The sequence below is a fragment of the Fibrobacter succinogenes genome, from assembly GCF_902779965.1.
Lineage (GTDB): Bacteria > Fibrobacterota > Fibrobacteria > Fibrobacterales > Fibrobacteraceae > Fibrobacter > Fibrobacter succinogenes_F.
Map to the genome: position 1 here is coordinate 1 of NZ_CACZDK010000015.1, position 57,671 is coordinate 57,671.

Sequence of the window (57,671 nt, forward strand, 5' to 3'; positions counted from 1 at the left end):
CTCCCGGTGATCGACGCCCTCGGTGGTGTTGCTATCATCACGGCTGACCACGGTAACGCCGACGAAATGTACGAAATCGACAAGAAGACCGGCATGCCGAAGGTTAACAAGGACGGTACGTTCAAGGCCAAGACCAGCCACACCTTGAACAAGGTTCCTTGCATCCTTTACGATAACGTGACCGGCGGCAAGCTCGGCCTCAAGGAAGGCGACTGGGGTCTGTCGAACATCGCTGCTACGACGGCCAACCTCCTCGGCTTGGAAAAGCACGAGGCGTGGGACGACTCGATGCTCATCATCAAGTAATCATTGTAACTGGATTGCCACGCCACTCCGTGGCTCGCAATGACGTTTAAGGCGAGAGCAGCAAAAATGAGTTCACTCATTTTTATTGCCGAGCCGCAATGTCGTGCACCCGCGCAATGACATTCAAAGCGAGAGCAATCCACAAGAATTCAAAAAAGGAACCCTTCGGGGTTCCTTTTTTGGTGATACCAGCCACGTTGAAAAAATATTTTTTCATTTTACCCTCAAAAAACGTATCTTTAATAGTAAAAAAGATGTGATGATGAGGTTAATCCTAGGTGGTAAGTATGCAGAAGGCGTGTAGAGAAACATTAGGCAATTCCATTCCGCAAAAAAGCAAACGCGGCTTTGGCATAGTCGAGGTTTTAGTGGCAGCGGCAGTACTTGGATTTATGTACATGGCCATAATGAACATGCATGGCGGAAACCACGATTCCCTGCTCCGTATTCGCAGTCGCGATGGCGCCACCGAAGTCGCCCAAAACCTCATCGATTCGCTGGGCGCCCTTGGACTTGCAAGCCTTTATGACGAGAAGCTCGAAAAAGATGCCGAAGGCCACGTCAAACCTATAATAATCGACCCCATCGTGCGAACCTGGGAAGGCCAACCCGGAGCTGTATCTAACACTATAAAAGTGAACTACAGAGCCGAGATTACGGTATCAAGCGATGATGAATACAAAACAAAGACTTCAACAAGGCTCCTCGGTTCAGACAGCATTGAGCATGTGTACGCCAAAAGACTAGATGTCAAAATCAGCTGGACATTCAAGAATTCCACGCAATCTATAACTGTTTCGGGGGTTGTCAGATGATTCTTTTTAGACGTAAGACGAAAGACGAGAGACAAAAGGCAATTGACTTGCGTCCCCCCGTTCAAGCACCTAAAGCGGGCTTCACGTTGATGGAACTCATGGTTTACATGGGGATTGTTGGTATTGTGGTGATTATCGCAGGTGAAGCATTCAGCAACTCCACCAGGTTCCGCATACGCACCGACAACATGGTTAAGGCCAACCAAGATGCCGAAAACGTAGCTACACTCATTAAAGAAGACGTGGAGCAGCTAGGAACCAAAAGCGCCAAAGGAGCTGGTAACGAGTTCACCAAATCTGGCAAACGCATCTACATGGATCCGGAAAATGCAAGCGCCGACAAAAAAGACTCCTCGTCATTCCGAATAGAAGAAGATGACGACGGTTTCAGCAGATTGACCTTCAAACGCACGCGCTACGACGATAACGGGCTTTATCAGGCAATAGACTCCGTCCGCTGGTACGTGGAAGACAATACACTCAAACGTAGCTGCTTTGTACTAGAACCGGTCACCGGCTTTACCTTACCCGCTGACGATCCCTGCGTTGCAGAAAAAGCGGACCCCAATCCCATAGAAATGGTTTCCAACATTTCTGCATTTAAAGTCGAAGCGGCTAGACCAGGCGCCATGGAAGACGCCACACAAATATTCCCGGCAAGCGGCTCAAGCAATTTCATTCTGATTCCACGACTGGGTTCTGGTGGCGAGTACGACAGAAACTTTGTCAACTTCTACGCAGAAAACGCAACTGATCCAGAAAGTATGTCTGGCAACACGTTTAATCTTTACGGTTTTTCAACGAACTATGTGAACCAAGAAGACAACCTCGACAATGCCATTCTCGCTGATGGAGATCAAAAAGTAAACCAGGCGATTGCCATAAATGCAACAGATTTTCTAGACGGCGACTCTTGGCAAACACTTTGCTTAAACTTTGGCGCAATGAGCTTTGGCACCGATACGGTCTATGAAATTTCATTTGAAGTAGCATCGCAATCTTCCAAGGATAGAAGCGTGAACTTTGTCCCGGGCAAAGACCACATGTCCATAGGTTTCAGGCAACCGAGTACAGGAACCTACGTAAAATCCAACGGCCATGTTATCTTACCTGACTTTTTATTTTATCCCCCTCTAGACTACAATTCAGGAGCTGGAGCCGGCAAACGCAGCATGCGATTTACAGTACCAGTACATGTAGAAAATGTGTGCCTTGCAATCACATTCGCGTTCTTCTCGCCACTGGCAAATGATGGTAAAGTAACTATAAAAGATTTGAAAGTTTCGCAGGTCGCATCTGCCAACTATAAATTCAACGGATTTGCCCCCGAATCAGGCAGCAACGTCAAGGAAAAAAAGAACGTAAGAGCATTAAAGCTCAAGCTGCAAGTGAGCCGAGGCGCCAGAAACGGCGGCAAAGGCGAAACAGGAGATGTGAACTTGGTAATCCCTATTCCGAGCAACGGAACGGGAGACTAATTTTTGTGTGAGAAATGAGGTTTTAAGTATGAGAAAGAATTATTTAAAAACCAAGACCGGTGTATCCCTTATCACCGTACTTATGTTCATGCTCGTTGCAACAATCGCAGCGACAGCCACTTGGAAATTTATCACAAGTGAAGGTTTTTCTAGCAAGAGCCGCATGCTCAAACGCGATGCTTACCAAAGCGCACAAGCCGGTATCGAAAACGCCCGTAGCTGGATGACATTCCACGCTAACGACGTAGGCGCTCTCATCAGGCAGTTCCAAGATAAAGGAAAACCGATTAATCTGGACAACCAGCTGCGCGCCTTGCAAAAAGCGGGCCAAAACTACCACGTATGGCTTACCGGTGTCAACACCGAAAACAGCACCTACAAATTGAAAATTCTTTCTTCAGGTGAAGCAAGAAACGACACCCGCCATACCGAAGTGGCCATTTTGAACATTGATGGTCTATATCGCGTCAAATTGCCCGTTACGCAGTCATCATCTAATTTTGCAGAAGCATTCCACGGAAACTTGAACACCATTGACGTCCTTGACATTGACAAGGGGCTTCTCACGCAGACACCGGAAGTAAAGAACGGCGGTGGACAAGCCTTAAACAAGCTAAACGTCATGGAATATCTTATTATGGATGGTTCCTTTTACGCTAACAGCTCAAACACCGTAAAGGACCTCTATGCAACAGGAGACGTTGGAACATGCTCAGGCGTTAACGTTTCAAACAACATGTACGTCGGCGGTGTTTTTTATCCAGGCAACGTCAAATCCGAAATTGCAGGTTCGCTTTACACAGAAGGCGGAATCAACCTGAGAGACACTTACCCCTACACAGCCCTTACGGGAGGATGCGGCAGCAACACCGTTGGAAGTGCCGAAATTAAAGGAAACATTACATCGAATGGTCCCTTTATTTATTACGATGCCAATAGCGGAAATGGCGGATCCAACACCTTTACCGGAAAAGGTAGCATGGTCGTGAATAGCAAAATCGTATTCCCGACCAATAGCGTCAGTGGCCACGTTCAAGATAAAATAAGAATAGAACACAATGTTTACGTAAAAGACGACTCCGATGGAAAAATGGGCTCACCCACAAATAAAGTATTATGCACTGGAAGAGGCTATGTCGTTGATGGGCGTGATGCTATTCCAAGAACAAAATTCGGAACAGATGATGACGATAGATTTTGGCTGAAAGGATTTGAGGCTTACCAACACGGTTCTACATCGACCTCATTTTCTGTTTGCGACGACAACAATACAACCAGTTGCGAATACGATGGTTTCACCTGTGCAAGAACCATTGGTTTTAATAAATGGATTGGTTTTAAGGGAGAATTTCTGCTTTCGGAACCTACAGAAGCAGATATGGTTGGCTGGAACGCCGACAAGATGGAAAAGTATAAAGACAAACTGCAAGATAGGGACCCGTCATGCAATAATGCCGTAAAAACGCCTGTTCAGATAAACAAGAAAATTTTCGACCTCGGACTCACGCATAGCAAGGATTCCAGAAAAGGCTGCTCTGAAAACATCTGGAAAGACTGGTCCAACTCGACAGCATTAATGAACGAATGCTATAACATCGCAAAAGAAAACGGAAACCTTTACAATGACAGCTGGCTCATATTGGAATTCGGTCAAGCCGTAAAATGGGCCTCCGGTTCCATGGGCGGCGAGTTGAACGGAAGCTTTATTCTAAAATTCGATGGTTCCGTAGTTTCTAACCAGTTACCCCTTCCCGCAACATCATTGGATTCGAAAGTTCTTCTGTATCTCCCCAATGGATGGGTGACCGATCAACAAGGCTCAAACATCGAATTTACATCCACAAGCGGACAACACCGTTATTTCGTGTATAGCGAAGGAGACATCTCTCGTTTTGACATGCAAAACCTTCAAAATCCGATGAGCGGATCCATTGTCATGGCGAATTGTTCCAAATTCAACTTGCTTGTTGGTGGCAACAACACCTTGAAAGCCCGCTTTGACCAAGATTTGACTAACGAACTCGCAGAATCATCCATCGTGTGCGACAACGACGGAACAAACACATGCTCAGGAACAACATCGCCCAGCAGCAGCGCAAGCTCCAGTGCCTCATCAAGCGAAGAAGACGAAGGAATGGACCGTTATTATATATCGATGGCTCCGCAGTTAGGCGTATCGCTAGAATCGCAAAGCAAGAGTTACGAAGAGGTGGGAACCAGCGAAAACCTCTCGCCATCATTTATGATTCTCCCCCGAATTGTTTCTTTACCAAGCGACCCCTATGGCACGCTCGGAGACTACATCAATGTTATTACTCTAAATAAACCGCAAGGCGCAGCAGCCCTGACCAAAAACAATTTGGACCTTGCTAGTGCCTGCACTAAAGTCGGTGGATACACGACTTTGGATATCAGCAGCCTCAATTCAAAGCTTTTCCACCCAGAAGGAAGTAAACTTCCTAAGGGTACTTTCAGATGCGATATTTCTGCGGATGGTTACAGCGGTACCGTCCCGGTGTGGGTCATCGTTGACAGCAAGGAACTGCGCGACCTACACCAAGTTTCGTTTGTCGAACCTAGCCAAGAAATCAAATCTTCCGAGACCAAGGATATCTATGTGCGTTTACAGCCCAAGATTCCAGAAATCGACTTAAAGATCTATTGCCCAACGGCTCCAAGCAATTGGCAATATGTCCCTAGCAACATCGCATCTTCTGATGAAACTTGCACAATCCATGTATCGAACCCGCTAACCACAGAAAAACTGGTAAAGCTATTCTCGATCAAAACAACTAGTGCCACTAGCGGTACCATGGTATTCCAGATTCTCGAAGGAAACGACTACATAGCGACCGAGCCATCAATCACAGGCTTATACATATCTACCATTGCATCGCTTTCGCGTGACCCCGTCTCATTCGATCAAATGAACGCTTTCTGTAACGCTAACGAAGACCTCTGCCCCACAGAAGACGAACGTTACAACTGGCCGGACTGCCCGAACGTAACTGAAAAATGGGTTGAACCCGAAGGAGCGGGATTCCAACAAGAAATTCAAAACTATTCTTGGATTATCACGACCAACGAAGGTACCCCTGTAACGCTTGCAGACGTATCAAGCACGAACTTAATGAAAAATTGCGTCATCATTGTTCCTGAAAATGATGAAGATGAAAAGTGCACTTTCTCAGAAATGAAAAAGACCTGTATTTTGCACGCCTCCATCAAGGAAAAAATACACAAGATTAAAATCAAATTCAAAAACGTAGAACCAGGTCAGAACCCATTCGTTACCGTTACAAGAGGTCATGAACCCAAGCTTTGTTACTACAATGACAACCCTGAACACGAATGTATTGTAAACGTGTACGGCGATACTTACGTGTCCACGGACGTGGACACGAGTTATTCTGACAACGAGACCTTCGTTTATTGGCAATGTGAAGGCGCCAGCTGCCCAGACCATATCAAGCTAAAAAATACACACTATGGTGATTTTGTCGTAAACGATAATGAAACAGTCCTCACCGCTAAGTTTAACGAAGTGGACAAGCACTGTTTCTTCGATACATTCAAGTACAGTTCCGCAGATTGTAAAGACCTCGATACCAGAAGAAAAGAATACTGCATCGACTATTGTAGCCCAGCAGACCATTGTATATCGGCAGCTACCGAAACAGGCTACAAGGATGCCAAGTGGCATTTGGTCAAAGGATCTTTCGACAATGTCGATTATAGCACCGGAAAAATAACCGTCCAAAAGAATGCGGATATCACCATAATGAGTACCATCAACGCAGACGCCGGTACCCACGGAACATTGAAAGCTTTGGCTCGTTTGCCCAAAGACAACTCTCAATCCGGGTTCTTGTTAGGCTCCAATGCAACTGCAACAAACTACTTAGCCCTCAACATGTTCATAAAGGACGGTTACGTTCAGGCTAAATTATGTAACGAAACATCGTTGGTATGCAATCAAAAGACCTTCGCAGTTTCTGCAACCGAAGACGACATGATCATGATTGAAGCAGAAATTACGGCATCTGAAATAAACGTTCATGTGTCCAAAGATAATGAAGCCGACAAATCCAGTGTCACATTCGACCTCGGTTCTTGGGGAGACGACCACCAAGGATCTTATGTAGGCTTCCGCTTAGCAAGCCACAAGTTCATGATTTACGGTATTGGTTGGAAGAGTACGAACTACGAATGTTTCGATACGTACCCCACCATCAAATGCTCTTTCTCAGCAGTAGCTCAAAATGGCGTGATACCGAAAGAAACGTTCATAAAGCCCTGGATCGGTTATTCAGGATGGGAAGGATGGAATACCAGCTCTTGTAGAGAAAAATACTACTACATTGGTAACGATGGCTGTAATGGCAACAACTACGGCTATACCACATGTAGCGACGAAGGCTACTACTTTAGCGCAGCAAGTAACGGAAAACACGGCTACTCCGATAAAGACGGGAATGATATCAGAACCGCCAAGGTGGGCCTTGACTGCCAAGGTAGCATTTCAAACAACTCAGAAGAATCCATGTGGGCAAACGATAGCGCTCATTGCGGCGTATTCTGGATTGGCTCACAAAATTCCTGCACCACGGTCGAAAAAATAGACGACCAAGCGACACTTTCTGGAGGAATGAGCCAGTCCTTCGCCTTTAGAAATACCGTGAACCTACGTGACGCTCAAGTAAAAGTTGACGCAGAGAACAATAGCGAAGTATGGATAAAGCTATATAGTATAGGCCAAGATAACGAAATTTACGAAAGTGAATACGTTGTTTTAACCGAGAACTCACAAACCTATAAAATCGAAGAATTTGTGACAGAAAGGAGCGGTTTCGACCCAGGAAAGGTGACCGGCATCTACTTCGAGAACAAGGGCAATGGTATGGCAATCATAAAGGGAGTTTCAACACTTTGTGAAACTGCCGTTAGAGTAAAGTCCTGCAAGGTCGAAGAAAAGACCATTACAAACACAGGTCTTTGGACGTTCTTGCCATGGTTTAGACCAACAGCAACAAGATATTTCGAAGTTACAGCCACTGTAAACAACAGATTTGACGTAGAAAAGTATCAAGTAATTGGTCAAAAGAAAGACAACACAAGCAAAACTTATGACTTAAGCATAAATGAAGTTTCTACAAGTGGTAGAGAAAAAGCGATTATTCCGCTACGCAGAAACTCCAGCGACTTTGCAGGTACAATTCTCGATTGGGATTTCTATGTAAGCGTAAAAGCCGCAGAAACAGATTATAGTGATACCATTCTATGCACAAAGAATACAGGAAATGCGCCACGTTGCGGCATAACAAGCCCAACAAGCAATAATGACTTAGAGCCCAAAGACATCAGTTTTAAAGGCTTCTTGGAATATTGTGAAAACTGCAGCTATGTCGTCACACTCGACGGCTCTCAAAAAGCCGACGATAATTGTACAAACGTATCTGGATTAAATCAAAAATGCGACATAACGATAAACAATAATAAATTAACACCTTTAAGCGCAGGCGAACATACAATCAAGATATCTAGCCCCGAAGGTTACTTTGACGACTGTGAACGTTCATTTACCGTCAAGGATGACGCTGCGCCGGAATTACAATGCTCTTTAAAATCGGTTAGCAATACAGCCGTAACAATCAACGTAGACGTAAAAAAATGCCCTGGCGCCGATGAATGCACATACTACATATCACCGGCTGCGACAGACGGGAACGGCTATATCAGAGATTCAGATAAGGAGTTAACATTCTTCTACCCAGGCTCTGGCCTCATGACGCACACATTAATTGTAACTAAGGGTAGTAAATCTGCAAATTGTTCATTCGATGTGAATTATACTTCATCTGAGGAATCTAGCTCTAGTTCCGAAGTGGTTGTTAGCAGCAGCTCGGAAGAACCGGAAGAATCCAGCAGTTCTGAAGAAGAATCTAGCAGCTCGGAAGAGCCGGAAGAATCCAGCAGCAGTTCTGCACCTCCAAGCAGCAGTGCTGTTGCAAGCTCGGCTTCTACAAGCAATAATGTTGTTAAGACAATCACGAACAATGACATTCCGAAAGACCAAGAATTCATCGAATCTGGAGAATGCTTCGCGCTGAAGGGTACATGGACAAATGCAGGCTGGCTCCCGCCGATACTTATACAGTGCTACGTCAATGACGGAAGCATTACGGTCACATACAACGGAACTTCAATATCTAACGATTACTATATTGCCGTAAGCTTCGGAAACATTGTTTACTACACGACCGAAGAACGAACGTTTATATCGAATATCTGTGTTACATCCGAAGGTAAGAATTTGAGATGTAACTTCACTAACCAATAATAAAGGTCATTGAACATTTTAAAAGCTCCCCCACCGGGGAGCTTTTTTGATGCCCGCGGGCGACAATGGCGGCTGAAGTCAATTTTTTAGGCAAAACTCGTGCAAAGAGTCCGCGTTTTTTCTAAATTTCGCCGTACTATGAGTGAAGCTATTAACAATGTCAAGCAGGCCTTTGATGCAGAACTTGCACAAACGGACCTCACCAATCAAGAAGCGGTCAACAATCTCCGCGTAAAGTACCTCGGCAAGAAGGGCGCCGTCACCGACCTCATGAAGCAGATGGGTTCGCTCAGCGCCGAAGAACGCCCCGCTTACGGCAAGCTCGTGAACGAACTGAAGGTTGCTGTTTCCGAAGCTATCGACAAGGCGATTGAAACCGCGAACGAAGCCGCTCTCCAGAAGAAACTCGCCAGCGGCGCCGTCGATATCACGCTCCCAGGCGCAGGCATTGCCGCCGGTTCTACGCACCCGCTGTACGACGTTCGCGAAGAAATCATCGACTTCTTTGCGCAAATGGGTTTTGATGTGGACTTCGGTCGCGACATCGAAACGGATTGGTACAACTTTGAAGCGCTCAACACTCCGCCTGACCATCCGAGCCGCGACATGCAGGACACGTTCTACGTGGACAACAAGGTCATGCTCCGCACGCACACATCGGGCACCCAGATTCACTACATGGAAACGCACAAGCCGCCATTCCGCATGATTGCTCCAGGCCACGTGTTTCGCGTCGATAACGATGCCACCCACGCTCCGATGTTCCAACAGTGCGAAGGCCTTGTCGTTGATGAAAACATTAGCTTCGCCGACCTCAAGGGCGTGCTCCAAGTGTTCATGAACAAACTCTTTGGCGCTGGCGTCAAGACCCGTTTCCGTCCGAGCTTCTTCCCGTTCACGGAACCGTCCGCAGAAATGGACGTGAGCTGCGTGTTCTGCGGTGGCAAGGGCTGCCGTCGTTGCAAGGGCACGGGCTGGATGGAAATCGGTGGTTGCGGCTCTGTGGACCCGAACGTGTTCAAGAACTGCGGCATCGACTCCGAAAAGTACACCGGCTTTGCATTCGGCTTCGGTCTCGACCGTATCGCCATGCTCCGCCACGAGATTCCGGAAATCGGACTCCTGACCGCCAACGACCAAAGATTCCTGAGCCAGTTCTAGTTTAGACGAAAGAACGCCGCTTTGCGGCTTCAGACGACAAATGCGTAAGGCGAGAGAAGCGCCAATGCGAGCATTGGCATTTCCGAGCCAAGCATTTGGGGCTTGTCCCAAAGACAAAAGATTAAAAAAGCGAACCACAATGGTTCGCTTTTTTGTTTTATAAATGGCGATCCCGGCACAGAGGCCGGGATGACAAGCCAAAGAACATCGGGCAAACTACGCAAAAAAATAGCGGGCTAAAAGCCCGCCTTTCTTAAGACTTCTAACTGTCTACTTCCTACAGTCCACTCTCTTAAGAGCGCTTGTAGTCGTCCTGCACGCGGATGATGTCGTCTTCGCCGGTGTATTCGCCGACCTGAACTTCAACAATCACGAGCGGGAGTTTGCCTTCGTTCTGCAAGCGATGAATCGTGCCCGACGGAATGTAAGTCGATTCATTCGGACGCACATAGAACACCTTATCGCCAACCGTCACCGTAGCAGTGCCGCTGACAACAACCCAGTGTTCCGAACGGTGCAAATGCTTCTGCAACGAGAGGCGTTCACCCGGACGGACAACAATGCGCTTCATCTTGTAACGGTCGGTCGATTCGAGCACAGAGTACGTACCCCATGGGCGGTTAACTGTCTGAGGAACCGTCGGCAAGTCTGATCCGCGAGCTTTAAGTTCATCGACAACCTTCTTTACCTTCTGGCTACTTGCAAGCGGAGCGACCAAGAGTGCATCAGGCGTATCGACAATCAACATGTTGTCCAAATCAATCGTGCAAATCTGACGCTGACCGCCAAGCACGAGCGAGTTCTTGGAACCAATGCCCAAATGCTTTGCATTTATGTTATTGCCGTTTTCATCATGATCAAATTCACCATAGAGCGAATCGAACGCACCAAGATCAGACCAACCGATATCACTCGGAACAACCTTCACCTTCGAAGATTTTTCCATCACGGCATAGTCAATAGAATTCGAAGGAATGTTCATCATGTCATCGTGATTGACGCGGATAAGCGAATCCTTGTTTTCTTTTTTGGCGTTGGCAAAGGCAATCTTTGCCGCATTCAGAATATCTGGAGAGAACACTTCGAGTTCACTCAAGAACGTAGAAGCCTTGAAGCAGAAGATACCGCTATTCCAGAAGAACCTTCCAGAAGCGACATACTTCTTTGCCGTTTCCAAATCCGGCTTTTCAACAAAACGCTTGACATCTTCGCCATTAGCTTCGATATAACCATAACCAGTTTCCGGGCCCGTGGGCGTGATTCCAAACGTCACCAAGAATCCCTTTTCTGCAAATTCTTGAGCCTTGCGCAAACATTCTTCGTAAGCATCGGCCTTGCGAATCACGTGATCCGAAGGAGATACAAGAACGATATCATCTGGATTAAGGCCAAGACAGGCAAGCGCAATTGCCGGAGCCGTATTGCGACCCACCGGTTCAAGGAGGAAGCGAGCCTTATCAGCGCCCACTTCTTCGAGCTGGTCCTTGGCCAAGAAATACTGGTCCGCATTGCTGACAATGTACTGAGCTTCACAAATGCTAGAATTGGTTTTTACCGTACGCTGGAACAAGGATGCACCGTCAAAAAGACGGGCGAACTGTTTTGGCATAAGAGAGCGGCTAATCGGCCAAAGGCGCGTTCCGCTACCACCGCATAAAATCAAGTTAATCATATTGCTAGCCTATATTCCTATCACTTACCAGTTGTAGTACCAGTTTGAGTACCGGTTTGAGTATTAGAAGGAGTTGTTGTGCCACTATTCGCACTTTTGGTACTAGAACTAGCACTACTGGAAGTCGAGTTCCTAGTTTTCCAACCTGTGTTATTAATCAACTGCGTTTCATAGACAATCTCAGAAACAGTCTTAACAGCGCTGATTGTCGGCGTAATCAAGCTAAGAAGGCGGTTCCAGGTAGCAATGCCAGAAGCATCAACGTAAACGATATCGCGCGGATTCAATTCAAAGCGGTCTGCCATAGCAAGTGCCATGGCATTCTTCGCATCCAACTGATAAATATCAATTTTTTCTTGGGACGTATTTCTTATAACATAAATATCTTTCGGCGATGCATTTAACGCATTCACACCACCAGCGGCAGCAAGAGCTTCGGCCAACGTCAAGTAGTTATCCATGCGAACAACACTGGTTCTGTTCACTTCGCCAAGGACATAGACCTTTCTATCCCTTTCCATATCGGCCTTCATCGGAACGAAAAGCTGATCACCCGGTCTCACAAGAATGCGGTCAATGGCAATGTTCTCCTTGAACGCACGGACATAGTCAATATTATAGACCTTCTCTCCGCGACGGAGTTGCACAAAAGAAGGATCAGCCTTTTCGTTAAAGCCACCCACATTCGCAATCATATCGGAAATCGTCATCGGGTTTTCATCGAACCTCACGATACCCGGTCTGTTCACAGCACCCGTCACAAAAGCCTTACGACTATGATAGCCCGTCACACGGACATCCACCTGCGGGTCGTTAAGAATCTTGTCCGAAAGGCGCTTGGTAATTTCGGTGCGAAGTTCCTGAGCGGTAAGGCCAGCAGCCTGAATCTCACCCGCATACGGATAAAAAAGCTTGCCATCGGTCGTAACCTTTTGACCTGCCGGTTGGTATTGACCCATCGGAGAAGTCAGTTCCGGATGCTCCCAAACAACCACCTGCACCATATCCAGAGGTCCAATTCTATATTCCAAGTCAGGGAGGGAATCCACCATCAAATCAGCCAAATCGCCTTCGGACGGATTCGGGGCGACCTGCACCGGTTCACCCATGTCACCCTTTTCAATAGAATGCAACTTGAAAGCAATTCCATTATAGGTCGTGGAGTCTGTGGGAATGTCCATTCGCATCTGCGGAGCGGCAAAGCAACCACTCAAGATAGCGCCGGCTACACCACAAAGAGCAATACCAATTTTATTCATACGTTTCCTTTTTAAAATTATTTTGCGGCTTCACTTTGCCTAATCTTTTCAACCCAATACGGAGTCAGCTTGGAAATAAAGTTCCACGCCAAGACAAATGCATTTTCCGGCCTCCTGTACGGGTCAGGAATATCGACCTGGTGAGATTCACCATAGCGGAACACCTTACCTTCGAGCCACGGATATCTGTGCAAAAGTTCCTTTTTATGTCCGTTTTCCATCACTAAAATCAAATCAGCCCATTTGAGGATATCCAAGTTAATTTGGCGAGCTCTATGAGCACTCATGTCAATGCCATGTTGCAAGGCAATTTTCTGAGAAATTTCATGAGCGGGATTATCAACCAAAGCACCAAGCCCCGCACTCATGACATTGAAGCCAGGTCCGAGTTCTTTTTTCAAAAGGTATTCCCCAGTTGGGCTGCGGCAGATATTCCCAGTACAAACGACAAGAATGTTTTTCATGATAGCGTAATAATAGAAAAATAAGTTTTCAACAACTAAAGATCAAAAGCGAAGCCAAGGTCCTTGAGGCACGGATTCTTCGTATCCTTTTCGGAGAGGAGCGGTTCAAAGCCCTCGCCCACCGGCCACTGGATTCCGATTTCTGGGTCGTTCCACATCAAGCCACCTTCGTCGCCCGGAGCATAAAAGCGCGTGCACTTGTAGACAAACGATGCTGTTTCGGAAAGCACTACAAAGCCGTGAGCAAAACCTTCGGGAATGTAGAACTGCTTCTTGTTTTCAGCGGAGAGCGTGACGCCCACCCACTTGCCAAACGTCTTGCTGTTTTTGCGGAGGTCCACAGCCACGTCAAAAACTTCGCCTTCAATCACGCGGACAAGCTTGCCCTGCGGATTCTGCTTCTGGAAATGGAGACCGCGGAGCACGCCCTTGCGGGAGCGGGATTCGTTATCTTGAACAAAATCCACATCAATGCCGCCTTCGGCAAAGTCGCGTTTGCTGTAAGTTTCCATGAAATAACCGCGGGCATCGCCAAACACGGTCGGCTCGATGATTTTCACACCTTCGATGGAGGTTTTAATGAAATTGAATTTGGACATAAACTAGTGATTAGTGGTTAGTGGTTAGTGGTTAGGGCTCTAGCAGTTAGAAATCAGGTTCTCGGCGAAGCCGCATTTGTTTTTCCTGTTTACTAACCACTGCATACTAACCACTTTTTACCTATTCTTGTACATCGTTTCGTAATACTTTTCGTAATCGCCGCTCGTGATGTTGTCGAGCCATTCCTGGTTGTCGAGGTACCAGCGCACAGTCTTTTCGATGCCTTCTTCAAACTGCAACGATGGTTCCCAACCGAGTTCCTTCTGGAGCTTGGTGGAGTCAATGGCATAGCGAGCGTCGTGGCCCAGGCGGTCCGTCACGTAAGTGATGAGGTTCAGGTCTTCGCCTTCGGCGCGACCAAGGAGTTTATCGACGGTCTTGATCACGACCTTGATGATGTCGATGTTCTTCCATTCGTTGAAGCCGCCGATGTTGTACGTCTCGGCAATTTTTCCGTTATGGAAAATCACGTCAATCGCGCGGGCATGGTCTTCGACAAAGAGCCAGTCACGGACGTTTTCGCCCTTGCCGTAAACCGGGAGCGGCTTCTTGTGGCGAATGTTGTTGATGAAAAGCGGGATAAGCTTTTCGGGGAACTGGTACGGACCGTAGTTGTTAGAGCAGTTCGTGACAATCGTCGGCATTCCGTAAGTATCATGGAAAGCGCGAACGAAATGGTCGGAGCCAGCCTTAGATGCGGAATACGGGCTATGCGGCGTGTACTTCGTTGCCTCGTAGAAGAAGTCGTCGCCATAAGCCAAGTGGTGTTCCGAACTGGACGCCGTCGTGGTGAACGGAGGCGTGATGCCTTCCGGGTGGTTCATCTTGAGGGCTCCGTAAACTTCATCCGTCGAAATGTGGTAGAAACGTTTGCCTTCGTACTTTTCGGGGAGCGATTCCCAATAGAGTTTGGCAGCCTGCAAAAGCGTAAGCGTGCCCATGATGTTCGTCTTCGCAAAGGTGAACGGATCCTTGATGGAGCGGTCCACGTGACTTTCGGCAGCGAGATGGATAATGCCATCGACATGTTCATCTTGCATAAGCTTGTAGAAAGCGTCAAAATCGCAAATATCCATCTTCACGAACTTGTAGTTCGGCTTATTTTCAACATCCTTGAGATTTGCGAGATTACCCGCGTAAGTAAGCTTATCGAGATTGATAATTTTATAATCCGGGTACTTGTTCACAAATAAGCGCACCACGTGGCTTCCGATAAAACCAGCGCCGCCTGTAATCACAATAGAACGTTTCATGAATTTCTCCAATTTACAGGGGAAATATAGTAAGGTACTCCGTAGACGGTAGGAAGTAAGAAGCAGGAAGTGGGGTAAAATTTAGAATTTGATTGTCAACATTGGTCAATAGTCAATGGTTATTAGCCAGTAGTTATCGGTAAGGAGTCATTTGTCTTTGTTTTTCCTACGCAAAAAAAAGAACCCGGCGAAGAGCCGAGTTCGTTGTGATAATAGATATCTAGAAATCGATACTATGGCATTTCATCAATGGGACGCCCATTATTAATATTGTATTGCGCCTGCATAAGGTACTTTCTATAAATAGCATCAGCCATATTATCCGGCAAATTGCCACCATAAGTTGCAGTATAAAATTCGTTCATATTTCTCCTACCAAGGTTCCAAACGGCACCATAAGCAGCCATGACACCTACTTGATCATAAGAGACCGGCAATTCAGCCGTGAAGACGTCAAAGCCCCTACTATTAAACTTCGCATCCCAATTGGCTCTATGATAATTGCAAGTCACATCACCATTGCGCCCCATGGAGCACCCCGCAACGGCAACGGTAATAACGGTAGCAACATCAGCAGCAACAGATGATTCTACCCAAAGAGTGGCACGACCACGCGGCTTCCAAGTGTAGTCATCGGGTCTCGAGTGCACTCTAACCGCAATTCCATCAGTTGGATATACATACCTCTTGTAACCAGAATGTTCCAATCCATCTTCGCCGCTCGAAAGAGTTTCTGGCGTCAATTTAGCCAAGAAATTATGAGTCTGTTCGCTCTTCACTTCACTTGCCGGAGCAGAAGCGACAGAGTTATCCAAGCCTGCATCAGAGCAGCCCATCATTGCCAATGCCAAAATTGCGGCAGACAGAGTTACTTTTTTCATTTTATCCCCTTTAAAAAAAGTTAGCACGAATAAAATAATATAATTTTAAACAAAATTACACTTTTAAATACAAAATTTAGTTATTTTATTTTAACAAAATATCATTTACATACAATAAAATTACAAAACAAGACATTCAGCCACAAAATTTTCACTTCATATTTTCCGCGCATAAAAAAAAGAACCCGGCGCGAGGCCGAGTTCCTTGTGACAATTTTATGTAAAATTATCTCGATTAATACTGGTGGCTGTTTTCAAATTCTGCAGCAGCCATCGGGATATACTTTTGAGCAACTAACATAGCCAAATATTTATTGTTAGTTCTTTCCAAGTATCCGTCATAGGTCGAGCCAGACATAATAACTTCGTTACTACGACCCATATTCCATACACCAGCAAAAGTAGAAATGGTCGTAATACGATCTCTATCAATGAAATGCAAAGTATTGTCCGTTCTGTTAGTCACTGTAGCTCCAGACGGAACATTGAACCAACGGTCAGCATTCCAGATAACATATTTACATTTAGCACTCTGTCCATCAAGACGGCAATCAGCAACATTAAGCGTAATACCATTAATAACATCAATTTTGCTATTATTCGATGTATAAATGCGGAATTCGCCAATACCACGATTATCAATACTTTCTTCTACTTCCGAAGAGCCATAAAATGCAAAATTCACACCATAATGACTTGTACGATATTCGTAATGAATCAAGAAATCTTCTTCGTTATCAGAAGCTTTCATCAAAGCAGCTACAGCATTAGAAGCATTCTGTACGCTCTTTGCATCATTTGTAGAAGCAACAGAGTTATCAAGGCCTGCATCAGAGCAGCCCATCATAGCCAATGCCAAAACAGCGGCAGATAAAGTAACTTTTTTCATATCAATCTCCTTTTGTAAAAAAAGTTGCTTACAAGATAAACTTTTATTTTTTTATTTGCAATACCAAAGTAACAAAAAACATATAAATTTTAGGAAATTTATTTTTACAAACTACAGTTTACATACAAAAGTCATTACAAAAAGCATACAAAACACATATTTCACCATAAATTAACACTTTATACACCATTTTTAATTTAACACAAACGCCTAAAACTACTCGATTAAGCAAATCGAGTACTTTTTTCCCATAAAAACAATCAATTATTCAAAACAAATACCCAACCACCGTTTTTTCCTCCGTATCAAAACAGCGGCTAACAGAGTATTTCCCCCATTATTTTCTTCTTTTTTAAAGAAAATTTTGTACAAAATATAATATTTTCAAACAAAGTTGTAAAAATAAAGTCATAAAAAATAACTTTACACAAGAGACTCATACCTTTTAGAGAGCGCGTTACAGGACCATAAACATCAAAAAAGAGCGGAAATTTCCGCTCTTATACAGTTGGGCATACGCTTGACCAATCTCTAATAACGAATTTTTCCTTCGGCGACCTTCTTCAAGTGTTGCCCGTAAGGAGACTTTCCGTACTTGGCGGCCGATTCCAGCAATTTTTCCTTGTCAATCCAACCGTTGATGTAGGCGATTTCTTCGACTGCAGAAATTTGGATGCCTTGGCGGTTTTCAATCATTTTTACAAACTCGCCCGCTTCGATGAGGCTATCCATAGTACCGGTATCGAGCCATGCAAAACCGCGACCGAGGAGTTTCACGTCGAGTTCGCCTTTGTCAAGGTAAGTCTTGTTGAGGTCTGTAATTTCAAGTTCGCCACGAGCGCTCGGCTTCTGGCTCTTGGCAAAGCCGCTCACGCGGTTGTCATAGAAATAAAGGCCTGTAATGGCGTAATTGCTCTTCGGTTCCTTCGGTTTTTCTTCCACCGAAATCACCTTGCCATCTTTATCGAATTCCACGACCCCAAAGCGTTCCGGGTCTTCGACATAATAGCCGAATACGCTCGCACGTCCATTCTGTTCGGCATTCTTGACGGCGGCTTTCAAGAGCGGGCTAAAGCCGTTTCCATAAAAAATGTTATCGCCAAGGACCATTGCGCAACAGTCATCGCCAATGAATTCTTCGCCAAGGATAAATGCCTGGGCAAGTCCGTCCGGGCTCGGTTGCACCTTGTAGCTCAAGTTGAGGCCCATGGCAGAGCCATCGCCAAGCAAACGTTCGAAGTTCGGCAAATCCGTCGGAGTCGAAATAATGAGAATGTCACGAATGCCCGCCAACATGAGTGTCGAAAGCGGGTAATAAATCATCGGCTTGTCGTAAACCGGCAAAAGTTGCTTCGACGTGACCATCGTAAGCGGATACAGACGCGTGCCGGAGCCTCCAGCGAGTACGATTCCTTTCATAACAAATCTCCTTGATTTCGAAAATAGAAAACTTCCTACGAAATATTTTCAAAAAGTTATCTTTGCACCATTATGGCAGAGCAAAACAAGCGTATTCTCAAAGATTTTTTGAACGAACTTCTCGAAAAAGTCAACGGACACCGCTCCAATATTTCGTCCGAAGACGTTTTAGAACAATTTATGGCGTGGGCCGAAGCCCGTGGGACAACGTTATATCCCGCACAAGAAGAAGCGATTCTCGAACTTTTAGACGGCAAGAACGTTATCCTCAACACGCCGACCGGAAGTGGAAAATCCATGGTTGCGCTCGCGCTCCATTTCGATAGCCTCGTGCATGGTCGCCGAAGCGTTTACACCTGTCCCATTAAGGCGCTCGTGAATGAAAAATGGATGGCGCTCTGCAAGGAATTCGGCGCCGAAAACGTAGGACTTTCGACCGGCGATGCAACAGTCAACCGCGACGCGCCCATAATCTGCTGCACAGCAGAAATTCTTTCGAACATGGCGCTTTGCGAAGGCGAAGCACTCACCATCACGGACATCGTGATGGACGAATTCCATTACTACTCCGACCGCGAACGCGGTGTTGCCTGGCAAGTTCCGCTACTCACGCTCCCGCAATCGCGATTTCTCTTGATGAGCGCTACAGTCGGCGCTACGGATTTTTTCGAACGCGACATGACAAAGCATACAGGTCGTGAATCTGTAACGGTCCGTTCAACGCAGCGCCCAGTGCCGCTCGATTTTAGCTACAGCACTACAGAAATTTCGACCGAAGTGCAAAAACTCGTGAACGAAGGCAAGGCTCCTGTTTACGTCGTTCACTTTACGCAGGCCGCCGCCGCCAGCAACGCTCAGAACTTCATGAGCCTGGACCTTTGCACCAAAGAAGAAAAAGTCAAGATTAACGAAGCGATTAAAGAAGTCCGCTTTTCAAGCCCGTACGGCCCCGATGTCAAGCGCTGGCTAAAGCAGGGCATCGGCATTCACCATGCAGGGCTCTTGCCCAAGTACCGCATCCTTTGCGAGAAGTTGGCGCAACAAGGATTGCTTAAAGTCATTTGCGGCACGGACACGCTTGGCGTGGGTGTGAACGTTCCGATCCGCACCGTCCTCTTTACGCAGCTCTGCAAATACAGCGGAGACAAGACCGCCATTTTGACCGCCCGCGACTTCCACCAAATTGCAGGTCGCGCAGGCAGAAAAGGTTTTGACAATGTCGGCTACGTTGTCGCACAAGCGCCAGAGCACGTGATTGAAAACCTCAAGCTCGAAGCCAAGTCCCGCACGACCGGCAAAAAATTCCAGAAGCGCAAACCGCCAGAACACGGTTACATTCCGTTCGACGAAAACACGTTCAAGCGTTTGATCGATGCCGCACCGGAACCGCTCACTTCAAGTTTCCAAGTGAACCACGGGATGCTCTTGAACATCCTGAGCCGCCCGACAGACGGTTGCCGCGCCATGCGCAATCTCTTGAAGGATTGCCACGAAAGCGCCGCAAGCAAAAAGCAATTGCAGCACCGCGCCTTCCTCCTGTTCAGGAGTCTCGTCGAAAAAAAGATTATCGAATTCGTGCCTGCCGTAGCGCCGGGCTACAGTCACTTGCGCGTGAACATGGACTTGCAGGATGACTTCTCGATGAACCAGCCGCTTTCGCTGTACCTGCTTGACACGCTCCCAAAACTTGACAGCGATAGTCCGGAGTACGCGCTTGACGTCATTACTTTATGTGAAAGCATCCTTGAAAATCCCGATGCCATTTTGCGCATCCAGCAAAGCAAGGCGCGCGACGCCCGCATGAACGAGCTCAAAGCGCAAGGCATGGAATACAACCAACGCCTTGAAGAACTTGAAAAAGTCGAATACCCAAAACCGCTGCGCGATTTTATCTACGACACGTTCGATGCATTTGCCGATATCCACCCGTGGGTCGATGAAAACATTGAGCCCAAATCTATTGTGCGCGAGATGTTCGAAAACTTCAGCACGTTCAGCGGCTACGTGAAGCAGTACAATTTGCAACGCATGGAAGCGATTTTGTTGCGCCACTTGAACGGCGTTTACAAGGTACTTTCGCAGACCGTGCCCGACGGCTACAAAAACGAAGAGCTATTGGAAATGCAGGACTACCTGGGCGAAATGATCCGCCGCGTGGATTCCAGCTTGCTCGAAGAATGGGAAAAGATGGCGCACCCCGAAGATTACCAAAAACGTTTGGACGCAGGAACTGCCGAAGACGAAGCCGAAAAGGCATTTGGTGCAGACAAGGCCGCCGCCGACATCACCTACGACAAGAAGCGATTCCTCAACATGGTGCGTCAGCGCATTTTCCAGATTATGATGAGTTTGCAAAAGCAAGACTTCACCGATGTTTTGGACAGCCTTGCCGACGATCTTGCCGAAGGCGAACTTTTAGCGGATACCGAAGGCACGCCATGGACCGAAAAGCGATTGCTAGAAATCATGGCAGCCTACACGGCCGAACATCACAGATTCCGCATGGACGTGGAAGGACGTGCGCTAGCTCACACCATCGTCACTTACGACGGCAACATCATGCAAATCCAGCAAATGCTGCAAGACGAAGAAGGGTTTAACGATTGGAGCATTGATTTTACGGTGAATCTTGATGAAAGTCGCGAAGCGGGCATGCCGTTAATAAAATTAGCACGCATCGGCGAAGTTTAGATTATATTACAAAAAGAGGATGTTGGTATGAAAAATTCTCTTTTTTATTCTTTCTTCAAAGGTGCGACGCGCGCGACCACAATTTGCGCCGTTGCAGGCTCAGCCATTATATGTTCTGCTCATGCTGAAGAGGCAAAAGGTTTTTCGCACACGCTCACAGTCGATGCAGCCTATTACCCTAAAAGCGACTACCAAAAAGGTGGTGACCACTTTGCCAAAATAACAGGCCCTATTGATGGGATTCTCGCTAAAGCTACATGGAAATCAACCTACACGATACCTACGCCGCTCGGCCAAAGCGAACTCCTATCAGGAGCGAATATTGAACTGAACGGATCACTCGAAATTTCACCACTGAGCATTCGCCCCATTGCAAGCGTTTCATTTACACCGCTTCCGTTTCTCGTTTTTGACGCGGGTGCAAGTATAGGCTCCGGCTGGAACATGCTCGGTTTCGAAGGCTTCTGTAAATACAATGGCAACACCTATAAAAACCTAACGCCATTTGCTCATTACTATCATGAGCATTGGATCGGTGCCACATTCCAATTCGATACGGGTGAAATTTTTGAAGGCGACTGGACACATGTTTTAATGCTCGCCAATTACCAGATGATTTACAAAGGCATCACGGGCCTCAAGAAAGGGCAATTGTGGGCATGGCAGACAACCGAAGGATACGCCAACGGACTTGGCTACGAATTCATTGCCTTGCTCGGTTACCAGATGCCAAAATTTGTAGACTTGATCGGAGTCATGGCCGATATGTACGGGAACTATAGCAAAAAAGACTATGGAGATTACGCCGATACATTTGGCAAATTCATGACCGTCGAGCTAAGCGCTCTTGCAAGACTCGCGATAAACAAGACAAACTCGCTCACCATTGCGGCTATCATCGGAAGCCGTAGAAGCTTTGCCACCGACCACGAAAAAGGCGAGGAAGAACCTCACCTTTTACAGACTGGACGCGAATGGTATTTTGATAGCATCGGCTTCAGCTGGGAACGAACTTTCTAGGCTTCACCGCCGAACTCAAAACCGGCTTCTTCAATCGCAGTTTTCAACGCAGACTCGTCAACGGACCCCTCGATGACGAGTTCTTTTTTTGCGACATTCGCCACCGCAAAAACAACACCTTCTAACGCAAACGCAGCCTTTTCGACACACGATTTGCAATGGCTGCAACTCATGCCGTTCACGCGGTAAGTTTTTGATGCCGGTTCAGAATGGTGTTCGTGATGGTCATGATCATGTTCTTCGTCATGCTCGTGACAGCAATGGCTATGTTCATGCTCTTCATCATGGTCGTGATCGCAATCGCAGTGGTCGTGTTCGTCGCAGCAACCGCAACCACAATGCCCGTCGCAACCTTTGTGAGCAAACTTCGCATAAATCATGAATGCAGCAAGCAAGCCCGCACAAACGTAATCAAATACGCCTAAAGCACCATGTCCATGACATTCCGCAGAACCATGCGGAAGCATCGCTGTAAGGAACGTATCCATAAAGAACGTATCGACGATAAATCCAAAGAACATCGCACCAAACGCAATCGAGAACAAGTAAGCCGCAAGCGTTCTCTTGCCAAACGCCTTACCCACCACAAGCATAGAAGCAATGCTCGTTGCAGGCCCAGCCATCAAAAGCACAAGAGCAGCACCCGGTGTAATTCCCTTCGCCACAAGCGCAAGCGCAAGCGGAATAGAACCAGTCGCACACGTGTACATCGGCATGGCCAAGAGCAGTACGCAAATCATGCAAAGGATTGGATATTCACGCAACGCAAGGAACAGTTCATTGGGAACAAATGCAGAAATCAACGCCCCAAGCAAAAGCCCGATCATAAGCCACTTGCTTACATCGCCGACCATATTGACAAGGCCATATTCAATAGTTTCACCCACTTTTTGAACAAAAGATTTTTTCATGTTCGCAGAGTTCATCGAAACGTCGCAACCACAATGTTCATGTTCACCACAACCGCAATGTTCATGATGGTGTTCGCGGTCATGGTCATGATCATGATGCTCATGTTCATGTTCATGTTCATGATGTTTATGCGAGTCCTTGTGTTTCGCGGTAGCAACTTCCGCAGATTCGCCACGTGAAACAAAGTTTGTCAAAACACCGCCAAACATGGCCGTTACAAAAGCGGCAATCGGACGCAAAATTGCAAACGGAAGCCCAAGCAAAGAATACGTTGCCAAAATAGAATCCACACCCGTCGCAGGTGTCGAAATCAAAAAGCTCACACTCGCGCCCTTGCTCGCGCCTTCTCGCCTAAGCGCAATCGAAGTCGGAATCACGCCGCAACTGCAAATCGGAAGCGGGACACCAAACAGCGCCGCCCACAACACCGATTTAAAATTCGGCTTCGAAATTTTAGGCACATACACCTGATTAGGCACCCACACATGGAGAATGCCAGCAAGCAAAAAACCAAGCAAAAGGAATGGCGCCATTTCAGAAAACAGCGTGATAAATTCCTTGATAAACGTAATGATCGATTCCATCTTTAACCCTTCTTCTTATGCAAAATGTGAGCAAGACCTGTATTGAAAATTTCGCCGATGTGCCCATCATCGAGCGCGTAATAAATTTTGCGACCGTCACGAGTCGGCTTCACGAGATTCGCCGTACGCAGAATGCGCAACTGATGGCTCACCACAGATTGTTCCAAGTTCAATTTTTCGGCAATGGCACTCACCGACATCTCGCCCGAAAGCAACAGATGAATCACGCGAATGCGAGTTGTATCGCCAAAGAACTTGAAGAACTCAGATAGTTCAAATAGCGTATCGATAGAAATATTTTGCAAATTCGATGCTTTGCACATACTCGTTCTCTTCTTAATAGTTTAAATATATGAACAACAATTCATATATACATATTTTCATACAAATAGTCAAGAGAAGCACATCAATTTTTAGACCATTCGGAGTAAACGGAGTCAAAACAGATTATATGCTTTATTATATTTTCATTACAGTTAGGGGTCCGTTAAAAGGATCGCACAAAAAAGGAGTTTTTATGAAGAAATTTGCAGCAGGTCTTTTGACCGCTCTTTGCGCCACAGCATTTTCATTCGCACAGGAATACAATCAGGCAACAGTCCAATACTCTCAAGACTATTCTCAAGCCGAATGGGATAACGCACAACCTGCAACACAAACCGTAGACACATATAGCGCCCCCGCTCCAGAAGCAACACAGCCAACTGTAGCCGCTCCGCAAGCAGCTCCCGCAGCACCGCAAGAAACCGCTGTCGCACCAGCCGCGGCTCCCACGCAAAGCGATGAAGCAATGCCCATCGATGAGCAGCCAACGATTATTCCGAAGAAAAAACAACCGATTAGTATAGGCGCACGTGCTTCATTCGTCTACGGCAACTTTTGGGGTTTCAAAAACTTGGATGATTTGGAGGAACCAAGCGGTTTCGGCGCCGATTTCGGCATCACCACTCGATTCACCATTACAAAAGGTCTTTCTTTCTCGCCAGAAATCGCATTCCGCCTCCTTTATCTTGAACACGGAGACGAAGATTACACTAGAAACTTCGACATGACTTTCCTTGATTTCGCATTTTACATACAAGGCGAAATTTCAAAAGCATTCTACCTTGAAGTCGGTCCGCAGTTTTCCATTAACACTAGCGGTGATTACACTATAGAAAACGAAAGCGGAGCCTACGACAATTTTGAAAACATCGAACAAAGTACGGTCGAATTCGGAATCAACATCGGTCTCGGCTATCACATTTTGAATAATTTAACACTCGGTTTCCGTTGGTATATGGGCTTCAATGAAGTCTTCCCAGATGTAAAGTACTATGACGATCTAACTGCAGACGATTTCGATACCAATACCCACAAAATAAAATCCAATGTCAAAACATCCGTTTCCAACTTGAAGGGTGCACACACGATGATGTTCAAGTTCGGCGTCACCTACTGGTTCATCTAATACGGTAAAAAAAAATGTGTTCGCTCCAGTCCTTGAATTTGCAACCAATCCTTTCAACAGAAGGCATGCGCGGCCTCGATTCCGCGTCAAAGAAATATTTTGCAAAAGAGGCTACGAGCGAACCGTCCGAAACAGACGTTATCCAAAGCGGATACACGTTGATGCAAGAAGCCGGACTTGCATTGTTCAAATTCGTTCAAACAAAATCTCTTGAGCCAATCGCTGTATTTATTGGCGGAGGGAACAACGGCGGAGACGGGCTTGTACTCGCAAAGCATCTGTTGCAAGCAGGAATTAAAAGTACTGTTTTCAGCCTTGCCAATGAGAATAAATTCAAAAACGAAGCCAAGTTAGCGCTAGACGATTTTCTGCAAGCCGGCGGTTCTCTTTTTGATTTCAAGAAAATTATCGAAGACCCCAAGCAAGCATCGCTCCTTTTGCACGATGGATTCAAGCTCATTGTCGATTGCATGCTCGGGAACGGTGCTAAAGGTGAATTGCGTTTAGAATTTGCAAGCGCGGTAGAGGCTATCAACAAAAGCGAACTCCCCGTCATCGCAGCCGATGCTCCCACGGGTTACGATTCAAGCGCACACATTTGCAACGAAGTTTGCGTTCACGCAAATGAAACCATGTTATTTGGATTCCCGCGGCTTGACGCCTACGCAAAAGAAGGGGGTCGAGCATTCGGTAAAGTTACGGTCGCTCCGCTTAAATACCCCGCTGAGCTTATCCCGCAATTCGACGAAAAAGTTTACCTCGTCACAGAAGATGTTATTCCGCAACTCACGCCCAAGCGCGACGAATGGGGCGACAAGCGCGTTCAAGGAAGTCCGCTCATTATTGCGGGTTCCAAGGACATGCCAGGCGCAGCCGCACTTTGCACAGAAGCTGCACTCCGCAGCGGCGCAGGACTTGTGGCATTGGCGGTGCCGCAAGCAATTGCGCCGATTTTGCAAGCAAAGCTCTCGGAACCTGTATTTTGTGGACTCGAAGATAAAGCAGGCGAAAATTGCCGCGACGACGGAACAGCGGAAAGCCGCGCCACCGATACTGGGAAATGCAGCGAAAATCGCAATAATCTCCTCAACGAGAATCGCGGGGTACTGCAACCGCAACACATTCCGACATTATTAAAGCGAGCAAAGCACGCCAGTGCCATCGCCATCGGGCCAGGACTTTCAACAAACACAGGTACAATCCAAACCGTTTTGGATTTGCTCCCGCAGTTGAACGTTCCAACAGTCATCGATGCCGATGCATTGAACGCCATCGCGACTTTAAACGACTGCGCCACAGCAAATAACAACGCTACAGCTAATGGCAACGCAACGCCAAACAGCGCCGTCAACAGAGCAACACTAGATTGCGCGGCTATAAGCGACCGCATGGCTATAAACGACTGCGCGGCAGTCCAGTATTTGCGCAATCTGCAAACATCCGCAATTTTAACGCCGCACATCCGCGAATTTGCAAGACTCTTTGGGAACCTTCCCGAAAATAGTTGCGAGATTCCTAGCCGATTAAGAGAAATCGCCGAAAGTACAAACAAAGTCATTCTTTTAAAAGGCGCCCCCACCTACATCGCCTCACCCGACGGAAATGTTTACGTCATCCCTGTTGCAAACTCAGGCATGGCAAAAGGCGGAAGTGGTGATGTACTCACGGGCATTATCGTCGCATTACTTTCGCAGGGGCTCGCCCCGACAGAAGCCGCCGTACTCGGCGCACTTTTGCACCAGAAAGCAGGCCGCATCACACGCGAAGAACTCGGTGCATTCAGCATGCTTCCAAGCGATGTGATCAAGAATCTGTACAAATCATTTGTACTAAACCTCGCTTAAAATTCAAAAATTTTATTTTTCGCCGTTTTTTACGTAAAAAATGGGAAATTTTAACGGTTTCTTACGTAAAATTTCGTACAAATTATATAAATTTTTATTTTTAACACAGGATTTTCTTTTTTTGCGCCGGTTTTAAGGACCCAACAAAGCCTTTTTTCGAACATTTTTTTCAAAAAGACTCCAAAACCAGCGTTTTGATCAAAAACAATACAAACAACATCACAAAATTACGTAAAACAAGCGCAAACGAGGTACATTTTTACGTAAATTTCGCCATTTTTTAGAAATCTGATTTTTTCACGGTCTTACTCAACACACACAAGCACTTTTCGCCCACACTTTACTTCCTACATCCTACTTCCTACTTCCTACTTATTTCTACATTCCCCAGCATGGCAGAAAAGACTTTACTCCTTCTTGATTCCTTCGCACTCGCATTCCGCATGTTCTACGCTTACAGCCAGAACCCACTCGTAAACAGCAAGGGCGAAGAAGTTTCCATGATGCACGGCTACTGGGGCGCAGTCCTCCGCATTTTGGCAAAGCACAAGCCCACGCATTTCGCAATTGCCCGCGATGTCGCGCACACAAAGACTTTCCGCCACGAACTTTACCCGGACTACAAGGCCAATCGCGGCCCGATGCCCGAAGAAATGGCTGCACAGATGCCGCTCCTTTGCGAATCTTTGGAAGCAAGCGGCATTCCGCTTTTGTCGGAACCGGGCTACGAAGCCGACGACGTGATGGCAAGCGCCGCCGAAGCCGCTGTCAACGCAGGCTTCGACCATGTCGTGATCATCAGCAAAGACAAGGACATGTCGCAAATCGTGACCGACAAGATCCACCTTTTCCATTTGGAAAAAGGCGCCGATGGCATCGATTTTGGACCGCAGCAGGTCCTTGAAAAATACGGCATTCCACCTGAAAAAATCCGCGACTACCTCGCCCTCATGGGAGACTCGAGCGATAACGTTCCAGGCGTTCCAAAAGTCGGCCCGAAAACCGCCATCCAGTTGCTAACCGAATACGGCGACATGGACAACATTTACGCAAACCTCGACAACATCAAGAAGAAAGGTTTGCACGACAATCTCGCGAACAACAAGGAACAGGCATTCCTCAGCCGCGAACTCGTGACGCTACAGACAAAGCGAGCCTACAACGGCAACCTCGATGCGCTTGAATTCTGCGGCATCCACAGCGATACGCTCGAAGGAATTTTCAAGGAACACGAAATCAATAGCTTGATTCGCCTGCTCGAAAACGTTCCGAGCAAAACAGGCTTTGTGCGCAAAGGCGATTCCGACGACCCCGTGACAGGGGCCGAGAACAACAAGGTTGGTGAGCCTGCCGAACCACCCGCCGACCTCCCGCCCACTTACATCTGCGTCGATAGCGATGATGTTTTCGAACAGATGAAAAAAGAATTTGAGGTTGCAACCGAAATCGGTATCGACACTGAAACCGACGGGCTCGACCCGATGCAATGCAGCATCGTCGGGCTTTGCCTTGCCTCCGCAGCAAAAGACGGCAGCGTTCCGAAGGGCTATTACATTCCGCTTGGGCATACCGACGATATCGGATTCCCGTACCCCGCCGGCAAGGGCGGCAACTTCGACTTTAACGCCACAAAGAAGTGGTTCATTGATTTTTGGAACGATTCTTGCACATTCCCCGCCAGCGGTTCCAAGCAACGCGGAGGCACTTCCGACGAGTCCAAGCGCTCCCTCATTTTCCACAACGCCAAATTCGACTTGCACGTTCTTGCCCGCACGTTCGGCCTCACGCAAAAGCAAATCGATTCCGCAAACATCATCGACACGCTCATCGCCGCATGGATGCTCTCGCCCGGACAAACCGGGCTCGGCCTCGACAATCAGGTGATGCAGCTTTTGCAGCACGAGATGATTCCGATCGAAAACCTCATCGGACGCGGCAAAAATCAAATCACGTTCAACCGCACACCCATCAAGGACGCGACCGAATACGGCGCCGAAGACGCCGTCTACACGCTTCGCCTCTGGGCTCCGCTCCGCGCCAAACTCCAAAAGTACGACTACGAAAAGTACTTCTTCAGCCAAGAAATGCCGCTTCTCAAGGTGCTTTACCAGATGGAAGGCGTCGGCGCATTCGTCGATACCAAGATTCTAAAGGACTTGCAAGCCGATTTGCAGCACCGCATCGAAAAGCTGGAAAAAGAAATCTGCGACATGGCCGGTTGCGAATTCAACATCGGCTCTCCCAAGCAGCTCGGCGAAGTGCTCTTTGACACGCTCGGACTGCCCGAAATCAAAAAGCGCAGCACGGACGCCGCCGTCCTCGAAGAACTCAGCTTCCGCGCCGCCCACCCGATCGTCTTTGCAGTCATCGAATACCGCGAACTCAAGAAAATGCAGAGCACGTACGTTTCTGTGCTCCCCACACTCGTGAATCCGGACACCAAGCGCATCCACACGAGCTTTATCCAGTGGGGCACCGCGACAGGCCGCCTTTCGAGCCGCGATCCGAACTTGCAGAACATCCCCGTCCGTAGCGAACTCGGCAAGCAAATCCGCGCAGCATTCGTGCCGCAGAACCCGAACAATGTGATTCTCGCGGTGGACTACTCGCAGATTGAGCTCCGCATGCTCGCACACCTCAGTGGCGACGAAGCGCTTATCGAAAGCTATAAGGAAGGCATTGACATTCACGCCCGCACCGCAGCCGCCATCAACCGCGTAAGCCTCGAAGACGTGACCGCGGACATGCGCCGCGACGCGAAGGTCGTGAATTTTGGAGTGCTCTACGGCATGACAGCCTTCCGCCTCTCCCGCGACCTGAAAATTCCGATGGCACAGGCCAAGAGCTTTATCGACGGCTACTTCGAAATGTATCAGGGCGTGCAAAAATTCATCGATGACACCAAGGCCGCCGCCCACCGCGATGGCTACGTCGAAACGCTTTCCGGCCGCCGCCGCTACATCGCAGGCATCGACAGTTCCGACCGCATGGAATCGCAAATGGCCGAACGCATGGCCGTGAACACCCCCGTGCAAGGCAGCGCCGCCGACCTCATCAAGATTGCCATGATCCGCATCCAAAAACGCATCAACGACGAGAACCTCCCACTCCGCATGATGCTACAAGTGCATGACGAACTCGTTTTCGAATGCCCCCGCGAGCAGGTTGAAGAGCTTTCCGCCATGGTCAAATCTGAAATGGAAGGCGCCATGGAACTCAAAGTTCCGCTCGTCGCCAGCGTCGGATTCGGCAAAAACTGGCTCGAAGCGCATTAACGGGGAGGCGCGACCTCCCGCGCTCTCCAATGTTCTCAAAAAAAGTTCTCAAAATTTTTAAGATTTTCATCACACCATAGCTTACAAACTTACTATTTTTACGTAAATAAACAATTTCCCTGTTGCGAAATTCAGCATTTTCATATATATTACTAAGCAAAGAACGGGTGTATCCTCGAAAAGAATGACAAAAGGGATGTTTGCGAGTACAAAAGCGCTGTAAATTTCGCGCCAAATGTTCTCAAAAAATTCTAAAAATCATCAAAATTTCAGAACAAAGACACCCAAAGCAAGTTTCAATAAGGAGTCTTAGCAATGAGATTTAACACCTTCGGCATCACCGCTAGCTCAATCCTTTTGGCTACAGCATCGGCATTCGCCCTCCCCAAGGCAACAGAAATATTCCCAGACATGGGCCTCGGCTACAACATCGGCAATACGATGGAAGTTCCGGGCAACCCGACTGGCTGGGGAAACCCATTCCCGGATGCCGCCTACGTCAAGGCCATCAAGGATGCCGGTTTCAATACCGTGCGTATTCCTTGCGCTTGGGACAGCCACGCATCCAACGGCACCATTAACGCCGGCTGGCTCGACTCCGTCAAAACGGTCGTTGACCTCGTCATCAACAACGGCATGTACGCCATTTTGAACAGCCACTGGGACAACGGCTGGCTCGAAGACCACGTTTTCGACGGTGAAGGCTACGACAAATCCGGCCTCGTGAACAGCTCCGCTGCTACAGTCGCTGCCAAGCAGGAAAGCTACTGGAAACAGATTGCTACGAAGTTCGCCGCATACGACGAGCACTTGATTTTCGCATCCGCCAACGAGCCCGGCGTTAACGACCCGTGGAACGGTGGCGCCGACAACGGCCAATGGGCTTTTGACTCCAAGCGCATGACCGTCCTCAAGCAATTCCACGAAGCTTGCCTCAAGGCCGTGCGCGCTACTGGCGGCAACAACGCCACCCGTATCGTAGTCGTGCAATCCCCGCGTACCGAAATTGACAAGGCCCCGCTCCTTTCCGAACAGTATCCGACCGACCCGGCAGGCGAAGGCTACACCATGGCTGAAGTCCACTTCTACCCGTATCAGTTCTCGCTCATGAAAGACGGCGATGAAGACTGGGGCAAGATGTTCTATTACTGGGAAGACAAGACTCCGGGCAACGACGCCGCACATACCTGCTCCGGCTCTGCTCTCGGTTCCAAGAAATCCATCGACAATCTATTCGGCGGACTCAAGACCCGCTTCTACGACAAGGGCATTCCGGTTGTGATCGGCGAAATGGGCGCCATCAAGCGTCTCGACCTCCTCTCCGGCGACAACCTCAAAAAGCACCTCGAAGCACGCGCTGCTTGGTACGGTTACACCGTCGCATCCGCAAAGAAGAACGGCCTCGTTCCTTGCGTTTGGGACACCGGTGACGAAGGCGATGGCAACTTTACGATTATCCGCCGTCAGGTAAACAAGTTCGGCGGCAAAGTCGGCGACATCACCGACGTCGAAACGCTCAACGCCATGCGCGAAGCTTACGGCCAGGCCGCAGTTCCAGGCAATTCTATCGACTCCACCGTCAAGGAAAACACAACTATTCTCGATGGCGACATGGCCCTCCACATTACCTACAAGACCGTCCAATCCGACACCAGCGAAGCAGGCACCATGCGCATCGACCTCAGCAAAGACTGGAGCCAGTACGTTGCCATATCCTTCGACTTGCGCGCCGCTGGCGAAACCGCAGGCCCTTGCATGGACAAAACCCGCGACGGCTGTGGCGATTACGGCTGGGCAAGCGTCTCTCTCTTCAACATGAGCGGCGAATGGAAATGGAACGAAGTCTCTCTCGGCAACGTCGAGGACCTCGGCACCCTCAAGAACTACAAGATTGAATTCGGCGACGGCGAAGGCAAACTCGCTTTCGAAAACGCGGCCAAGATGAACGCCATCGGCATCAACCTTTACGGCACACAGTTTACCGGCGACATGTACCTCAACAACATGCTTCTCTGGAAGGCCGACGGCACCGCAGATACGCTGCAGAGCTTTGACACCAAGAAGCCCAAACTCGAAGGCATCGCCACCGGCGAACTCATCAAGGCAAACGCCACCGGCGACTGGGGCAAATCCGCCATCGCCATCGCTCCGACTCGCATCGCTGCAAATTCCAAGATGCTTGTGAATGTCCAGCCGGGCATGGTTAGCGCCACATTCAATGCAACCAAGGCAACTCGCGGCACAGCCACGCTCATGAATTCCATGGGCCAGGTGATTGCACAGCAAGCATTCGAAGCCAAGGCTGGCGCAAACGAAGTCCAGTTGAACACAAACCTCCGCGGCCCGGCAATCCTCATCGTAAAGCAGGGCAGCCAGAAGAACGTTCAGAAGATTACACTGCGTTAACGAAGCACCGCTGCCCTGAAACAACAATGACGACATATTGAAAAAATCCTTGCAGGTTTAGGAGTGTACATGCAAGGAGAAAGGGCCCGGCAGATGCCGGGTCCTTTTTCGCAATTTTATCCAACAAGGTTTTTAAAGATTCACGACCTAGTCGAGATTCGTTCCTATAGCCTCAATTTCGAAATCATATTCACCAGGCCACGCTTGTATTTTGAACTTTACAGCGACAAGCTGCTTCGCTGCCCTTTCGCCTACATTGGGTTCATCAACCCAATCTTCAGGTATTTTGCTAAGCCAAGACGGAAACTTAAACCGGCTCCATTCCAAGCACCTAGCCTCTCCTTTTGATTTGGGCAAAGTAACAAAAGGCAAAGCGTAATCAATATGAGCATTTACAGAATCCCCCAAATCCAATTCCAATGTAAAAGCCGTTTTTGATTGGTACGCAAAACAAATGCCATTCCAATTCGAAACGTCAACTGGAATCGACTTTCCCGTACTATCCTTCGCCAGTGTAAAACCTATCGATACAAATGGGGGATACGTTAAAGAACCTTTTTCCAAAACAGCCGTTCCACAAAGGGTATAACAACTTTTAACGACAGGCACCAACGAAAAAGCATTGCTATCATCACCTAATTCCACAGGCCAAAGAATATTCGACTCGCCACCATCAGCACTATCCGTTTCAACAAACCATTCGCCGCTAGCCATATTTTTCCACGATGAATCCGCATAAAGCCCAACGTTAACGTTCATCGGATCTCCATCTGCAACATCAATACTAGTCCACAAATCGCCTCGGCTGCCACCGCTAGCACAGCTCCCAGCATAATCCGCCTTGCACAAAACGGGATTACGCGAAGAACTGCTCAAACGCTTAGAACTACTCGACGACAACATCTGCGAACTGCTATAAGGCTCCATACGGCTCGACGAAAGCCCGAACAACGAACTCGATGAATTCTCAAGAACCGAGCTCGACGACAAACCACGCGCCGTCAACACATTTGGGTCGTCCGACGAACCTGATACGTTATAGTCCGAGCATCCAAGTACCGCAAGCGAAAACGCACCAGCACAAGCCATATAAATTTTTTATCCATACTACTCCTCCGATTCTCTCTCGACTCTTTGAGTCAAAGGGAAAAACTGTAAATTCAATCTGCAAACTTGATCGAGTTTGCCGCACTTCGCCGCAATCGAAATCACCTTCTTGCGGCAAGCATCAAGCTCTTTCACAATTTCGTCATAGCCTTCACGGTTTACACCCAAAGTAACACCAGTAACGTTACGATTTTCGGGACCAAACTGATCAATAGATTCTATACCAAGACGCCCCATTTCTCGATGCATCATGCGAATAGCAAGCGTCAAACCTTCCTTGGACCCCGCAACAGCTTTATCCGTTTGTTCGTAAACATTCTCGCCAACCTGTTTCAAGAATCCCGCTTTTTCCAAAAAGGCAAGCGACTTGCGGACTTCAAGCGCAGAGATTTCCTGGCAGCATACCTTCGCCATGTCACCCGGCATCGCGCCAGGCATCATCGGTGCAAGTTCACGCACGACCTGATTTTTCCAGCTGTCGTAATACCCAAACGCATCCTTGTCAATTACACGAACCTGATTTGCGGCCGAAATCGCCATCATCTTATCAAAGTAAACCTTCTTGACATTGTCCTTTTGTGCATTGACAAAATTCACCATCGCTTCGAAATATTCAATTTCATAACCGACAAGTCCCATCGCAACCGCCACACGATTCATTTTCGTGCGACTCAAGCTGCTTTTGCCATCACAAACAAGTTTCAAGTACGAGGGCGACGTAAACCCCGCAATTTTCGCAAACTCGCGCCAAGTAAAAGCAGAAGTTCTCTTACGCTCTTCGTAAAAGTCCGCCATATAAGCACGATAATCTTTGTATTCCACAATCGACTTCATACGAACTAATATACACTCGCAAAAACAGATAGTCAATACAAAATGATACAAAAATTAATAAATTTATCAAATTACAATAGATTTCATGTATTTAAAAACGAAGCAACAATCAATAATGATACAAACGTATCATTAACAAAAAAATCAAGGCCATTTCACCCTGATACAAGAAGAGCCCAGCTTTCGCCGGGCCCCACTTTTCCTCCTAACAATAAACCATCACTTTACTCCATATCATCAACCGTTCCAATATACTTGACATTGAATTTATACCTTCCTTCCTTAGCCTGAATCTGAAGCCGAACCGCCACAAGTTCCTTTGCCGCCTTTATTCCGGCATCAGTCTTCCAATATTCATCTTCCGTCTTAACCCAATTAGGAAGCTTAAATTCACTCCATCTAACACATTTCGACACAACGGTATCCGTCGCGGGCAGCTCAAAGAACGGCACTCCAAAACTCAGCAACACATCCACTTCATTGCTCAAATCCAACAGCAACCTAGCCTCTACTTCCGAAGAATAGGAAATGCATAAGCCACCCCAGTTCGAAACATCTACCGGCATTTCTTCGTCAGAGTCACTCTTCGCCACCGTGAATCCCACTGATATAAACGGATCATAAGCCAGTACCCCTTTTCCCAAAACAGCCGTTCCACAGATACCGCCGCACGCATCCACCACAGCAGTCAAAGAATCACCGCCTTCAGAAAAGTCCACCGGCCATTCTATATACGATCCGCCTCCATCAAGCGAGTCATTCTGCATTTCCCAGAACCAGCGGCCATCTTCTACGGCATGATCCGGCCAAGACGTCGCATAACGAGCCGTATTAACAGACAAGTCGCCAGCAAGCGGATTCCACAACGGGCTACCTTCCACATTCATTGTATTCGGTTCTACCGACGTTCCGGAACACGCTACAAAAGCTAAAGCCATTGCACCACACGCCGCATAAAGTTTATTATTCATCTTCAGTCTCCCTCTAGTACAAACAAACTTGATGAACTTTTCGTTTCAGCACAACTTGAAAATTAAGGTCTATCAACTCCCGACTCATAATCCTCTGTCGTTCCAACATACTTGATACTGAACGCATACTGACCAGACACACTTTGTAACACGAACATCAGTCCAACCAGCTGTTTTGAAGCTTTCCATCCGGTTTCTTCTCTCCAAGATTCAGGAGGATTGCGCTGCCAAGAAGGTATCTTAAACTCGTCCCAACTAAAGCATTTAGAGTTTTCACTAGTCGCTTTCGGCAAATACACTTCTGGGAAACTCGCACCATCATCGAATACTTTTCTTAACGAATCGCCCAAATCAAGTACTAGCCTAAGCATTATTTCTGATGCATATGTAACGCAAACTCCGCCCCAACCAGAGACATCAACTGGCATCGGGTTACCAGCCGAATCCCTTGCGATTACAAAACCAACGCGAACATACGGTTGGTAAGCCAACGAGCCCATATTCAAATTCGCAACACCACAAATGCCCTGGCACTCTTCAATAACAGTCGACAAGGGGTCTTCACCTCTTTCCAACGCTACTGGCCATACAATAAAAGACAGTCCACCATCGTTATTATCCGTTTCTCCAGCATTCCAAAACCAATGACCGTCCGCATTCACATTCTCAGGCAACAAAGCTGCATAACGAGCCGTATTAACAGACAAGTCGCCAGCAAGCGGATTCCACAACCAGTAGTTTTCCGCATACACCGTATTCGGTTCCACCGATGTACCACCAACACCGCTGTTTTCTGAACACGCTACAAAAGCTAAAGCCATTGCACAACACGCCGCATAAAGTTTACTATTCATCTAAAATATCCTCATCATCTCGGCCATATGGCGCCTATCAAGAACACTAATGGCCCCGACTCCAAACTTGTAATCGCCATCATCGGCTTGAACCGTAAACCGAACGGATATCATTTTCTCGGAAAAACTCTCTACCAATTTATCCTTTGTAACATTCCGTTCCTTAGATACTTCGTCAACACCGTTCGGCATATTAAATTCGCCCCAAGAAAAACAAAGGCTTTCCGCTAGCATCTTTTTGGGTAATTCAACAAATGGCAAGCCATCAGCAGAATCCTCTACAACCAGCTCCATTTTCAATGGCGTTTGAGAATAGTACTCAATGCAAAAACCGTTCCAGTCCGAAACATCAGCCGGCACAGTATTGCCCGCAGAATCTTTCGCAATATTAAAACCAAAAGACACGCTTGGGTCCGTCTGCAGAGAACCTTTCTTCAAGGAAGCAACACCGCTGACCCCAAAGTATTTTCTCACAACCGGTTCCAAGGAATTATCAGTCCCTAACGCCTCCGGCCACTCAATAGAAGACTTACCGCCATCATTTTCGTCCGTATTCCAATACCAACGGCCATCTTCTTCAACATTTTCCGGCCAAACATCTTTTGAATATAACGATGTCGAAACGCGGTCACCATCGTTAGCAGGGGTCCACATATTTCCATTTCCACCATTTAAGGTATAATATTTCGCCTGTTTCCACGGCTCTGGTGAATACTCAAAATCACTTATTCCAGCAGGATTCTCTTCAACCGTTCCAATATACTTGATATTGAATTTGTACTCTCCTACAGGAGCCTGAATTACAAACCTCATCGCCACAAGTTGTTCTGCAGCTAGCATTCCATCAATTTTCCAATCATGATCATCCTTAGTCCACGCAGGACGCTTAAACTCAAGCCATCTAACACACTTCGACACAACCGTATCCGTCGCAGTCAATTCAAAGCCCGGTAAACCAAATCGCAAATTTTCATTCATCGAATCACCCAAATCCATTTCCAAACGCAAAGCAACATCCGAAGAGTACGAAACGCAAACACCGCCCCAATTAGAAACATTAACAGGCAAAGGGTTACCAGTACTATCTTTCGCCACGGAGAATCCCACCGACACAAACGGCGTGTAAGTCAAAGAACCTTTTCCCAAGACCGCCGTTCCACAAATTCCATGACAAGCATCCACAATAGGAGCCAAAGGATCATCGTCATCGCCCAGTTTCGCCGGCCATTCTATATACGACATTCCCCCATCTTCGGTGTCATTTTGTATTTCCCAGAACCAGCGGCCATCCTCTATCGCGCCCTTCGGCCAACTCAAAGCAAAACGCGCCGTATTGACGTGAAAATCACCCACCAAGGGCTCCCATAGCGCACGCTCATCCGCATATACGGTATTCGGTTCCGTCGAGGTTCCTCCTACGCCATTGTCTTTTGAGCACGCCATAAAAGCGAGCGCAACCGCACCAGACATTAAACAAAAGTTCCGCTCCATCTCAAGTCTCCTCTTTTCCCTCAACCTCTTTAGAAAGAGGGAACAACTGCAAATTCAATCTGTAAACTTGTCTGATAACATTGCACTCTTCCGCTATGGCGGTAATTTTTTTGCGGCATTCGTCCAGTTCATGAACAATGCGTTCGTATGTTTTTCGGTCTATGCCCATCGTAACGCCAGTGACATTGCGTTCGTTTGCTGTAAAACGGTCCAGCGAATCCACCGCCAAATTACCCATTTCACGATGCATCGAGCGAATCGCAAGCGGGAGTCCTTCCTTGGATCCTTCCACGGACTTTTCCGTTTGCACATAAATGTTTTCGCCAATTTGCTTGAGGAATCCAGCGCGTTCCAAAAAAGCAAGCGACTTGCGGACTTCGAGCGCCGAAACTTCTTGCGTACACATCTTAGCGATTTCGCCCGGCATCGCCCCAGGCATCAGCGGAGCCAGTTCGCGCACCACCGGATTTTTCCAACTGTCGTAATATTCAAACGCATCTTTATCGACAACGCGGACTTTGTGGTCAAAAGCAATGGAACACATTTGTTCCAAGAACTTTTTCTTCAATTCGTCAGTTTTTGCATTGCCAAACTGGACCATAGCTTCAAAGTAAGCAACCTCGTGCCCAACAAGTCCAATCGCTTTCGCAACGCGTCCCATGGCCACTTTGCTGAGGTTCGTTTTTCCGCTGCAAACATCCTTGAGATACGACGGAGAAACAAAGCCCGCAATTTTCGAAAACTCACGCCACGAAAACGCCGAAGTACGTTTGCGTTCTTCGTAATAGTCGCCTAAAAAAGCGTGATAGTCCTGATATTCAACAATCGGTTTCACACAAACAAATATACGCTTGTAGAATCACAAAGTCAATAGTTTAAAGTACAATTTCTTTAAATTTTATCTATTTTTAACATTTTTACAATTTTTCAAAACGTATTTTCATTCTATATAGTACATCCATGTACGGTATACGAAAATCGCCGCAGTTTTTACCTGCGGCGACTTTTAAAAAGCGACTAGAATCGCGGGCGCGAAATGCGCCGATTACCACATTTTGTCGAACTTCTTGCGGTTCTTTTCTTCGTCCTTCTTTTCCTGAACGATAGCGTCGATAACGGCAGCCACCGTGAGGTTGAAGATATCGTGCACGGAGGCGTCAGAGTCGGTGAAATGCACCGGCTTGTTCAGGCCCATCTGCACAGGACCGATCGATTCGCCCACGCCCATTTCGAGGAGCATTTTGCAAGTGGTATTTGCAGAAGAGAGGCACGGGAAGATGAGTGTATTGACGGTCTGGCCCTTGAGCTTGTTGAACGGATACTTGGTATCGCGAAGATCCTTGTCGAGAGCCACGTTCACCTGCATTTCGCCATCGAGAGCATAATCCGGATACTGTTCGTGAATCGTCTTCACGGCAGCGCGAACCTTATTCACAGTGCCACGAGCGGCTTCCTTGTCAGAACCGAAGTTCGCGTAGCTAAGCATCGCCATCACCGGTTCGTGAGCGAAGAAGCGGACTGCGTCGTGCGTGAGCTTCACGATATCGACGAGCGTATCAGCATCCGGGTCGCGGTTCACGAGCGTATCGGCAAGGAAGAACGTTCCCTTCTTGGTGCTGAGGATATGCATGGCACCGAAGTGCTTGTATTCCGGACGGATACCGATAATTTCCTTCGCAAGTTCAATCGTTTCGGAGTACTTGGAGTAGCCACCCGAAATCAACGCATCGGCATCGCCGACCTTCACCATCATCATACCGAAGTGGTTCGGTTCGAACATGTCGTCGCGGGCTTCTTCGAAGGTCACGCCGTTACGACCATTTTCTTCGGCATAGATTTCAGCATACTTGCGACGGCGTTCGAATTCTTCCGGAGAACGCGGGTTCACTATCTTGATGCCCGTAAGGTCGAGCTGTTCGCGCTGGGCGATAATTTGGATGCGTTCCGGGTTGCCAAGCATAATCGGGTGAGCAACGCCTTCGGCCTTGGCCTGCACGGCAGCCTTGAGCATGTTGAGGTTGCTTTCGGCAAACACGACACGCTTCGGATTGCTACGGGCGGTATCGCTGAACTGACGGATGAGCTTATTGTCATAGCCCATCATGTCGCGAAGGCGATCGTAGTAAGCATCCCAATCCGTAATCGGCTTGCGGGCCACGCCACTTTCGATAGCGGCCTTAGCCACAGCGATAGAAACTTCCGTGAGGAGGCGCGGGTCGAGCGGCTTCGGAATCAAGTATTCCTTGCCGAACGTGAAGCGCTGTGCGTTGTAGGCAATGTTCACCACATCCGGAACCGGCTTGTGAGCGAGAGCGGCGATAGCGCGCACTGCAGCATGCTTCATGTGTTCGTTGATCGTCGTTGCACGAACGTCAAGAGCGCCACGGAAAATGTACGGGAAACCGATAACGTTGTTCACCTGGTTCGGATAGTCACTGCGGCCCGTTGCAAAAATCAGGTCGCCACGACTTGCCATGGCTTCTTCGTAGCTGATTTCGGGGTTCGGGTTAGCAAGAGCGAAAACGATTGGCTGGTCGGCCATGCTGCGGACCATCTCGCGAGTAAGGACGTTAGCCTTGGAGAGGCCGACGAACACATCTGCGCCCTTCATGGCATCTTCAAGCGTTTCGATGTCGGTGCGGTCGGTTGCAAAGAAAGCCTTAGCTTCAGTGAGGCCCTTGCGGTCCTTGCGAATAACGCCCTTGCTATCGCACATCACAAGATTTTCTTTCTTGAGACCGAGAGACAAGTAGAGGCGCGTGCAAGCGCAAGCGGCAGCGCCAGCGCCATTCACGACCATCTTCACGTTGCGAATGCTCTTGCCAGCAACTTCGATAGCGTTCAAGAGACCTGCGGAAGAAATGATTGCCGTACCATGTTGGTCATCGTGCATCACAGGGATATCGAGTTCGGCCTTGAGAGCGTCTTCAATTTCGAAGCATTCCGGAGCCTTGATATCTTCGAGGTTGATGCCGCCAAACGTCGGGGCAATACCCTTCACGATTTCGATGAACTTCTTCGGGTCCTTTTCGTTGATTTCAATGTCGAACACATCAATGCCCGCATAAATCTTGAAAAGCAAAGCCTTGCCTTCCATCACCGGTTTACCAGCGAGCGCACCAATGTCGCCGAGGCCAAGCACTGCCGTACCGTTACTGATCACAGCGACGAGGTTTCCCTTGCCCGTGTATTCATAAGCGAGGTTCTGGTCTTTTTCGATTTCAAGACACGGTGAAGCCACGCCCGGCGTGTATGCAAGGCCCAAGTCCGTCTGCGTGCTGTGCGGCTTGGTGGGCACGATTTCGATCTTGCCCGGCTTGCCCATGGAATGGTATTGGAGAGCCATTTCCTTTAAGTCTTTTCCCATTTCGTTCTCCTGTGAGTCATAACTTTTTTCAAAACGCAAATTTAGAAAAATTTACATAACAATAAAAGGGTGTTTTTTGACGTAAAAAAGCCTGTTTAGTCTATTTATTACTATCGTTGTAGCTTGAAAATCAAATCAAAGAATTAAAAAACGCGAAGTAAGCGAAAAATAAAGGTAGCGCACCAAAAATATATATAATTGGCGCACTAGATTTACAAAAAATGAAACAGACGATTGAACAAACAGTACTCGAAAACGGAATCACCATTTTAACCGATTACATGCCGCACGCCTACTCCGCAGCCGTGGGCGTCTGGATTCCGCGAGGGAGCCGCCACGAAGCCAAAGACGAATTCGGGCTCAGCCATTTTTACGAGCATCTCGTTTTTAAAGGAACAGAAAACCGCACCGCACTCGAAATCGCGCACGCCATCGAAGACCGCGGTGGGAATCTCGAAGCGTACACCACACGCCAAGAAACGGGCTTTTACGCGCAAGTCGAAAGCGGCGACGTGCCGCTCGCTATAGACGTCATCTCGGACATGCTCATGCATCCGCGCTTCGACAAAAAAGAAATGGAAAAAGAGCGCCATGTCATCATCGAGGAAGTCCATAGTTACGACGACATTCCCGAGGAACTCGTAGGCGACATTTTCAACGCCATCCATTTCAAGGGTTGTGGCATCGCACATTCCATCACCGGAAACGTGAAGCAGGTGCAATCACTCACGCGCAAGCAAATGCTCAAGTACGGGCACCAAGTCACCGACGAAATTCCGCTATACGTTTTTGCATCAGGCAAAGTGAACCACAATGAGCTAGTAGAACTTTGTGCACAAAAATTCGAACAAAAAAAGATTAACGGTTTTACGCCCGACGATATTTACACTTCCAAAAGCAGGGTAAAAATCGTACAGAAAAGCGACATCACGCAATCGAACCTTTTCTGGGGACTTAGCTTTGACCGTTCCCTCATGAGCGACCGTGACCGCTGCGCATTTTCAATTTTCAACGTGGCGATGGGAGCCGGCATGGCAAGCAGGCTCTTCCAGAAAATCCGCGAAGACAAAGGCCTCGCCTACTCCGTCTATTCCACAGCCGACCTTTACAAAGACTGCGTGGACTGGGGTGTCGCCCTTGCAACCGAACCGCACCAGCTCAAGACCGCCCTTGCGCTCTCCGTCGCCGAAGTCAAGAAATTCCTGCGCCACGGGTTCATCAAAGACGAGTTCGAACGCACCAAGACGAACATCCTCGGCGGGCTCCACCTCGGCGCCGACAGCCCCGAAAAGCGTATCATCCGCATGGCAGAGCAAACGCTCCACCTTGGAGAATTCCACACGATGGACGATGTCGAAAAGAAAATCCACGCCATCACCGAAGACGAAGTCCTCGCCACCATCAACCGTCTTTTCAGCACAGCGAAATACTCCATCGCCGTTGTCGAACCCAAGAGCAAAAAGAAGACCGTGTTGGACGTGGATTTGTTTTAGGGGGTAGTGGTTAGGACAAAAGATGCCACCACGCAACCTTGTACGTCATTGCGAGCCGATATGTTTACGTTATCGCTAGCCAACGCGTTCACGTCATTGCGAGGAGGGTTCCGACGAAGCAATCTATGCATTCGTCGTTCATTCGCACAAAAAAGCGCCCCGCCTTTTCGGGCGGAGCGCAATTTCTCGCGTTTTTTGCTTAGTCAGGACTTAAGCAGCCTTCACGATTTCGACGACCTTAGCAAAAGCTGCCGGATCGGCGACGGCCAAGTCAGCGAGAACCTTGCGGTTCATGTTGATGTTAGCCTTGGAAAGCTTGTAAATGAACTGGCTATAGCTGATGCCGAATTCACGAACAGCAGCGTTCAAGCGAGTGATCCACAGAGAGCGGAAATCACCCTTCTTGTCGCGGCGGTGTGCATAGGCATACTGACCAGCGTGGGCAACGGCGTCAATAGCAAGGCGAAGGTTCGACTTGCGGCGGCCATAGTAACCCTTGGCGGCCTTGAGGATTTTTTTGCGGCGTTCGCGGGAAGGAACTCTAGTTTTTGCGCGTGGCATTCTTACTCTCCTTATGCTACTACAAGCAGACGCTTGACGTGATAGGTATCGACTTTCTTAACGAGAGCGCCCTTACGAAGGTTACGCTTACGCTTAGTGTTCATCTTAGCTTGAATGTGGCGCATACCAGCGCGCTTGAACTTGACATGGCCGGAACCAGTCACGCGGAAGCGCTTCTTAGCACCGCTGTGAGTTTTCATTTTAGGCATTTTTACCTCGTAGGTTTAAAGTTAAGCCTCACCTGCTGCCTTTGGCTCGGTTACGGGCTTCGGTGCCTGGTCTTGTTTCTTACCGGCACCACGTTTCGGACCGTAGATAGAAAGCATCGTGTTGCCTTCCACCCGCGAATCCATTTCCAAATCGCCAAACGGGGCCAAGTCTTCCTTGGCGCGTTCCATCAGGCGCTTGCCGTAGTCCATGTGCGCCATTTCGCGTCCACGGAACTGCATGATAAGTTTCACCTTCATACCGTCCTGCAAGAACTCGCCAGCCTGCTTGATACGGTACTGGTAGTCGTTCTCGGCAGTCTTCGGGTGCATCTTGATTTCCTTGAGCTTCACCACGTGCTGCTTAGCCTTAGCAGCCTTAGCCTTCTTCAGTTGTTCGAACTTGTACTTGCCGTAGTTGATGATGCGGCAGACAGGCGGCTTAGCGTTCGGGGAGACTTCCACAAGGTCCAGTCCGGCGTCTTTCGCCATCTGCAATGCCTTGCTCGTCTCGATGATGATAGCTTCGCCATCTTCTTTCACGAGACGGATCGGAGAGATATGGATATCTTCGTTGGTACGGGTCCCATCGCTGGGACGGTTGGGCATGCGACGATCGCGCGGATTAGGGAACAAGTATGCTACCTCTGATATGATTGTTTTGTTTATGCGAGCGTAAATTTAGAATTTTTTTCATATTTTTCCAACAACTTTTTTTATAACCCCTTTAAAAACTGCAATATTTTTGTATAATTGTCATGCTCGCGGCGGTAGCTCAATGGTAGAGCCTTAGCCTTCCAAGCTAATGGTTGCCGGTTCGATCCCGGTCCGCCGCTCTTAGACCTCTCTTTCGAGAGGTCTTTTTTTGTTCCAACCTCCCTTTCGGGAGGCCTTTCTTATTTCCACGTGATCTTCAACTTGCGTTTAGCGTTCGCACAATCGGTCAAATACGAATCCATCAGCACCTGATACGGAATGCCAAGTTCTTCGGCCATATTCTTGAAATAGTCGATCGTTTCAACGTTCAGCCTTATTGTAATTTGTTTCTTAAGAACTTTGGCATACGGGTTCTTCACCGCCTTCATTTTTGAAAAATCATATTCTTTCTTCATAAGCAATCTCCTTTTCTCGCGTTCCAATAATATTGAAATTCCTTTTTCGTTGCTTTCCGGGCACTGATTATACGATTCACCAACACATCGGGATTCAAGCCATTCCATTCAGTAAAGATGACAACTAGTGTTCTTAAACAAGACGACAACCCAATAAGAATAGACCTATCTTCCTGAGCTGAATGCTCCACATCAAAGAACACCCTCGCATATTCATCTTCAAAGCAAGTTTTAGCCTCCTCAAACGAAACATCATGCTTCTTTTGATTAATCGCATTTTTCTTTTCATCCCACGCGAATTCTATTTGCATATAGTACTCCGCGCTATAATTATAATATAATTATTAAATTTTAAATAAGCAACTTTAGCTTTATCACAAGCACAAACTTTAATCATTAGAAAGTTCCCTTTTTACGGACCGCGCCGTAACGCAGCAGAGAACACACTTCTCCACCACTTTATATACACGCTTTTTCGTGCTATTTGGCCCGCTATTTTTTTGTAAAATTTTTCACAGAAAAAAAAACTCCAGCTTCACGAGCCAGAGTTTTTTTTTCAATTCAACAGTATCCTTAGCAAGTCACTTTTTCAAATTTCAATTATTCATCATCCTTGACGCAACGGACAAAAGCACTCTGATACTTCAACCATCTACCAATGTACACACTTTTGCTATAGTAATTCAATTCCATAGAATAAGCAAACTCTTCTGACGGAATGGGATACCTACGGTCATAAGCCGTAACCTCACAGGAATCCGAGCTCCAAAAAATAGCAGATTCCGTACTATTCAAGTTTTTTCTCAAATCAAGCACGGAATCAACATTCGAAGCCCCGCCCACAGCATCCATCAACGTTTCAAACTCTCTTACCGAAGGAAGATGCCAACCGGAAGGGCAAGAATTCAGAGCAGAAGACCAACCATAGAAACCGTCATCGCGTTCATAAGTGAGATTTTCAGCCATCCACCATTGACTTCCAATTTCTACGGTTTTATACGTTTTTCCGTCGCGATCATCCGTCAAAGATACATATGGGATCGATGAAGAAACAGATGAGCACACCTTCGTCGTTCTGTCATTACCACCGCCGTCCTTACAGGTAGCCTTTGCCGCACTGTATGCCATTTCCACACCGGCATCAGATTCCATATTGTACATGAAATAAGTCTTGGAGTTAACAGAACCATCCCCATTTTTGATGGTCAGAATCAGATCCCGGCCATCGGCCTTGTAAGTGTATTCAACATCTTTGCCAAACGCATCCTTGCGCACAAAGTGCCAGGTATTAATATTTTGCAAGACCATTGCATCGCAAGCAGGCAGAAGAACACAAGTCCGACCGGCCTCCACCGTTTCTTGCGACGGTGAAAAATCATCCACCTGCGAAGCAGAATTACCGTCATCACAAGCGATAAAAACCATTGTCGAGAAGATTGCGGATAAAACAAGCAAACGAGTATAATTCATAAAGTCACTCCAACTCAAAACTTTTGTCAACAAATGTACAAAATAGCGAAGTGCCAGAAAAGTATTTCAAGATTTTTAGTCATTAGTCATTGGTTCATACAATCACCAACTACAAGACATTACTGTATCCTATTACAAACGTAGATACAGGAAATAATAGTTTCCCTCCCTTCGGTCGAGAATGACGAGATCAGACCAAAAACAACAAACCACAGTATACAGCCATTTAGCATAAAAATAGACTTTAAACTTTCCGGGAACTTTTTAAATTTGGAATTGAAAAGAAAGGGTTAATATGTTTTTTGAACAAGCCATCGCTCACAACCTCCCGAATTACACGAAGGAATCCGATTCCGCTTACGGCGAGACTCTTGCCCCGCTCGACTACAAAGACGAGCTCAAGGTCAAGAACGCCGCTATCCGCGAATTCTGGGAAGTGAACCGCCTTGCCCGTGGCCCGCAGCCGATTGTGGCTAGCCCGATGCCACGCAATTACCGCACCACGTCCAAGCGCCAAGTCGAAATGAAGCCGGGCGATTTGCGTTTTAACGAATACGATAGCATCTTGGAGCCCGAAGAACACAACGCCATTTACCGTTTGCTGTTCGACAAGCTCATCACGCCGGCGTACAAGCCGCTCGCCTACGCGCTCAACTGGATTATCATCCGTGGCACGTACAAGTATCGCGTCGTGATTTTCAACGTGAAAAAGCTGGACGCAAGTATCGTCCGCAAGCTGAAGCAAATTGCTGAAGTTTTGCAGCAGAGCCCGTACCACGTGACGGCAGCACACACTTACGTCGATACCACGGAATCGAACTACTATCTCGAAGCGAAGCGCCCGACGGACACGCTCAATTTCAAGCAGCTTTACGGTCCGCGTGAACTTTCGCTCGACCTCGGCCATTTTAGGCTCAAGTACCCGGTGACGGGATTCAGCCAGATCAACGAAAGCCAAATCCACAACCTCATCAAGTCCGCAAGCCGCCTTCTCGGTCTCGAAAAGGGCGACCATTTCTTGGACCTTTATTGTGGTTACGGTTTGTTCAGCTTTGCGCTCGGCGAAGCCGCCAAATCCGTGCTCGGCGTAGAATGGGAAGGCCCGTCCATCGATTGTGCCAAGGCTTCCGCAAGATTCTTGAAGAAGAACTACAAGTTCATCGCAGGTAAGATCGACGAAACATTTGTGCAAATGCGACTCCCGCGGCCAATCCCAGGCGAACCGGAACGCATCCTTTTGGACCCGCCGCGCAAGGGAACCGAACCAGGTGTCATCCGCGCTCTCGCCATGCGCAAGCCAGTCCGTGTTTTGCACATTTTCTGCGGTACCGACGAAATTCCGGATGCACTTGCTGAATGGGAACGTTTTGGCTACCGCGTCAAGGAAGTGTTGCCACTCGACCTGTTCCCGGGTACGCCTCACCTCGAAACGCTCGTGGCACTTGAGAGAAAGTGACACTCTGTGTCATCCTCGAAGCGAAGCGTAGGGGATCCATAATTTCTCGATAGTCACTTGTCAAAGAATCTAGTTAATCAAGCGTTTTCAAGAAGGCGTCAAGCCTTGCAGTGAACTGAGCCGCCCCAAGATAGCTCAAGTGATTGGGATTATAGGCCATCGCGTCGGTATAGTCGTGATGGCCATCTTTGTATTCATCGATTTCCATTGGAATAATTACGCCTCAAAAACGCTTCCATAATTATCCACGAAAGATTCTATCTTTTAAGGGGGGTATATTAAATATGGCAACATCAAACGAAAAACCGGCACTTTGGACAAGAAATTTTACGACATGCGCCGCAGCAAATTTCTTGCTTTTCTTTAGTTTTTACCAATTATTACCGATTCTCCCGCTGTACATCATCGAAAAGTTCCAAACCGACAACGCCACCGCGGGCATCATCATTTCGCTTTACACGATTGGCGCACTCGCTTGCAGGCCTTTCGCCGGATTTCTCGTGGATACATTCAGCCGTAAGCCGTTATACTTTTGGACATTTTTTGCATTCACGTTGTGCTTTCTCGGCTACAAGACTGTAGGACTTTTACCCATTCTCGCTGTAGTACGTTTTGCACACGGGCTTTTCTTTGGTATTTCTACAACAGCAAGCAATACCGTTGCCATTGACGCACTGCCCGCTAGTCGCCGAGGCGAAGGCATCGGGTACTTCGGGATTAGCGTGAATTTAGCCTTCGCCACCGGTCCCATGACCGGCATGTTTCTTTACGAAGCATTCGGCGACGGAATCGTTTTCGCAATTTCTACCGCTCTTTGCATTATCGGGCTTGTGCTTGTGCAAACACTCAAAGTGAAGCCCCGCGAAAAAAAACAATGCGCACCGCTTTCGCTTGACCGATTTTTCCTTACCCGCGCGGTTCCGCAATTTGCAAACTTCATTTTCGTTGGATTCGCCTACGGGCCCGTCACAAACTACATCGCCATTTACGCAAACGAGCTAGGCATCAGCGGCACAGGATGGTTTTATGCGCTTATTGCTACAGGGCTCATCATGAACCGCATCATGACCGGACGACTCATCGATCGCGGCTATTTGATCCACCTTGTCGGCATAGGCATGACGCTGAACGTTATCGCCTACTTCATCCTTGCCTTTAGCCACGGTCCCATAACATTTTTCTTGTCCGCATTCCTTATCGGTACAAGCCTCGGGCTCATCTTCCCTGGTTATCAGACCATGTGCGTAAATCTCGCCCGCCACGACCAACGCGGTACCGCAAACAGCACGTACCTTAGCGGCTGGGACATCGGCATTGGAGCCGGAATTCTCGTGGGAGGCGCCATGGCAAACCACTTCGGCATGCACCAGCAAGTGTTTTTCACCTGCGGCATCGCTCTCGTCATTGCCGACATCATGTACCTCGCGTACACGGCAAAGCACTACTTAAAGAATAAACTTGAGGGGTGATTTTTAGAACTTAGAACTTAGTTATTTGCAGTCATTCTAAGTTCTAAGAGCGTAGCGAGCTAAACTCTGCCAACTGCACCGAAGGTGCTACGCCAGGCGTTTGTCTTCGTACATCTTTTTATCGGCGTTGACCATGCTTTCCTTAAAGCTATCGGGGCGCCCATCCCATCGGGCAAAACCCATGCTAGCCTCAATCGTGTACGAACGGGAACCATTCTCTTTTTCCACTTCTTCTTGCAGACAATCCTTAATCTTTTTCACAACTTCATCCGGAACATCCGTTTGAGCGATCATCAAAAATTCATCGCCACCATAGCGGCAAAGGAACATCGAATAACTCAACTGTTCGCATGCTTTCTTTAACGCCTGCGAAACAAGAACTAGCGCACGGTCGCCTTCGGCATGGCCATAAGTATCGTTAATCTGCTTAAAGTGGTCCACATCCACCATAATCACAAAGGAATCTTTTTCCTCGCGCTGCTGGAGCAAAAAATCATGCAAGCGATTGCGGTTGTTGAGCATTGTCAACGAGTCCGTCGATATCAACTGGTTCTGCAAATGCAGGTAGACAAACAAAATAATGAATGTACACCAGAAGCAGAACAACGGCGTAGTCAAGGCAAAGAACACTTGCGCGCCACCAGCAATCAAAACGCCCGGCGTGTAAGAAGCCACAATCAAATAAGTCCGAAAATTTGGCTGATTCTGCACCTCTCGTGCACGGATAACTCCGCGAATAGTCGCCGTTATCCAATAAAGCATCGGCATAATGGCCAAAAGCATATAATAAAGGTCACATGGTTCCAGTTTATCATTCAACCAAAAATCTGGAGCCACAATAAACGAGACAAGCAAAATAAGAGCCTGTGCAATAATTGGGATTAGCAATTTTACTTGGAGGTGTTCAATTTGTTTGCGAGTCATATCCGGCCGCGTACTGATTTCGGCAAACAAGAAACAACTATACGCAACCACCGGCAATATAACGACATTACTGTAATTTACCAACAAAACACTAAACGTATTTTTCGGCAAAACACCATCGTTCACAAACGCCCACATGGAATCGCTAATAAAATAGATAATATGCCAAAGTATCAATTTTTGGAAAAGAGGGTATTTCAGTAACGGAGTCGGGAGTTTTTTGATGCTATAAAACAAGAGCATCAATACACTGACGCACCCAAAATTGACTTCCGTATAAAAACCAAAAATACTCATAACTAGTAAAATACTCTTTTTCCTCAAAAGTGTTCAAAAATTCGCTATTTATTCTACAATAATAAGAATTTGGTCACAACTCCGCACCGCACGTCCTAAACGTTGCATATACAATCAAAACAAATCAAAATTTAATTTAAAACACCAAAATTTTTCTATTTTACATAATTTTTGTTGCATAAAGATATTGCTTTTTCGCAAAATTCAGCTTATATTTAGTTAAAATGAAAGCTATTATTGAATACTCCGACTTTCGCAAATACATGCGCGATTTCTACGAAGAACGCAAACTTCGCCATGTTTTTTCGTGGAGAGAATTTTCCAAAGCCGCCGGTTTTACATCGTCATCATACATGAAAGTCGTCTGCGACGGGAAAAGCAAATTGAGTCGAATCGGCGTCGAACGCACCGGTCAAGCCATGGGACTTGTCGGTTTCGAAATGGACTACTTCAGGGCAATGGTCAACTTCGGGCAAGAAACCGATGAAGCCAAAAAGAAAGCCGCCTACGAAGAAATGCTTTCCATTGCAAAGATTCACAAAGTCAGAGTCATCGAAGGTGAACTTTTCAAGTTCTACGAAACTTGGAAAAATCCTGTTTTGAGGGAGCTAGCCCCGTTAATGCCGGGAGCAACTCCAGGCGAAATCGCCAAAAAATGCTACATGGACATTTCCGCCAACGATGTCAAAGAAGCCCTCGATTTCTTGACAAAAGCGGGATTCATCAAAAAGACCAGCGAGAACACGTTCGTTCAAACGGAAACTTCCATCAAGGGGTCACCCGAAGCGACCAAGCTAGCCATCCGCGATATGCACCGCGAAATGGCGAAAATTGCAGCAAGCTCGCTCGACCTCGCCAAAACAGAAAGGAACTTCAGCGGAGTCACCATGGGCATTTCCAAGGACTCTTATGAACAGATCGTAAAGGAACTTGACGAATGCCGCCGAAAAATCATAAGCATTGCTGCCGGGGACAAAAACATCGACCAAGTTTATAGATTAAATTTACAGTTATTCCCTCTCACGCGGAAAGTCAAGGAGAATGGCAATGATTAATCTATTCAAAAAAATTTCGACCATAGGTACAACCGCTATCGCGGTATTTTGCTCATTTGCCTGCTCCGACAAAGTTGCCGGAACCGCCGAAGAACCAAACCAGTTCGCCTACGGGAATTCCTCTTCGTCCGAAGAAATCGATGCACCAAACGACAACCCATCACCCTCAAGTAGTTCAGGATTCCCAGTTCCAATCACCCAAAGTTCCTCATCAACAAAAGAAGGCAATGGAACATTAGATCCTATTCCAATAACATTCTCCTCAAGTAGCGCCTTGGACTCAGCAAATGGAAGAGGTGGATTAGGGCATGATGGTCAAACCGGCACATGCACCTCTGCCGATGGACAAACCAATCTTTGCAATGAAACCGAAACATCAAAGCGTTCTCTCGAAGACTATCTCAAAATGTACGGCGTAACGGAGGCTGTATTCGACACAAGCGTACTTGCATACAACAAGACTTTTATTTCTAGTCGAGATACCGCCGAAAACGCCAATATCGCAGAACTCAGAACTCTCGGGCTACACAAAATCACTAACGAAAACGCCGTTGGCCTAACCCATCTTTTCTACGAAACGACCTGGTTCATGGGCGGAAAAGTTTACGGAAAAGACGGTTCAGTTTCATTCCAAACTGACGGTTGTCCGCTTTACATATTGAACATCGTCGATACATCGCCTGCTATACACGTGCTCACCAGCATTACAAAAGACACGATTACCATCGCGGACTTTTACGACAACTGCGATTACGAGCGTCGTCCATTTGACATGCATGTAGGATACCTGTTCGAATACTGCGGCGAGCTTTCCGAAAGCCCCAACATTGAAAGGACATTCACGCTCAAAGAATCCATGAAATGCGGTTCAGTCGAGTACGATGAATTCATCAATAAAAAGCCGACAATCCGGCAATGATCAGTCGCTAAAGTAACCGCGGAGATTGTAAATCAAGTTAACCGAAATTCGGCCTGCTTCGGAAAAGGACTCGTTCAAAGTCCAGTCGTAGCGCAACATCAAGGATAGCCAATGAGCCTTGGAATCAGATGCAACTAAGTTGTATCCGATATCACCACCCATATACCAACCTTCATACGTCCTATCATGGCCCCAGCCCCAGACAACATCCACAAAGACACCCTTTTTCTGCGAGAATCTGTGTATAGATTCAAACGACCACCGAGACTGCGTTTTGCCCATCGTCCCCGCATAATCTAGGCCCACAAGCCAAGAGTGATAATCAGAAAAGCCCCACACAAGATCGAAGCGGAAATTCGGATACCACTTGTCGTAAAGATCCTTGCTGCCTGCAGCTACTTCCAATCCACCATAATCCGAAAGATAACACAAAATATCAAATGTAAGACCGATAAAAAAGCCAGCGACAGAGTTCGCTTCTCTTGTTGCACGGCACCTCGCTTCGTGGGTATCGGCGTAATTCACCACTTCGGTATTTGAATCTATGGGCTCCACACCCATTTCCATAACCTTGCTCGTCACCATATAAACCATGGATCGCAAATTTTCGTCAGACGAGAACTTTTTATGAGCCGCCTTGATAACCTTGGAGCCCTCCATGCGAATCATCCCCAGCCAATAAGCATCTTTCAACTTCACTAGGAACATTTTAAGATTCACCTTACCGTAATCATCGGAAAGTCTATATCCAAGTTGTTCAATTGCTAATTCCGCTCTTTGGGAGGCAATACTTGCGACATGGTCATCTATATCGACAAACACGGGATTCAAAAAAATTACTTCGGACGGATTTTCGCTTTTATAAATTTTGGAGGCGTATCCAAAAGATTTCGTAAGCATCGTTTCCACAGCATCGTCGACATCATCCACTTCCGCCACTGTAACAGAATCAGTTTCGATTTGACCATCCGGCAAAAACTTTTTCATCCGAATAAAATGCATTACAGGCCCAGATGACGAAAAAGAAACACCTACATTTTGAATATCCAAACGAGGAACATACCCCAATTCCGCCAAATAGACCGAAGCCATCGCCTTGAGCTTTTTCGCCGAAAGGTCGCGCAGACCGCGGCTATCGCCTTCAATCACCTGAACTTCCGTCGCACATGCATACGCGACGAAGAGTATAAGCAAAGTAAAAATACGAGAAAAAAAAGACATGGGGCAAATGTAGAAAAAGAGATTGGAGAAGACGCTCACTTCGTTTCGCTTGCTCATCATCTTCCCTCTCTCAATACAAAAGAAGCTTTCTCTCTCAATACGAGAGAGACTTTTTCCTCTCTCAAGGAGAGAGACTTTCCCTCTCTCAATACGAGAGAGAGTTTTTTCCTCTCTCAAGGAGAGAGAGTTTTTTCCCTCTCTCAATACGAGAGAGAGTTTTTTCCTCTCTCAAGGAGAGAGAGTTTTTTCCCTCTCTCAATACGAGAGAGGGATTAGACTGCAAGCTCACTTCGTTTCGCTTGCAGCCCTTCGGGTTGCGGCTACGCCGCAATCTCAAACTCGCCTGTGTTCGCTTCGCTCTCGGCGAGTTTGTCGAACCCTCTGCGAGGGTTCTCATCCACCCATTATTACACTTGAAACAAAAAGCGAAGCCTTACGGCTTCGCTTTTTGTTTCAAAGGAGAGAGAGGGATTCGAACCCTCGGTCCTGTGACAGACTCCGGATTTCGAGACCGGCCCATTCGACCACTCTGGCATCTCTCCGAGGTTTGCATAATATAGTATAATTCATTCAAACTGTCTATGTATAACTAATATTTCCAATAATCTTTTACCTCTTCTGTATTTTATCCCTTTTATACTTGCTACAAAACCTCCTTTTTTAGCATGTCGCCCCCAATTTTTTACCATATCGGTAACAAACGAACTATTCTTTTTCTTATTTCATCACGATACCTTTCAAAAACCTTTGATTTCAAATCTTTATTTTCTACATTTGGCGCACATTTCTAGGGGACCCAACAGACTTCAGGTTTATAAGTGCGAGTGCACTTCGGGGCTTATTGAATGCTCGGTAAGAGCTATGTGATGACGCGGCAAACGCCGCAGATGAAGTTTACGGATCCCGAAGGCGACTTATGGCAGAATATATTTCTAGCAATACGGAAGATCTGTACCCAGACAACAATTCCAACATGAAACTCGAAGCCGATGCGTTCCTGAACGCCATTGCAGGCGGCGCAGACGAAGACCAAGCTGACGAAGCGGCTTTCCTCGCGACAAATCCAGACGGAATCATCGTTGACGACAACGGCGAAGTTCTCAAGGCTGGTGCAGAATCCAAAATTTGCGAAGGCGAAAAGGTCGAATTTATCGACGATGACGATGAAGCGAGCGTTGCCGAAAAGGAGATGCCCGCTCATACTTCGACCAAGCTCAGCACAGAAGCCGGGCATGACACAACAGTGGCTGCAACTAGCTCAGCAAATTTAAATGAAGACTCTACAGACGAAGAAATCGGCGACGAATCCTTGGTAACATTCGATGATCTCGGTCTTTCTCCGGAAGTTCTCGAAGCGGTCAAGCTCGCCGGTTACGAAACACCCTCGCCCATCCAGGCCAAGGCCATTCCGGTTCTCTTGCAAGGCGTGAACCTCCTCGGTACTGCACAAACCGGTACTGGCAAGACGGCTGCATTCTCGCTCCCGCTCCTTTCGCGAATCAATTTCAACGGGCGCGAAACGTCCATGCTCGTACTCACGCCGACACGCGAACTTGCCATCCAAGTTTCCGATGCCATCCAGCAATACGCGGTCAAAATGTCGAACGTGACCGTTGTTCCGGTCTATGGTGGTCAAGACATATCCATCCAGCTGCGCGCCCTCAAGCGCAAGGCAAGTATCGTCGTTGCCACTCCGGGTCGCCTCATCGACCACATCAAGCGCGGTTCTATTTCGCTCGGAGCTGTCAAAGCCATTGTCCTCGACGAAGCTGACGAAATGCTCGACATGGGCTTTATGGAAGACGTGGAGACCATCCTCAAGGAAATCCCCGCCGACGCCCAGCGCGCCCTCTTTAGCGCCACCATGCCCGACAGCGTCAAGAAGATTATCGACCAGCACTTGGGCGAATACGAAGAAGCTCGCATCGAAGGCAAAACAACTACCGTCGAAAACATCCGCCAGCGTTTCTTGGCCGTGAAAAACGAACACAAAATCGAAGCGCTCGCCCGCGTTCTCGAAGGCGAAGAATTTGACGGCGTTTTGATTTTCGTGCGCACCAAGCAGAACACCACCGAAGTCGCAGAAAAGCTCGAAAGCCGCGGTTTCAATGTGGCCCCGCTCAACGGCGACCTCGCACAATCCATGCGCGAACGCACCATCAACCGTCTCAAGATGGGCAAGCTCGATATCGTCGTCGCAACAGACGTCGCCGCCCGCGGCATTGACGTAGACCGCATTTCGCTCGTGGTGAACTACGACATTCCTTACGACACCGAATCTTACGTGCACCGCATTGGCCGTACAGGCCGCGCAGGCCGTAGCGGAAATGCAATTCTCTTCGTGACACCGCGTGAACGTCGCATGCTCAAGATTATCGAGAAGGCAACCCGCCAGCCGATCGAAGCCATGGAAATGCCGACCTCAGAACAGATCAGCAAAAAACGCGTCGATGCATTCAAGGCTAAAGTGAAGAGTGTTGTGAGCTACGGTGAACTCGACCAGTTCAAGGAACTCGTACGCGCACTCGTTGCCGACGGTTCGATTAATTCGACAGGCTCATCAACCAGCTCACCGACCGACAACAGCAAGGTCACTGAGCATGCCGAAGTGACCGAAGAGAATGTTGCAATTCCGTTGACCGCCGAAGACATTGCCGCAGCCGTCATCAAGATGTACCAGAAAAAGCAGCCGCTCTTCCCGAACCTTCCGCCGCTCGAAGCCCCGAAGGAACGCCGCGAAAAAGTCCGCAGCGGCAGAGACTTCCTCGGCAATGGCGAAGATTTCGGCCTCAACAGCGAAGAACAAAAGCGCATGCGTAAGGAACGCAAGGAAGGCCTGAACGGCGTGGAAGAAGGATTCTTGCGCTATTACTTGGGCGTTGGCCGCATTGACCACGTCACCCCGCGCGACATTGTAGGTGCAATTGCCGGCGAAGCAAACATCAACAGCAGCAATATCGGCCGCATCAAGCTCTTCGACAAATTCAGCACCGTTGAATTGCCAGAAACGCTTCCGCAAGACGTTCTCGACATTTTGTCCGAAATGACCATTCGCGGGAACGACGCCCGCTTCCGCGTAATGACCGACGAACCGCCCGAGGGCCCCGCACCGGGAACAAGACCGCACGCGAGCCGCGAAGAACGCCGCAGCTTCCACAGAGACCGCAAGGGAGGCTTCCGCGACGAAGAACGCCGTGGCGGTTTCCGCAAAGACCGTGGAGAACGAGGCGAACGCAGCTTTGGCGACAAGCCTTTCGAAAACCGCAAAGCCCGCCGCGAACGCGAATTTGCCGACCGCAAACCGGGCAAATTCGAAGACAGGCCTTTCCGCAAAGATCACGACGAACGCAATTTCGGCGACAAGCCATTCCGCAAGACCCGCCGCTTCGGAAGACACTAAAATAAACTAAAACAAGTAAACGAACGGAATTCAGAACGAATACCGTTTTTTGTCTTTTGTAAAAAAATAATTTATTTATCATTTTTTTCTCTTCTATTATATATTCATATATAATCAAATAACATGTATTTTATACAAGGAGAAAACATGGCTACAAAAAAAACTAAAGAAGCAACTGTCGTTGACTTCAAAAGCTTCCAAAAAACAATTATAGGATATGTTTACGACGAAGAAACAAAAACGTATGAACGTTTAAAAAAATACCTAAAACAGCTTCAAGGCGATAAAGAATATCAAAATAGTCATTGGACAATAGGAGAACTAACTAAAGAAAGAGATAAAGAAGCGGGTATAAGAATAACCTCTGTAGTCACAGAAGCAATGTCGCTATTATTCAAGGAAAATCTTCCAGATTACTATAGCACGGCAAGAGACCTTTTTAGAGAAATTTCTCAAAGATACGCTCAACGAAGAGAACCCAAGCCTGGTGAAATTTATGAAGGTGATATAGTCAAATATTCACAACTATTATTAGAAAATAGTGTTAGGTATATCGCTAAAAAAACACTAGACAATAATTTAAGTATTCAAAAAAAAACAAAGGCAAATCTTCTTAATAAATTACAGGAACCAATTTCTGAAGAAAGTTGTGTAGCCATTTCAAACGCATTTATCAACTACATCGATACTATTGAAAAGGGACAATTAACTCTTGCAAAAGAAATTAGCAAAATCATGCCTGAAG

The 57,671-nt window shown here is 47.5% G+C and carries 44 protein-coding genes, 2 tRNA genes and 1 pseudogene (1 of these 47 running past the window's edge); 19 read left to right on the top strand and 28 right to left on the bottom strand.

Translation table 11 applies throughout. The features are described 5' to 3' along the window. Positions 1 to 306: pseudogene (locus HUF13_RS08365) on the top strand (2,3-bisphosphoglycerate-independent phosphoglycerate mutase); the annotation flags it as partial. 82 nt (positions 307 to 388) lie between these two features. Here the strand turns inward: HUF13_RS08365 and HUF13_RS17295 are convergent. Beyond that, positions 389 to 523 carry a hypothetical protein gene (locus HUF13_RS17295; RefSeq protein ID WP_304038977.1) on the bottom strand — a complete coding sequence of 45 codons (135 nt, stop codon included), beginning with the start codon at positions 521 to 523 and terminating at the stop codon, positions 389 to 391. A gap of 70 nt (positions 524 to 593) precedes the next feature. On the opposite strand from HUF13_RS17295, the gene HUF13_RS08370 reads away from it, so the two are divergent. From HUF13_RS08370 to pheS, 4 genes are all read left to right on the top strand, one after another. Beyond that, positions 594 to 1,121 carry a type II secretion system protein gene (locus HUF13_RS08370; RefSeq protein WP_173474708.1) on the top strand — a complete coding sequence of 176 codons (528 nt, stop codon included), beginning with the start codon at positions 594 to 596 and terminating at the stop codon, positions 1,119 to 1,121. Next, the gene (locus HUF13_RS08375; RefSeq protein WP_173474709.1) at positions 1,118 to 2,599 is read left to right on the top strand and encodes a type II secretion system protein J; all 1,482 of its coding nucleotides are present in this window, start codon (positions 1,118 to 1,120) and stop codon (positions 2,597 to 2,599) included. Before HUF13_RS08370 ends, HUF13_RS08375 begins: the two co-directional genes overlap by 4 nt. A gap of 28 nt (positions 2,600 to 2,627) precedes the next feature. Then, entirely contained in the window at positions 2,628 to 8,939 is a 6,312-nt protein-coding gene (locus HUF13_RS08380) for a pilus assembly PilX N-terminal domain-containing protein (protein ID WP_173474710.1), read from the top strand. A 138-nt stretch (positions 8,940 to 9,077) separates the two neighbouring features. Beyond that, positions 9,078 to 10,100 carry a phenylalanine--tRNA ligase subunit alpha gene (pheS, locus tag HUF13_RS08385; RefSeq protein ID WP_173387669.1) on the top strand — a complete coding sequence of 341 codons (1,023 nt, stop codon included), beginning with the start codon at positions 9,078 to 9,080 and terminating at the stop codon, positions 10,098 to 10,100. A 292-nt stretch (positions 10,101 to 10,392) separates the two neighbouring features. On the opposite strand, the gene HUF13_RS08390 is transcribed toward pheS, so the two are convergent. The 8 genes from HUF13_RS08390 to rfbA form a co-directional block, all read right to left on the bottom strand. Beyond that, entirely contained in the window at positions 10,393 to 11,772 is a 1,380-nt protein-coding gene (locus tag HUF13_RS08390) for a mannose-1-phosphate guanylyltransferase/mannose-6-phosphate isomerase (protein WP_173474711.1), read from the bottom strand. Positions 11,773 to 11,792: 20 nt separating this feature from the next. After that, positions 11,793 to 13,031 carry a polysaccharide biosynthesis/export family protein gene (locus tag HUF13_RS08395; protein ID WP_173474712.1) on the bottom strand — a complete coding sequence of 413 codons (1,239 nt, stop codon included), beginning with the start codon at positions 13,029 to 13,031 and terminating at the stop codon, positions 11,793 to 11,795. A gap of 17 nt (positions 13,032 to 13,048) precedes the next feature. Continuing rightward, positions 13,049 to 13,495: a low molecular weight protein-tyrosine-phosphatase gene (locus HUF13_RS08400; protein ID WP_173474713.1), complete on the bottom strand. Its 447-nt coding sequence runs from the start codon at positions 13,493 to 13,495 to the stop codon at positions 13,049 to 13,051. A gap of 35 nt (positions 13,496 to 13,530) precedes the next feature. Beyond that, positions 13,531 to 14,094: a dTDP-4-dehydrorhamnose 3,5-epimerase gene (gene rfbC / locus HUF13_RS08405; RefSeq protein WP_173474714.1), complete on the bottom strand. Its 564-nt coding sequence runs from the start codon at positions 14,092 to 14,094 to the stop codon at positions 13,531 to 13,533. Positions 14,095 to 14,211: 117 nt separating this feature from the next. Further along, positions 14,212 to 15,348 carry a dTDP-glucose 4,6-dehydratase gene (locus tag HUF13_RS08410; protein WP_173474715.1) on the bottom strand — a complete coding sequence of 379 codons (1,137 nt, stop codon included), beginning with the start codon at positions 15,346 to 15,348 and terminating at the stop codon, positions 14,212 to 14,214. A 233-nt stretch (positions 15,349 to 15,581) separates the two neighbouring features. After that, positions 15,582 to 16,229 carry a hypothetical protein gene (locus HUF13_RS08415; RefSeq protein WP_173474716.1) on the bottom strand — a complete coding sequence of 216 codons (648 nt, stop codon included), beginning with the start codon at positions 16,227 to 16,229 and terminating at the stop codon, positions 15,582 to 15,584. Between the two features lie 235 nt (positions 16,230 to 16,464). After that, positions 16,465 to 17,118, bottom strand: coding sequence for a hypothetical protein (locus tag HUF13_RS08420; RefSeq protein WP_173474717.1), 654 nt, complete (start codon positions 17,116 to 17,118; stop codon positions 16,465 to 16,467). A gap of 531 nt (positions 17,119 to 17,649) precedes the next feature. Beyond that, complete coding sequence (gene rfbA, locus HUF13_RS08425; RefSeq protein ID WP_173474718.1) at positions 17,650 to 18,537, bottom strand: glucose-1-phosphate thymidylyltransferase RfbA; 888 nt, start codon at positions 18,535 to 18,537, stop codon at positions 17,650 to 17,652. 72 nt (positions 18,538 to 18,609) lie between these two features. Here rfbA and HUF13_RS08430 point away from each other — a divergent pair, with 72 nt between their 5' ends. Both HUF13_RS08430 and HUF13_RS08435 read left to right on the top strand, forming a co-directional pair. After that, on the top strand, positions 18,610 to 21,228 hold the full coding sequence (locus tag HUF13_RS08430) for an RNA helicase (protein WP_173474719.1): 2,619 nt from the start codon (positions 18,610 to 18,612) through the stop codon (positions 21,226 to 21,228). A 27-nt stretch (positions 21,229 to 21,255) separates the two neighbouring features. Continuing rightward, complete coding sequence (locus tag HUF13_RS08435) at positions 21,256 to 22,248, top strand: hypothetical protein (protein ID WP_173474720.1); 993 nt, start codon at positions 21,256 to 21,258, stop codon at positions 22,246 to 22,248. Here HUF13_RS08435 and HUF13_RS08440 read toward each other — a convergent pair. Together HUF13_RS08440 and HUF13_RS08445 are read right to left on the bottom strand one after the other, a co-directional pair. Beyond that, on the bottom strand, positions 22,245 to 23,744 hold the full coding sequence (locus tag HUF13_RS08440) for an SO_0444 family Cu/Zn efflux transporter (RefSeq protein ID WP_173474721.1): 1,500 nt from the start codon (positions 23,742 to 23,744) through the stop codon (positions 22,245 to 22,247). The two genes, HUF13_RS08435 and HUF13_RS08440, sit on opposite strands and share 4 nt — an antisense overlap. 2 nt (positions 23,745 to 23,746) lie before the next feature. Beyond that, the gene (locus HUF13_RS08445) at positions 23,747 to 24,067 is read right to left on the bottom strand and encodes a helix-turn-helix transcriptional regulator (RefSeq protein ID WP_173474722.1); all 321 of its coding nucleotides are present in this window, start codon (positions 24,065 to 24,067) and stop codon (positions 23,747 to 23,749) included. Between the two features lie 194 nt (positions 24,068 to 24,261). Here HUF13_RS08445 and HUF13_RS08450 point away from each other — a divergent pair, with 194 nt between their 5' ends. From HUF13_RS08450 to HUF13_RS08465, 4 genes are all read left to right on the top strand, one after another. Next, complete coding sequence (locus HUF13_RS08450) at positions 24,262 to 25,194, top strand: porin family protein (protein WP_173474723.1); 933 nt, start codon at positions 24,262 to 24,264, stop codon at positions 25,192 to 25,194. A gap of 14 nt (positions 25,195 to 25,208) precedes the next feature. After that, the gene (locus tag HUF13_RS08455) at positions 25,209 to 27,038 is read left to right on the top strand and encodes an NAD(P)H-hydrate dehydratase (RefSeq protein WP_173474724.1); all 1,830 of its coding nucleotides are present in this window, start codon (positions 25,209 to 25,211) and stop codon (positions 27,036 to 27,038) included. A gap of 392 nt (positions 27,039 to 27,430) precedes the next feature. After that, positions 27,431 to 30,313 carry a DNA polymerase I gene (gene polA, locus HUF13_RS08460; RefSeq protein ID WP_173474725.1) on the top strand — a complete coding sequence of 961 codons (2,883 nt, stop codon included), beginning with the start codon at positions 27,431 to 27,433 and terminating at the stop codon, positions 30,311 to 30,313. Between the two features lie 315 nt (positions 30,314 to 30,628). Then, positions 30,629 to 32,719 carry a glycoside hydrolase family 5 protein gene (locus HUF13_RS08465; RefSeq protein ID WP_173474726.1) on the top strand — a complete coding sequence of 697 codons (2,091 nt, stop codon included), beginning with the start codon at positions 30,629 to 30,631 and terminating at the stop codon, positions 32,717 to 32,719. A 147-nt stretch (positions 32,720 to 32,866) separates the two neighbouring features. Here HUF13_RS08465 and HUF13_RS08470 read toward each other — a convergent pair whose 3' ends face one another. From HUF13_RS08470 to HUF13_RS08500, 7 genes are all read right to left on the bottom strand, one after another. Then, a complete protein-coding gene (locus tag HUF13_RS08470; RefSeq protein ID WP_173474727.1) occupies positions 32,867 to 33,808 on the bottom strand; it encodes a hypothetical protein in 942 nt (313 codons plus the stop codon). An 18-nt stretch (positions 33,809 to 33,826) separates the two neighbouring features. After that, entirely contained in the window at positions 33,827 to 34,660 is an 834-nt protein-coding gene (locus HUF13_RS08475) for a TIGR02147 family protein (protein WP_173474728.1), read from the bottom strand. Between the two features lie 224 nt (positions 34,661 to 34,884). Beyond that, positions 34,885 to 35,631 (bottom strand): hypothetical protein, encoded by a 747-nt coding sequence (locus HUF13_RS08480; RefSeq protein WP_173474729.1) that lies wholly within the window; start codon positions 35,629 to 35,631, stop codon positions 34,885 to 34,887. 62 nt (positions 35,632 to 35,693) lie between these two features. Continuing rightward, entirely contained in the window at positions 35,694 to 36,485 is a 792-nt protein-coding gene (locus tag HUF13_RS08485; protein WP_173474730.1) for a hypothetical protein, read from the bottom strand. Next, entirely contained in the window at positions 36,486 to 37,955 is a 1,470-nt protein-coding gene (locus tag HUF13_RS08490; RefSeq protein ID WP_173474731.1) for a hypothetical protein, read from the bottom strand. It abuts the gene before it with no gap. A gap of 22 nt (positions 37,956 to 37,977) precedes the next feature. Continuing rightward, on the bottom strand, positions 37,978 to 38,811 hold the full coding sequence (locus tag HUF13_RS08495) for a TIGR02147 family protein (protein WP_173474732.1): 834 nt from the start codon (positions 38,809 to 38,811) through the stop codon (positions 37,978 to 37,980). Between the two features lie 210 nt (positions 38,812 to 39,021). After that, entirely contained in the window at positions 39,022 to 41,343 is a 2,322-nt protein-coding gene (locus tag HUF13_RS08500) for an NADP-dependent malic enzyme (protein WP_173474733.1), read from the bottom strand. 221 nt (positions 41,344 to 41,564) lie between these two features. Between HUF13_RS08500 and HUF13_RS08505 the strand changes: the two genes are divergently transcribed. Further along, positions 41,565 to 42,836: a pitrilysin family protein gene (locus HUF13_RS08505; RefSeq protein WP_173474734.1), complete on the top strand. Its 1,272-nt coding sequence runs from the start codon at positions 41,565 to 41,567 to the stop codon at positions 42,834 to 42,836. A 210-nt stretch (positions 42,837 to 43,046) separates the two neighbouring features. On the opposite strand, the gene rplT is transcribed toward HUF13_RS08505, so the two are convergent. Genes rplT through infC form a run of 3 tightly spaced genes read right to left on the bottom strand, consistent with a single transcriptional unit; the run spans position 43,047 to position 44,212 of the window. After that, complete coding sequence (rplT, locus tag HUF13_RS08510; RefSeq protein ID WP_014545552.1) at positions 43,047 to 43,397, bottom strand: 50S ribosomal protein L20; 351 nt, start codon at positions 43,395 to 43,397, stop codon at positions 43,047 to 43,049. An 11-nt stretch (positions 43,398 to 43,408) separates the two neighbouring features. After that, positions 43,409 to 43,606: a 50S ribosomal protein L35 gene (gene rpmI / locus HUF13_RS08515; protein ID WP_014545553.1), complete on the bottom strand. Its 198-nt coding sequence runs from the start codon at positions 43,604 to 43,606 to the stop codon at positions 43,409 to 43,411. A 21-nt stretch (positions 43,607 to 43,627) separates the two neighbouring features. Then, positions 43,628 to 44,212: a translation initiation factor IF-3 gene (gene infC, locus HUF13_RS08520; RefSeq protein ID WP_072828010.1), complete on the bottom strand. Its 585-nt coding sequence runs from the start codon at positions 44,210 to 44,212 to the stop codon at positions 43,628 to 43,630. Between the two features lie 155 nt (positions 44,213 to 44,367). On the opposite strand from infC, the gene HUF13_RS08525 reads away from it, so the two are divergent. Further along, positions 44,368 to 44,439: transfer RNA gene (locus tag HUF13_RS08525), tRNA-Gly, on the top strand. A gap of 60 nt (positions 44,440 to 44,499) precedes the next feature. Here the strand turns inward: HUF13_RS08525 and HUF13_RS08530 are convergent. The 3 genes from HUF13_RS08530 to HUF13_RS17300 all read right to left on the bottom strand — a co-directional run bounded on the left by HUF13_RS08530 (position 44,500) and on the right by HUF13_RS17300 (position 46,185). Then, positions 44,500 to 44,715, bottom strand: coding sequence for a CopG family antitoxin (locus HUF13_RS08530; protein ID WP_173462113.1), 216 nt, complete (start codon positions 44,713 to 44,715; stop codon positions 44,500 to 44,502). Next, a complete protein-coding gene (locus HUF13_RS08535) occupies positions 44,712 to 45,026 on the bottom strand; it encodes a BrnT family toxin (RefSeq protein WP_173474735.1) in 315 nt (104 codons plus the stop codon). The genes HUF13_RS08530 and HUF13_RS08535 overlap by 4 nt, the downstream gene beginning before the upstream one ends. Before the next feature lie 289 nt (positions 45,027 to 45,315). Then, entirely contained in the window at positions 45,316 to 46,185 is an 870-nt protein-coding gene (locus HUF13_RS17300; RefSeq protein ID WP_304038979.1) for an FISUMP domain-containing protein, read from the bottom strand. A 295-nt stretch (positions 46,186 to 46,480) separates the two neighbouring features. On the opposite strand from HUF13_RS17300, the gene HUF13_RS08545 reads away from it, so the two are divergent. Next, positions 46,481 to 47,641 carry a class I SAM-dependent RNA methyltransferase gene (locus HUF13_RS08545; RefSeq protein WP_173474736.1) on the top strand — a complete coding sequence of 387 codons (1,161 nt, stop codon included), beginning with the start codon at positions 46,481 to 46,483 and terminating at the stop codon, positions 47,639 to 47,641. 73 nt (positions 47,642 to 47,714) lie between these two features. Here the strand turns inward: HUF13_RS08545 and HUF13_RS17305 are convergent, their stop codons facing one another. Further along, positions 47,715 to 47,849 carry a hypothetical protein gene (locus HUF13_RS17305; RefSeq protein WP_304038981.1) on the bottom strand — a complete coding sequence of 45 codons (135 nt, stop codon included), beginning with the start codon at positions 47,847 to 47,849 and terminating at the stop codon, positions 47,715 to 47,717. Positions 47,850 to 47,925: 76 nt separating this feature from the next. On the opposite strand from HUF13_RS17305, the gene HUF13_RS08550 reads away from it, so the two are divergent. Next, the gene (locus tag HUF13_RS08550) at positions 47,926 to 49,110 is read left to right on the top strand and encodes an MFS transporter (RefSeq protein WP_173474737.1); all 1,185 of its coding nucleotides are present in this window, start codon (positions 47,926 to 47,928) and stop codon (positions 49,108 to 49,110) included. Positions 49,111 to 49,197: 87 nt separating this feature from the next. Here HUF13_RS08550 and HUF13_RS17310 read toward each other — a convergent pair whose 3' ends face one another. Then, complete coding sequence (locus HUF13_RS17310; RefSeq protein ID WP_304038983.1) at positions 49,198 to 50,331, bottom strand: GGDEF domain-containing protein; 1,134 nt, start codon at positions 50,329 to 50,331, stop codon at positions 49,198 to 49,200. A 224-nt stretch (positions 50,332 to 50,555) separates the two neighbouring features. Between HUF13_RS17310 and HUF13_RS08560 the strand changes: the two genes are divergently transcribed. Next, complete coding sequence (locus HUF13_RS08560) at positions 50,556 to 51,386, top strand: TIGR02147 family protein (RefSeq protein ID WP_173474738.1); 831 nt, start codon at positions 50,556 to 50,558, stop codon at positions 51,384 to 51,386. Next, the gene (locus tag HUF13_RS08565) at positions 51,379 to 52,305 is read left to right on the top strand and encodes a hypothetical protein (protein WP_304038985.1); all 927 of its coding nucleotides are present in this window, start codon (positions 51,379 to 51,381) and stop codon (positions 52,303 to 52,305) included. The genes HUF13_RS08560 and HUF13_RS08565 overlap by 8 nt, the downstream gene beginning before the upstream one ends. Here HUF13_RS08565 and HUF13_RS08570 read toward each other — a convergent pair whose 3' ends face one another. Together HUF13_RS08570 and HUF13_RS08575 are read right to left on the bottom strand one after the other, a co-directional pair. Next, entirely contained in the window at positions 52,306 to 53,499 is a 1,194-nt protein-coding gene (locus HUF13_RS08570) for a hypothetical protein (protein WP_173474740.1), read from the bottom strand. It lies immediately after the preceding gene. 484 nt (positions 53,500 to 53,983) lie between these two features. After that, a tRNA-Ser gene (locus HUF13_RS08575) sits at positions 53,984 to 54,068 on the bottom strand. Between the two features lie 374 nt (positions 54,069 to 54,442). On the opposite strand from HUF13_RS08575, the gene HUF13_RS08580 reads away from it, so the two are divergent. Together HUF13_RS08580 and HUF13_RS08585 are read left to right on the top strand one after the other, a co-directional pair. Further along, positions 54,443 to 56,926, top strand: coding sequence for a DEAD/DEAH box helicase (locus tag HUF13_RS08580; RefSeq protein ID WP_173474741.1), 2,484 nt, complete (start codon positions 54,443 to 54,445; stop codon positions 56,924 to 56,926). A gap of 147 nt (positions 56,927 to 57,073) precedes the next feature. Next, positions 57,074 to 57,671, top strand: partial view of a hypothetical protein gene (locus HUF13_RS08585; RefSeq protein WP_173474742.1) — the 5' portion only. Its footprint extends 419 nt past the window's final position; the window shows 598 of its 1,017 coding nt (coding positions 1-598); the start codon lies at positions 57,074 to 57,076; the stop codon falls past the right edge of the window.

What these genes read in the sequence shown, in the direction of transcription:
- infC (WP_072828010.1), bottom strand. Translation starts at nt 44,212, where the DNA reads ATGCCCAACCGTCCCAGCGATGGGACCCGTACCAACGAAGATATCCAT.
- HUF13_RS08455 (WP_173474724.1), top strand. Translation starts at nt 25,209, where the DNA reads ATGTGTTCGCTCCAGTCCTTGAATTTGCAACCAATCCTTTCAACAGAA.
- HUF13_RS08545 (WP_173474736.1), top strand. Translation starts at nt 46,481, where the DNA reads ATGTTTTTTGAACAAGCCATCGCTCACAACCTCCCGAATTACACGAAG.
- HUF13_RS17295 (WP_304038977.1), bottom strand. Translation starts at nt 523, where the DNA reads ATGAAAAAATATTTTTTCAACGTGGCTGGTATCACCAAAAAAGGAACC.
- HUF13_RS08470 (WP_173474727.1), bottom strand. Translation starts at nt 33,808, where the DNA reads ATGGCTTGTGCTGGTGCGTTTTCGCTTGCGGTACTTGGATGCTCGGAC.
- HUF13_RS08445 (WP_173474722.1), bottom strand. Translation starts at nt 24,067, where the DNA reads ATGTGCAAAGCATCGAATTTGCAAAATATTTCTATCGATACGCTATTT.
- HUF13_RS17310 (WP_304038983.1), bottom strand. Translation starts at nt 50,331, where the DNA reads ATGAGTATTTTTGGTTTTTATACGGAAGTCAATTTTGGGTGCGTCAGT.
- pheS (WP_173387669.1), top strand. Translation starts at nt 9,078, where the DNA reads ATGAGTGAAGCTATTAACAATGTCAAGCAGGCCTTTGATGCAGAACTT.
- rfbC (WP_173474714.1), bottom strand. Translation starts at nt 14,094, where the DNA reads ATGTCCAAATTCAATTTCATTAAAACCTCCATCGAAGGTGTGAAAATC.
- HUF13_RS17305 (WP_304038981.1), bottom strand. Translation starts at nt 47,849, where the DNA reads ATGGAAATCGATGAATACAAAGATGGCCATCACGACTATACCGACGCG.
- HUF13_RS08485 (WP_173474730.1), bottom strand. Translation starts at nt 36,485, where the DNA reads ATGAATAGTAAACTTTATGCGGCGTGTTGTGCAATGGCTTTAGCTTTT.
- HUF13_RS08465 (WP_173474726.1), top strand. Translation starts at nt 30,629, where the DNA reads ATGAGATTTAACACCTTCGGCATCACCGCTAGCTCAATCCTTTTGGCT.
- HUF13_RS17300 (WP_304038979.1), bottom strand. Translation starts at nt 46,185, where the DNA reads ATGAATTATACTCGTTTGCTTGTTTTATCCGCAATCTTCTCGACAATG.
- HUF13_RS08420 (WP_173474717.1), bottom strand. Translation starts at nt 17,118, where the DNA reads ATGAAAAAAGTTACTTTATCTGCCGCTGTTTTGGCATTGGCTATGATG.
- HUF13_RS08380 (WP_173474710.1), top strand. Translation starts at nt 2,628, where the DNA reads ATGAGAAAGAATTATTTAAAAACCAAGACCGGTGTATCCCTTATCACC.
- HUF13_RS08390 (WP_173474711.1), bottom strand. Translation starts at nt 11,772, where the DNA reads ATGATTAACTTGATTTTATGCGGTGGTAGCGGAACGCGCCTTTGGCCG.
- rfbA (WP_173474718.1), bottom strand. Translation starts at nt 18,537, where the DNA reads ATGAAAGGAATCGTACTCGCTGGAGGCTCCGGCACGCGTCTGTATCCG.
- HUF13_RS08450 (WP_173474723.1), top strand. Translation starts at nt 24,262, where the DNA reads ATGAAGAAATTTGCAGCAGGTCTTTTGACCGCTCTTTGCGCCACAGCA.
- HUF13_RS08440 (WP_173474721.1), bottom strand. Translation starts at nt 23,744, where the DNA reads ATGGAATCGATCATTACGTTTATCAAGGAATTTATCACGCTGTTTTCT.
- HUF13_RS08490 (WP_173474731.1), bottom strand. Translation starts at nt 37,955, where the DNA reads ATGTCTGGTGCGGTTGCGCTCGCTTTTATGGCGTGCTCAAAAGACAAT.
- HUF13_RS08500 (WP_173474733.1), bottom strand. Translation starts at nt 41,343, where the DNA reads ATGGGAAAAGACTTAAAGGAAATGGCTCTCCAATACCATTCCATGGGC.
- HUF13_RS08410 (WP_173474715.1), bottom strand. Translation starts at nt 15,348, where the DNA reads ATGAAACGTTCTATTGTGATTACAGGCGGCGCTGGTTTTATCGGAAGC.
- rplT (WP_014545552.1), bottom strand. Translation starts at nt 43,397, where the DNA reads ATGCCACGCGCAAAAACTAGAGTTCCTTCCCGCGAACGCCGCAAAAAA.
- HUF13_RS08400 (WP_173474713.1), bottom strand. Translation starts at nt 13,495, where the DNA reads ATGAAAAACATTCTTGTCGTTTGTACTGGGAATATCTGCCGCAGCCCA.
- rpmI (WP_014545553.1), bottom strand. Translation starts at nt 43,606, where the DNA reads ATGCCTAAAATGAAAACTCACAGCGGTGCTAAGAAGCGCTTCCGCGTG.
- HUF13_RS08480 (WP_173474729.1), bottom strand. Translation starts at nt 35,631, where the DNA reads ATGAATAATAAACTTTATGCGGCGTGTGGTGCAATGGCTTTAGCTTTT.
- HUF13_RS08415 (WP_173474716.1), bottom strand. Translation starts at nt 16,229, where the DNA reads ATGAAAAAAGTAACTCTGTCTGCCGCAATTTTGGCATTGGCAATGATG.
- polA (WP_173474725.1), top strand. Translation starts at nt 27,431, where the DNA reads ATGGCAGAAAAGACTTTACTCCTTCTTGATTCCTTCGCACTCGCATTC.
- HUF13_RS08430 (WP_173474719.1), top strand. Translation starts at nt 18,610, where the DNA reads ATGGCAGAGCAAAACAAGCGTATTCTCAAAGATTTTTTGAACGAACTT.
- HUF13_RS08435 (WP_173474720.1), top strand. Translation starts at nt 21,256, where the DNA reads ATGAAAAATTCTCTTTTTTATTCTTTCTTCAAAGGTGCGACGCGCGCG.
- HUF13_RS08530 (WP_173462113.1), bottom strand. Translation starts at nt 44,715, where the DNA reads ATGAAGAAAGAATATGATTTTTCAAAAATGAAGGCGGTGAAGAACCCG.
- HUF13_RS08375 (WP_173474709.1), top strand. Translation starts at nt 1,118, where the DNA reads ATGATTCTTTTTAGACGTAAGACGAAAGACGAGAGACAAAAGGCAATT.
- HUF13_RS08560 (WP_173474738.1), top strand. Translation starts at nt 50,556, where the DNA reads ATGAAAGCTATTATTGAATACTCCGACTTTCGCAAATACATGCGCGAT.
- HUF13_RS08535 (WP_173474735.1), bottom strand. Translation starts at nt 45,026, where the DNA reads ATGCAAATAGAATTCGCGTGGGATGAAAAGAAAAATGCGATTAATCAA.
- HUF13_RS08370 (WP_173474708.1), top strand. Translation starts at nt 594, where the DNA reads ATGCAGAAGGCGTGTAGAGAAACATTAGGCAATTCCATTCCGCAAAAA.
- HUF13_RS08550 (WP_173474737.1), top strand. Translation starts at nt 47,926, where the DNA reads ATGGCAACATCAAACGAAAAACCGGCACTTTGGACAAGAAATTTTACG.
- HUF13_RS08580 (WP_173474741.1), top strand. Translation starts at nt 54,443, where the DNA reads ATGGCAGAATATATTTCTAGCAATACGGAAGATCTGTACCCAGACAAC.
- HUF13_RS08395 (WP_173474712.1), bottom strand. Translation starts at nt 13,031, where the DNA reads ATGAATAAAATTGGTATTGCTCTTTGTGGTGTAGCCGGCGCTATCTTG.
- HUF13_RS08475 (WP_173474728.1), bottom strand. Translation starts at nt 34,660, where the DNA reads ATGAAGTCGATTGTGGAATACAAAGATTATCGTGCTTATATGGCGGAC.
- HUF13_RS08565 (WP_304038985.1), top strand. Translation starts at nt 51,379, where the DNA reads ATGATTAATCTATTCAAAAAAATTTCGACCATAGGTACAACCGCTATC.
- HUF13_RS08505 (WP_173474734.1), top strand. Translation starts at nt 41,565, where the DNA reads ATGAAACAGACGATTGAACAAACAGTACTCGAAAACGGAATCACCATT.